The following is a 57,671-nucleotide window of genomic DNA, read 5'->3' as shown; positions in this document are numbered from 1 at the left end:
GCACCTACCTGGTGGCGCGCCGGATCCGGATGCACATCGAGATCTGGGACCGGACCTCGCTCGACGAGCAGGAGAAGGTGATCGGCCGGACGAAGGGCGAGGGTGCGCCGCTGGGGGCGAAGGCCGAGTTCGACACCGCCGACTTCTCGGCGCAGGGAAGCGACGGCGAGCCGGTGATCCCGGAGGACTCGCACGTCCGGCTCGCCTCGGCGCAGGCGCTGCGCGGGGTGCAGATCCTGCGCCGCGGCTACAACTTCGTCGACGGCTCCGACGGCGCCGGGCACCTCGACGCCGGGCTGTTCTTCGTCGCGTTCGTGCGGGACCCGGGCAAGCAGTTCGTGCCGATGCAGCGGGCGCTCGCGCGCAAGGACACGCTGACGGAGTACATCGAGCACAACGGCTCCGCCGTGTTCGCCTGCCCGCCCGGACTCTCCGCCCCCGGCAGCTACTGGGGCCAGGGCCTGTTCACCTGACGCGCGGCGTTCCCCGCGGGCGTCCGGCCGATCAGGCCCGGTCGTGGAGGGTGACGTGGTAGCCGTCGGGGTCGGCGAACGTGAACGTCCGGCCGAACGGGCCGTCGATCGGGGCGGAGACGATGGTGTGGCCGTCGGCGTCGAGGGCGTCGTGGATGGCCTGCACGTCGGTGGCGTGGAGCCAGATCGCGGCACCGATGCCGGGTCGGTCGACGGAGTCGAGATCTGTGCCGGGGACGACGTCGCGGAGTGCGAACGCGATCGGCTTCGTCTCGAAGACGACAGCGTGCGGAGGTCCGGCCGGTGAACGGACGAGGCCGAGGTAGCGCTCGTAGAACGCCTGCGAGGCGTCGAGGTCGCGCGCCTGGAGGGAGAGGAAGTCGGGACCGGTGACGGCCATGGAGTGCCCCTTGTCGTTGTGTCAGTTTTCTTACACGACGCAATCTATGTCAGAATAATGACATGAGTCAAGACGGGGTCGACCTGGAGACGTCGCTGGGATACCTGCTGAAGGAGGCGTCGAGTGTTCTCCGGGCAGCGATGGAGGAGGTGCTGCGACCGCTCGGGATGAGCGTGACGCACTACTCCTGCCTCGAGCTGCTGGCCCAGCGACCGGGTCTGTCGAACTCCCAGCTCGCGCGGGGCGCGTTCGTGACACGGCAGTCGATGAACGTGCTGCTGCAGACCCTGGAACGAGAGGGCCATGTGACCAGGCCCGCCGAGGCACCCGTCGGAAAGGCGCTTCCGACGCGACTCACACCTCGCGGCCGGCGGAGCCTGGAGAAGGCGAGCACGGCGGTCCGGTCCGTCGAGGCCAGGATGCTGGCCGGCATGACCGAGACCGAGCGGGCAGGCGCGTTCCGGAGCCTGCAGAGCATGGTCCGCTCCCTGCGCGACGGCGCGTAGCCGCACCCGCCGCCACACCCGTGGGGCGTCAGCTCTCGACGGGGCGCCCGCCGGTCGCGTAGCTGTCGGCGGCGGTCCAGACCTCGCGGGCGTAGTCCTCGGAGGCGTTGTAGGCGAGCACGCCGCTCCACCAGCCGGACCCGCTCGTGGTGTCCCGGCCGCCGGAGCAGAGGTACTTCGCGGCGCCGAGGACGGCGTCGTCGATCTGCTGCGGGTCGCGGACGCCGTCGCCGTTGCCGTCGGCGCCGTAGGTCACCCACGTCGAGGGCAGGAACTGCATCGGCCCGACGGCGCGGTCGCCGCCGGAGTCGCCGTCGAGGCGGCCGCCGTCGCTGTCCCCGATCGCGGCGGTGCCCCCGGAGCCGTCCAGGGCGATCCCGATGATCGGCGGGTCGACGCGGCCGGCGTCGTCGAGGTCGGCGCCGCGGTAGGTGGCGTGGTTCGACTCGACGCTGCCGATCCCGGCGAGGGTCACCCAGCTCAGGCCGCAGCCCGGGTTGCTGCGCCGCTGGGCGATCTCGGCGTTCGCGTAGGCCCGCAGCGTGCGCTCGGGGATGTCGGCGCGGCCCGCGTTCGCCCGCGCCCACGCCACGACGTCGGTGCCCGCCGGCAGCGGCGCGGTGCGCGGCAGCGGGGTGTCGCGGCTCGCCTCACCGGAGATGCCCAGGCCGCTGGTCGGCGGCGGTGAGTACCGCCGAGGGGGACCTCCGGTGGCCATCGCCGCGACGATCATCAACAGCACGATCCTGCTGACGCACAACAGGAGTGTCTGGTTCCGCACGCGGAAGATCGTACTGGCGGGTAATCCACCGATCGTGTGAGGGGTGGATCACCGGCCGGTCGGCCAGTACCTCCGCCAGTCGTCCGCGTCGAGGGCGTGCGGATCGCGCCCGTCGGCGGTCGCCGCGCGCTCGGCCGCACGCACGTCGGCGTCGAAACGGCGGGCCACGGTGCGCAGCTCGGCCTCCGGGTCACCGCCGCCGATCTGGGCGTGGGCGGCCAGCCGGAACAGCTCGGTACCGGCGCCGTCGCCGGAGGGCAGCAGCTCGGCGGGCAGACCGGCGCGGGCGGTACGGGACGCGAGCTTGGCGGCCAGTGCGACGGCCGGCTGCCCGGTCGCGACGCCGTCCACACTGGACTCGCGCTTCTTCTCGGCGCGCTTGAGCTCGTCCCAGCGCAGGTCCTGCGCGTCCGCCGTCTCGACACGTTCGGCCGAGTCCGTGAAGACGTGCGGGTGCCGGCCGACGAGCTTGTCCACCAGGCCGGTCGCGACGTCGTCGACGTCGAACGGGCTCTCCGGCGACTCCGCGGCGACCCGGGCGTGGAACAGCACCTGGAGCAGGACGTCGCCGAGCTCCTCGCGCATCTCGGTGCGGTCGCCGTCCTCGATCGCCTGGTAGAGCTCGTAGCACTCCTCGACGAGGTAGCGCAGCAGCGACGTGTGGGTCTGCTCGGCGTCCCACGGGCAGCCGCCGGGCGAGCGCAGCCGGTCCATCACCGCGACCGCGTCCAGCAGGGCCGTCCCGGCCGGGGCCGGGATCGCGCCGTCCCCCGCCGCGGGCGCCGTGGTCAGCAGGACGTCGGTGTCGGACAGGGTGGCGGGGTCGGTGCCGTCCCACGGCTCCGCGCCGGCCGCGCGGGCGAGCTCGGCCGGGACGTCCGGCCCGGCCAGGACCCGTTGCGCGCCGAGCAGTGCGGGCAGCGCCGCGGCCGGCAGCACCGCGGCGTGCCGCGGGCACCCCACGACGGTGGCGGGCACGCTCAGCGCGCCGACGCGGCCGGGTAGACCTCGCCGACCTGCGCGGCGTCCGGTGCGACCGTGAGCATCACCGGGTCCCAGACGCCGTAGCGCGGGTTCACGGTGACCCCGGCGCTCTCGGCCGTCGGCGCGAGCAGCCGGATACCGGCCTCGGCCAGGGTCTGCTGGTCGATCCGGCCGGCGGCGGCCGGGCCGGCGGGCGCGGCGTCGGTGTTCCGCTGGGTCACCCGGACCACGACCCAGCCCTGCTCCGGGGAGAGCTGGAACATCGCCGTGTCCCCGGCCGGGATCCCGATCAGCGGGGTCGCCGCGGCCTGCGGGGTGGTCGAGGGCCGGATCTGCAGGCCGCGCTGGGCGGTGCTCGCCCCGGCGAGGGCCTGCTCGGCCGTGGCACCTCCGGCGGCCAGGGCCCGCGCGATCCGCTGGGCCTCCTCGCGCGTCTGCGCGATCGCGACGTCGGCGGTGACGGCGAGCCGGTCCACCTGACGCTCGGCGAGGCGGGTGGCGATGATCTGGTCGCGGACGTACTCGCGGGCGCCGCCGGGCTCGATCGCCGACTGGGCGACGACCTCCTCGCCGCCGGCGGCGGCCACGGCCCGGTCCACCTCGTCGTCGCGCACGACGATCTTCTTCTCGGCGGCGGCCCGGTCCAGCAGGTCGTGCAGGACCATCTGGCTGACCACGGCGCGGCCGACGTCGGCCTCGCTGAAGCCGCGGGTCTTGAGGCTGTCGATCAGCTCCGGCCGGCCCAGCGCCGCGGTGATCCGGGGCTGGACCTCGGCCAGGGTGATGGTGTCGTCGCCGACGACCGCTGCGGCGTCCACCCGGCTCGGGCCACTGCCACATCCGGCGACCAGCGCTCCGACGATCGCCGTGGCCGCGATGAACTTCCCCGTCCGTGTGCGCACGACCGTCACCTTCTCACGCGGGGTGTGGCAGCGATCTCCCGGTCACCGCGTCACGCCCGCCCCGACACGGCCGGGTCAGAGCTCGCCGAGCCCGACCAGCCCGTCCTGCAGCGCGCGGGCCACCAGCGCGGCCTTCGACGAGGCCGGGCGTCCGGCGTCGGCGTACTTCGCCCGGACCCGGGTGATGTAGGTGTCGACGGTCTTCACCGACAGGTGCAGGCGGTGGGCGACGAGGTTCTTGGACTCCGACTCGAACCAGGCCAGCAGCACCTCGCGCTCGCGGGCGCTGAGCGCGGGACGGTCCGGCCTGCGGTCCCCGGCCAGCACCCCGCCGAGCATCGGTCCGGTGTAGCGCTCGCCGCGGACGGCCGCGTGCACGGCGGCGACGAGGTGCTCGGCCCCCTCGGACTTGGCCAGGTAGGTCAGCACGCCCATCTCGACGCAGCGCACTACCGACTCCGGCGTCTCGTCCTGGGAGTAGACGACGACGCGCCTGCCCCGCTCGAGCAGCGCGCGCAGCGCCGCGAGCTCCGGCGTGGGCCCGAGGAACAGGTCGAACACGACGACGTCGGCGTCCGCCCCGGCACCGGTCAGCGCCACCGACGGGCTGTCCCCGGCGTCGACGACGTGGATCGGCGGGTCGGCGGCGGCGCACCAGCCGCGCACGCCCTCCACGATCGCCGGGTGATCGTCGACGATCACCGCGGTGGGAGTGGGTCCGGGGACCACCGGGCCTCCATCCAGGTCCTGCCCTCGGCCACGACGACCGTCGTGGCGACGCCCTCGCACGGCTCGGCCGCGTCGTCGTGGATCCCGTCGACGACGACGCCGAGGACCACCGACCCCTCGGAGGGCTGGAGCGTGACGCGAGCACGTCCGGTTGCGGCGAGAAGTATCCCACCGGCACGGACCAGCATCGCCCGCCGGACCGGCGCGGGCGGGTCGACCGGCAGCGCACCGGCGGCGAACCGCACCGTGAGGCCACGGCGTTCGGCCATCTCGACCAGTGCCTCCAGCTCTCCCGCCAGCTCCCCGGCCCCGTCGTCGTGCACCGCGAACATCCGGCGCAGCCGCGCCGCCTCCAGCGCCGCGCGCCGCCGCACCTGCGGGTCCGCCGGCGACAGCGAGCCGTCGCCCATCCCCCGCAGCAGCGGGAGCACCCCGGCGCGCAGCACCGCGTAGCGCTGCTCGCGGTCGGTGTGTACCCGGTCGGCGACCACCTCCCGGGTCCGCGCCTCGGCGCGGTCGTTCGCCGCGGCCGTGGCGGAACCGGCGACCGCCCGCAACGCCGACCCGGCCATCGCCACGGCCAGGTGCAGCCCCTCGGTGGAGACGACGACGATGCCGAACCCCACCAGCGTCTCCCGGTCGGTCCGCCCGTCGGCCACGAGCGCCGCGAGCATCGTCGCGACGTGCACACCGAGGAAGGCGAGCAGCCGCGAGAGCCGGTCGTCGAAGAACAGCAGGACCCCGAGGAAGCCGGTGGCACCGAGTGCCCAGTGGGCCGGGCGGACCAGCTCGCCCGCCGGCAGCAGCAGGGTCGAGGTCACCGACACGGCCAGCACCGCGGCGGCGGCCGGCCAGCGGGCGCGCCCCCAGAAGCGGTTCGCGCGGACCAGGGCGGCGTCGACGACGGTGACCGCCACCATCGCGCCGAACAACGCCGCCTGCACCCCCGGCACCGGGAGTCCGCCCACCGAACCCAGCAGGTTGACGCCGAAGAACACCAGCAGCACCGTGATCACGATCGACGACTGCGCGACCCGCAGGCCGCGCAGGAGCTGCACCCGCAGCGGTGAGCCGGTCCCGCCGGCCGCGGTCACCGGCTCAGTCATCCGCTGTCCCCTCCGGCGAGGGGGGCCACTCCAGGACGACCTCGGTGCCCTGCCCCGGGGCCGACCGCACCCGGGCCGACCCGCCCACCTCCGTCATCCGCCAGCGGATCGACAGCGCCAGCCCGGTACGGCCCGGCGGGACCGCGTCCGGGTCGAACCCGGGGCCGTCGTCGGCGACCTCGACCCGCAGGCCCTCATCGCTCTGCCGCGCGCGCAGCCGGGCCGTTCCCGTCCCGGCGTGGCGGCGGACGTTCTCCAGCGCCTCGCCGACCGCCCCGTCGACGGCCCGGACCACGACGTCGGGCAGCGGGACGGGCGTCGGCGGGCCGTCGATCCGCACCCGGACCTGCAACGGCGACCGCGCGAGCGTGCGCGCCAGCGCCTCGCCGAGGCCACCGGCGGGCTCGCGCTCGCGGTCCAGCGCGGCGACGTCGCGGGCCAACTGGGTGGGGAACCACGGTTCGCGACCCGACACCTCGCCGAAGCCGACCATCAGCAGCGTGCTGGCCGCGGTGTCGTGCACGGTCGCCCAGTGCCGGCGTTGCTCGGCGCGGCGGGCGGCCTCGGTCGCGGCGGCCTGCTCCTGGACGAACCCCTCGGCCATCACGGCGTCGGCGAGCCGGCCACCGCGCCGGACCAGCTCCCAGAGCAGCCGCGACAGCGCCGCCTCGACGAGCATGAACGCACCACCGGCCGCGCCGAACACGGCCAGGGGCGTCGCCGACGCCGTGGCCGCGGCCCCGGCGACGTAGCAGGCGGTCAGGCCGAGGGTCGCGAGCACGGCCGGGACCGGCCGCAGGTGCCACTGCACCACCGCCACGGTCAGCGACGCGATCGGGGAGACCCAGCTCAGCTGCACCAGGACCAGATCGGGGTCGACCAGCAGCGGCTGGGCCAGGCAGAGCGCCCCGACCACGACGAGGTCGGGCAGCCAGACCGGCGACGGCGCGTCGGCCCGCATCCGCCGGACGTAGTACACGCTCCACGCCGCGAACAGCACGGCGACCGCCGCGCACACCGCCACGCCCACCGGTGGCCCGGCGAGCGGGGCGAGCGCCGCGGTCCCGATGCCGACGACGCCGCGCGCCGTCCCCGCGTAGCGGTGCCCGAGCCGTCCGAGCTGATGCTCGGTGAGGCCGTCCCCGGTACCCGCCCCGGGGGCCCGTCCACGCCGCTGCACGTGCGCGATGTCGTCGGTGACCACCCGTGGCGTTACCGCCGCGGGCTCAGCCGGTGGGCGGGCTGCCGAGGTGGGCGTACTCGTCGCGCAGGCTGCGCTTGAGGATCTTGCCGCTGGCGTTGCGCGGGAGCTCGTCGACGAACACGACGTAGCGGGGCCGCTTGTAGCCGGCGATCCGCTCGCGGCAGTAGGCGATCACGTCGTCCTCGGTCAGGGAGGCGCCGGGGCTGAGGACGACGGCCGCGCACGGCGTCTCGTCCCACTTCGGGTCCGGGACGCCGATCACCGCCGACTCCTGGATGTCCGGGTGGTCGGCCAGCACGTTCTCGATCTCGGCCGGGTAGATGTTCTCCCCGCCGGAGAGGATCATGTCCTTGGTCCGGCCGATGATGTAGATGAACCCGTCGGCGGTGATCCGTGCCAGGTCACCGGTGCGGCACCAGCCGTCGACGAACGTCTCCGCGGTCGCCTCGGGCTTCTCCCAGTACACCCCGCACACCGACGGGCTGCGGGTCCACAGCTCGCCGTCGGACTCCGGGGGCAGCGCCTCCAGCGTCGCCGGGTCGACGATCTTGATCTCGGTCAGCGGGAGCGGTCGCCCGACGCTGGTGCGGTGCTCGTCGAGGCGCTCCGGGTCCATCGCGGTGCTCATCGCCCCGCCCTCGGTGAGCCCGTAGACCTGCTCCATCCGCACCTGCGGGAAGCGCCCGCGGATCCGGTCGACGGCCCAGCCCAGGATCGGCGACCCGCCGGTGACGACGCGGCGCAGGTCCGGCACGTCGATCCGGTCGAGTTCGGACCAGGACATCCACTGGTAGATCGTCGCCGGCAGCAGGAACACGTCGGTGCAGCGGTGGTGGCGCAGCACCTCGACGATCCGGTCCACGGTCAGCCCGGTCGAGCGCATGTGCACCACGTGCCCGCCGGAGAGCAGCACCGGCAGTACGCAGTCCTCGAACCCGGAGACGTGGAACATCGGCGTCGTGCCCAGGTGCGTCGAGCGCTCGTCGTAGCGCCAGTAGAGGGCCTGGATCGCGCCGAACCACACGGTCTGTCCGTGCGTCCACAGTGCACCCTTGGGGTATCCGGTGGTGCCCGAGGTGTACATGATCATGCAGGGGTCGGTCTCGACCGGGTCGGCGACCGGCGGCTCGCCCGGGTCGCCGCCGGAGAGGATCTCCTGCGGGTGCGCGCCGTCGAGCGTCCCGGCGTCGGTCTCCGGGTCCAGCACGAACAGCACCGACTCGCGCACCGGCGTCTGCGCCAGCACCGGGGCGATCGTCTCGGCGAACCGGCCGTGCAGGCACAGCAGCGAGGTGCCGGAGTCGGTGAGGGCGTAGCGCAGCTCGTCGGCGGTCAGGCGCCAGTTCAGACGGACCGCGATCGCGCCGATCCGGGTGATCGCGAGGTAGACCGCCCAGTACTCCAGGCTGTTGGTCAGCAACATCCCGACCCGGTCGCCGGGCGCGACGCCGCGGGCCAGCAGGCCGTTGGCGTAGCGGTTCGTCTGCTCGGCGAGCTCGGCGTAGGTCCAGGTGCGGTCGGTCTCCAGGGAGATCGCCGGGGCCTGCGCGGCGTCGCCGCGGGCCTGCTGGAACACGTTGCGGGTGATGATTCCGGTGAACACGGACCGGCCCTTCGTCGACGTCGACAGCGGCCTGACGACCGTACGGTGGGTGGGCCTCGAGGCACCAGATCCACAGGGCCGGTCAGAGCACGCGGACGCGCGTGTCCCCGTCGGTCAGGACGATGTCGGAGAACACGGCCCGCCCCGTCCCGCGTCCGAAGTGGCTGACCGCGATCAGCCAGACGCGCACGATCCGCTCCGGCGCGGGCCCCATGAACCGCTCGTGGTCGGCGTGCACGTGACGGCGTTCGCGGTGCACGACGCCGAGACCGTCGGTGCCGCTGCGCAACGGCATGTGCGTCTCGCGGTCCCGCCACCCGCGGATCGGGCAGGCGAACGTGCCGGTCACCGGCTCGCACCCGGCGCTCCAGAACCACGTGAGGTCGCGCCCGGAGTCGAACTCCACCGCGATCGAGAGGTAGTCGTGGGTGAACGTCGTGTCCTCGGCGACGGCCGACGGCAGCGCGTCCACCCGCCAGGTCCACTCGAGGACCGTGTCCGGGCCGAGCGCGACGTCGACCGGGGTGCGCAGGATGCCGGCGTCGTCGTCGCAGACGACCTCGATCGCCGGAGCACCGTCCAGCTCGGTCGCGCGGTAGATGTCGCCGGGGCCGAAGTCGAGCAGGTACTCCCACCCCTCCGGCCTCCGGATCGGATGCGCGAGCCGCTCCCGTTCGGCGGCGACCAGCGCGGGGGCGGCGTCGTCCGGACCGAGCCCCGCCAGCCCGTCGGCCGGGTCGACGCCGTCGGGCCAGCGCAGGACCGTGACCTCGAGCCCGCCGGACACCCGGGCGTACGGCGCGTCCCCGGTCGCGAGCGTCCCCGACCGGTCCGCCCACGCACCGAGGTAGACGCACAGTTCCAGCTCACCGTCGGTGTCGACGACCGCCGTGGTCGTGTCCGCGGTGCACCCGAAGATCTCGCCGCCGGGAACCCGCCCCCAGAGGTGGTACTTCGTCCCCGCGCCGACGTCGTGGCGCGGTGACCAGCGCACGAACCCGGACCCGAGCAGCGTCACCCGGTCCCCCGCGCGCACCCGCAACCCGGTCGGCGTCCACGGCGGACGGTCCCCCGGCAACGACACGTGCACCGACTCCGGACCCGCACCGTGCGTCATCCCGCCACCCTGACACCCCGGCCCCTCCCCCAGCGACACCGAACGACGCACCACGGCTGTAGATCAGCAGACCGCCGACCATCATGCGTCACTCGACGCCGTCGGCCCGACGCCCGGGGAACTCGTGAACCACGACGAGCGCAGCACGCTCGTCATGGCGCACGAGTGCCGCGCCGGACGGGTCGGGCCGGACGGGTCAGGCCGGGCGGGGCGGAAGGTCGGGGCGGCGGCGGGACGGGCGGGTGGAGACGTCCGGCGGGCGGGCCGGAGGGTTCTGCTCCAGACGTTGCAGGGCGACCTCGACGGCGCGGTCGAGCTGGGGGTCACGGCCGGCGACCCAGTCCTGTGGGGTGATCACGACCTCCTCGTCGGGGTCGACGCCGTGGTTCTCCATGCCCCAGCCGGAGTCGTCGAACCAGGTGGCGTAGCGGGGCTGGGTGACGCGCGTGCCGTCGACGAGCCCGTACCGGCCGTCGATGCCGATCACCCCGCCCCAGGTGCGGACGCCGATCACCGGACCGATCCCGAGACGCTTGATCGCGGCGGTGACGATGTCGCCGTCGGAGCCGGACAGCTCGTCGGCCAGCGCGACGACCGGGCCCCGCGGTGCGTCCTCCGGGTAGGTGCTCGGGGTGCGGTGGCGCGGCAGGTCCCAGCCGATCACGGTGCGGGCGAGCTTCTCCACGACCAGCTGCGAGGTGTGCCCGCCGCGGTTGCCGCGGACGTCGAGGATCAGCCCGTCGCGGGCGGTCTCGCGGGCCAGGTCGCGGTGCAGCTGAGCCCAGCCGGGCGCCATCATGTCCGGCACGTGCAGGTAGCCCAGCCGGCCGCCGGACCGCTCCAGCACCTCGGCGCGGCGGCCGGCGACCAGGTCCTGGTAGCGCAGCTCCTCCTCCGAGCGCAGCGGGCGGACGACGACGCGGCGCACCTCGCCCGCGTCCTCACGGCCGGGCCCGGACCGCACGGTCAGCTCGACCAGCCGCTCGGCGCGGGAGAGCAGCAGCGGCGCGGGGCCCCACGCCGGGTCGACCGGCTCGCCACCGACCTCGAGGATCACGTCCCCGGCCCGGACGTCGACGCCGGGACCGGACAGCGGGCTGCGGGCAGCCGGGGCCGACGACTCGGGCGGCAGGACACGGCGCACCCGCCAGCCACCGGACTCGGAGCCGGACCCGGGGTCGGGTTCGAGGTCGGCGCCGAGCAGGCCCGGACGGCCGGTCGCGTCACCGGTGAACCGGGTCGGCATCACGTAGGCGTGCGAGGTGCCGAGCTCGCCGTGCAGCTCCCAGAGCAGGTCCACCAGGTCGTCGTGGCTGCCCAGCTCGTCGACGAGCGGGCGGTAGCGGGCCGCCTCGGCCTCCCAGTCGACACCGGCCATGTCCTCGGTCCAGAAGTGGTCGCGCATCAGGCGCACGACCTCGTCGAACATCTGCCGCCACTCGGCGGTCGGGTCGACGGTGACGACGAGCCGCGCGGTGTCGATGTCGAACTCGTCGGAGCCGCCGTTGTCGTCCTCCGACGGCGCCGAGGGGCCCGACCGGTCGGTGCGCAGCACGCGCAGCTTGGCCCGGTCCCGGAGCACGACGCGGGTGCCGTCGCCGCTGACCGCGAACGGGCCACCGGGGTCGGCGATCGTGGTGAGCGTGCGCTTGGCCAGGTCGTAACGCTCCAGCCAGGGACGTTCGTGCTCGGCGTCGTCGTCGGCGCGGCTGTCGCCGAGCACGCCGGATGCGGGGTGGTGCAGCCAGAGCAGGCAGCCCTTTCCCGCCGTCATGCCGTGGTAGCGGCCGGCCTCCACCGGGATGCCGACGACGCGGTCGGGCAGGCCCTCGGCGTCGACGACCACCTCCGGCGGCGCCTTCTTGTCCTTCTTCCTGGGCTTCTCCTCGGCGTCGACCTCATCCGCCGCCTCCGCGTCGGCCCGCTCGGCGTCGGTCAAGGACTCCTCGCTGCGGGCCCCGTTGCGCCGCGACGGGGCGGGCGGGTCGTCCGGGCCCTCCTCCCCCGGCGTCACCGGGCGCCCGTCCGGGCTGGCCCCGAACGGCGACGGCGTGCGCGCGGCCAGCGGGACCAGGAACGGCTTCCACCCGGTCTGGAACGCCAGGTCGAACGCGTGGTGGTCGTAGCTGGGGTCGAACACCCGCCGGGACAGGAACGCCAGGTACTTGCCGTCGGAGGTGAACACCGGGTCGCTGTCGTGGAAGCGGGCCGGGGTGACCTCGACCAGCTCTCCGTCGGACACCTTGGCCAGCACGATCCGGGACAGGCCCGGCTCGGGCGGGTCGCAGAACGCGAGCCACGTGCTGTCCGGCGACCAGCTCAGGTCGGCCACCTCACCGGCCCCGCCACGTGCCAGCTCGCGCAGAGTCCCCGGCACGCGATCCCCGGGGGCCGGGGCAGCGTCGGACTCGTCGGAGGGGGCAGAAGGGCCGAGGTCGAGCAGCAGCAGCCGCCCGTCGTGCGTCGCCAGGGCGACGGCCGACCCGTCCGGTGCCGCGGTCAGCTCCAGCACCCGCCCGATCTCGCCGGCCCCGTAGCGGCGCAGCGGAGCGGCCCCCTCGGCGCGGACGTCGAGCGGGGCGACGCACACCGCGTCGGCGCCCTCGGCGTCGTCGACCCAGACGGCGCGGTCCTCGCCCAGCGGGTGCGCCATCCGGGCCCGGACGCCCGGTTCGGCGAGCAGCGTCCGCGCCGGGCCGTCGCGGTGGGTGAGCCGGTGCACGGTGCCACGGACGGTCGCGATGCTCGTGCGGCCCGCCTTGTCCGGGTACACCCCGCCCAGGTCGCGGGCGATCGTCGCCCGGAACGGCTCACGTGCCGAGCGCGGCCCGCCGAGCGTGACGTCGAGCCGTCGTGGGGACGCACCGGCGGCGAGCGAGTCGACGATCCAGAGCTGCCCGGCGGACTCGTAGACCACCCGCCGCCCGTCGGTCGAGGCGTGCCGGGCGTAGAAGGCGGGGGCCCCGTCGGAGCCGTGGTCCCCGGAACCGTGGTCACTGTGGCGGCGCAGTCCGGTGCCGTCCAGGGCCAGGGAGTAGAGGTTGCCCCAGCCCTCGTGGTCGGACAGGAACGCCAGCCGCGTCTCCCCCTCCGACGTGACGAACATCGGCCATTCGAGCTGCCCGTCGAGATCCGCGCCGATCCGCGCGAACTCGCCGGACCCGTCCGCGTCGAGCCAGATCTTCCCGGCGGTGCCTCCGCGGTAGCGCTTCCACCAGGCCGCCTCGCGCGCGCCGTGCGTCAGGATCGCGACGGCCCCGCTGCCGGCGTCGAGCGCGAGCGCGGCCAGCGGCCCGTACGGCAGCCGGCGCGGGGCGCCACCGGTGGCCGGGACCGCGTAGGCCCAGCGCCGCGTGGTCGCGTCCTCGTTGCTGGTCAGCGCCACGACCTCGCCGCCGGGGGTCCACCCGGCGCAGGCGCCCGCCGGGTCGCCCCAGTAGGTCAGCCGCCGGAGCCCGCCCCCGTCGACGTCGGCGACGTAGGTCTCGCGGGCCCCGTCCCGCCGCGACGCCCAGGCCACCCGGGTGCCGTCCGGGGAGATCCGCGGCGTGGACACGGGCACCGCGTCCGCGGTGAGCCGGTACGCCCGGCCGCCGCTCAGCGGCGCCGTCCACACGTCGTCCTCGGCCGTGAAGACCAGGGTGTCGCCGTGCAGGTGCGGGAAGCGCAGGTGGGCCATGGACCGAATTTACTTCCCGGCACCGACATTTCGTGCCGGGCGACCGGCCCGCCCCGCCGGGTGGTCAGGCCGGGGCGGCGGCAGGAGCCGGGACCAGCTGGCCGAGCAGCTCGGCACACCAGTCCAGCAGCGCCGTGTCACGGATCGCGGCACCGCCGATCCGCCCGCCCTCGACCGGCTTGGCCACCGTGACCAGGCCCGACGCCGGCTTGTAGGCCGACTTCGGGTGCAGGCGCTTGAGCCGCATCTGCGCCGAGTCCGGCAGCGTCACCGGGCCGATCCGGATCTGCGTCCCGGCCGCGGCCACCTCGGCGACCCCGAGACGACGGCACAGCTGCCGGAACCGGGCCACCGCCAGCAGGTTCAGCACCGGGGTCGGCGGCTCGCCGTAGCGGTCGGTGAGCTCCTCGACGATCGCGGTGAGCGCCTCCTCGTCGGAGGACTCGGCGATCTTGCGGTAGACCTCGAGACGCAGCCGCTCACCGTCGACGTAGTCGTGCGGCACGTGCGCGTCGACCGGCAGGTCCACCCGCACCTCGGCCAGCGGCTCCGGCTCCTCCGCGCCGTCGCCGCCGGACTGCTTGCGGAACGCGGCCACGGCCTCGCCGACGAGGCGGATGTAGAGGTCGAACCCGACGCCGGCGATGTGCCCGCTCTGCTCCGCGCCCAGGATGTTGCCCGCGCCGCGGATCTCCAGGTCCTTCATCGCCACCGCGGCACCGGAGCCGAGCTCGGAGTGCTGGGCGATCGTGGCCAGACGGTCGTGCGCGGTCTCGGTGAGCGGGTGCTCGGGCGGGAACAGGAAGTAGGCGTAGCCGCGCTCGCGGCCACGCCCGACCCGGCCCCGGAGCTGGTGGAGCTGGGACAGGCCCAGAGTGTCGCTGCGCTCGACGATCAGCGTGTTGGCGTTGGAGATGTCCAGGCCGTTCTCGACGATCGTCGTGCAGACCAGGACGTCGTACTCGTTGTGCCAGAAGCCGTTCACGGTGCGCTCGAGGACGTCCTCGTTCATCTGGCCGTGGGCGACCGCGATCCGGGCCTCGGGCACCAGCTCCTGCAGCGTCTTCGCCGCCTTGTCGATCGAGGAGACCCGGTTGTGCACGTAGAACACCTGGCCGTCGCGCAGCAGCTCGCGCCGGATCGCGGCGCCGACCTGCTTGGTGTCGTAGGCGCCGACGTAGGTCAGGGTCGGGTGCCGGTCCTCGGGCGGGGTGGTGATCGTCGACATCTCCCGGATGCCGGCCAGGCTCATCTCCAGGGTCCGCGGGATCGGCGTCGCGGACAGCGTCAGCACGTCGACGTGCGCGCGCAGCGCCGTGATGTGCTCCTTGTGCTCGACGCCGAAGCGCTGCTCCTCGTCGACGATGACCAGGCCGAGGTCCTTCCAGCGGATCCCGGTCTGCAGCAGCCGGTGCGTCCCGACGACGACGTCGACGGTCCCCTCGGTCAGCCCCTCGATCGTCTGCTTCGCCTCGCCGGGATCGGTGAACCGGCTCAACCCGCGAACCGTCACCGGGAAGGCGCGCATCCGGTCGGAGAACGTGGACAGGTGCTGGGTGGCCAGCAGCGTCGTCGGCACCAGCACGGCGACCTGCTTGCCGTCCTGCACCGCCTTGAACGCCGCCCGCACCGCGATCTCGGTCTTGCCGAACCCGACGTCGCCGGAGATCACCCGGTCCATCGGGACCGCGCGCTCCATGTCCTGCTTGACCTCGTCGATCGCCGAGATCTGGTCCGGGGTCTCGGTGAACGGGAACGCGTCCTCGAGCTCGCGCTGCCACGGGGTGTCCGCACCGAACGCGTGCCCCGGCGAGGCCTGGCGCGCGGCGTAGAGCTGCACCAGTCCGGCCGCGATGTCACGGACGGCCTTGCGCGCGCGGCCCTTGGTCTTCGACCAGTCCGCGCCGCCGAGCTTGTTCACCGTGGGCTGCTCGCCGCCGACGTAGCGGCTGATCTCGTCGAGGGCGTCGGTCGGGACGAACAACCGGTCCGCGGGCTGCCCGCGCTTGGACGAGGCGTACTCGAGCACCAGGTACTCGCGGGTGGCGCCCTGCACGGTGCGCTCGCGCATCTCGACGAACTTGCCGATGCCGTGCTGGTTGTGGACGACGAAGTCGCCGGTCTGCAGCGCGGCCAGGTCGACGGCGTTGCGACGGCGGGCGGGCATCTTCTTCGGCGCGGCGTCGAGCCCGGCGCGGCTGCCGGTCAGGTCGGCCTCGGAGAGCAGCACCAGCCCGATCTCGGTGGCGGTGAACCCGTTCAGGATCCGCCCGCACGTCACCGTCACCATGCCCTTGTCCGGCACGTCGGTCAGGTTCTCGACCAGCGTCGCCGGGACCTCGGCCTCGCGCAGCTGCTCCAGCGAGCGCGACGCGGTGCCCTGCCCGGCCAGCACCAGGACCGCCGCCCCGCCGGACGCGGTGTGCGCCCGCAGGTCGACCAGCGCGCGCTCGATGTCGCCGCGATAGGGCTCGATCTCGTGCATGCCGGGCACCAGTGCGTCGTCGGCGCCCGACAGCAGCGGGGACAGGCCGATCACCGGACGCCCGGACGCCGTGGCGTGCTCGAGCACCTCGGCCAGGCCGCGGTAGGCCGAGCCGCCGACGTCGATCGGGGCGGCGCCACCGGAGCCGGTGGCCAGCCAGGACGCCTCCAGGAACTCCTGCCCGGTGCGCACCAGGTCCGCGCAGCGGGTGCGGATCCGCTCCGGGTCGGCGAGCAGCACGCGGGTCCCGGCCGGCAGCAGGTCGGGCAGCAGGTCCATCTCCTGGCCGACCAGGACCGGGATCAACGACTCCATGCCCTCGCTGGGGATGCCCTGCGAGAGGTGGTCGAGCAGCTCCCAGAGCGGGTTGCGGTTCAGGCCGGCCTGCTCGGGCTGCGCCGCGGCCAGCGTCGCGGCGCGCTCGCGCACCGGCGCGGTGAGCAGCAGCTCCCGGCAGGCGGTGGCGACGACCTCGTCGACCGGCTCGACGGAGCGCTGGTCGGCGACGGCGAACGTGCGCAGCTCGGAGACCTCGTCGCCCCAGAACTCGACGCGCACCGGGCTCTCGGCCGTCGGCGGGAAGACGTCGAGGATGCCGCCGCGGACGGCGAACTCGCCGCGCGCGGTGACCATCTCGACCCGGGTGTAGGCGAGCTCGACGAGCCGCTCCAGCAGGGCCTCGAAGTCGTACTCGTCCCCGGCCCGCAGGCTGATCGGGGCCAGCCCGCCCAGCCCGGGTGCGATCGGCTGGATCAGGCTGCGCGCGGACGAGACGACCACCCGCGGCGCGGTCTCCGGCGTCGCGAGCCTGCGGAAGATCGTCAGACGGCGGGCGACGGTGTCCGCGCGGGGCGAGAGCCGCTCGTGCGGCAGCGTCTCCCACGACGGCAGCACCACGACCGCGTCGGTGGCCAGGCCCGAGAGCACCGGGTCGTCCTCGGTCCGGGTGACCGCGAGCAGGTCGGCGACGGCGGCCGCGAGGTCCTCGGCCTCCCGGTCGGTGGCCGTCACGGCCAGCACCGTCGAGCCGCCGTCGCCGGCCAGACCGGCGGTCAGCAGGGGGCGCAGCGCGGTCGGTCCCTCGACGCGGACCGCGGGGGTCTGCGCGGTGCGGGGGTCGGCGGCGCGGGCGGCGTCCACCGCGGCGCGGAGGCCGGAGTCGGACAGGGCGGAGGCGAGCAGGCCGGACAGGATGGCCACGACGGCGCAGACTCCTCGAGGTGGGGACGCACAGGACAGACCCCTGCCCGGGTCAGGGATCTCCGGGTGGGATGTCGGTCCTGACGATACGCCGGGCGCCGGGTGGCGCGCCCGCCGCGGCGGGTCAGATCAGACCGGCCTGCGACAGCGTCGACTCGTAGAGATCCAGTACGCGTTCCTCGTCGCCGCCACCGGCTGCCTCGGCCTCGGCCCAGGCGTGGGCGAACCGGTCGGGGGCGGCCGCGTAGCGCTCGCGGAAGCGCTCCGCGTCGCGACGCCAGTAGCCCAGCACCCCGTAGTCGACGGACCGGAGCCCGCGCTCGTGACGCAGCACCTTGCGTGCCGCGCGGGTGGCCGCGGCCTCGCCGCAGACGTAGACGTAACCCGGCCCGTCGGGGAGCTCGAGACCGCGCACGATCTCGTCGAGCGCGCTGGTGCCCGGGGCCGCGAGCACCCGGCGCACGCGGGCGCCGGGCGGCAGGGCCGGGATCTCGGCGGCCTGCGCCTGCGCCGACCCCTCGGTCAGCTCGGCGACCACCTCGGTGGCCAGGCCGTCCGGGGTCTCCTCCACGATCCGCGCGATCGCCGGGAGCACCGCGGCGTCGCCGACGAGGATCTGCCACCGGGCGTCGGCGGGACGGCGGAACCAGCTGTTGGCCCGGGAGACACCCAGCTCGTCGCCGACGGCGGCGCGGCGCGCCCAGCCGGCACCGACCCCGCCCTCGTGGCAGAGCACGTCGATCGTGGCGCGACGGGCGTCGGGCGCGACCCGGCGCAGCGTGTACCACCGGCCGTGGTCGTCGACGCCACCGCCGGGCAGCGGGAAGTGGAACACACAGGCCTCGTCGGGGACGCCCGGCAGGCCCAGCCCGGCCAGCGCGGCCCCCTCCAGCTCGGCGCGCACGAACGCGTCCGAGAGGCGGTGCACCTCGACCACCCGCACCGTCGAGCGGTCCGCCACCGTCGTCATCGCCATCCCCCGCCGCCGTCTACTGAGCCAAGCCTCAGCTAATCACGAGGCGTCGCCACCGGTCCAGGTCGGCCGATCTCCCGGCGGGGCCGGAGCGCTCGTCACGACTCGATCTTGAGTACGGTCCGGATTCGATCGGACACTCTCCGAAGTCGATCTCCGCCGATCACTACGCCGGACAGTAGTGCGCATCTACTATCGCCGTTAGTACGTCATCGCCCAAACAGCCAGGTAACGTCCCGTTCGTCGGAGGACGGTCCCGGAAAGCGCATGACGAGGGAGAATCGCGTTGATCACGGTCTATCTGAATCGGCGGGTCGGCGACGACGAGCGCCGTGAATCGCTGTTCGAGGGCAATTTCTACCTCTACACCGACGTCAACGGTGCGGACGCGCTCGCGGACCACGCGAAGGACCTGATCGGGCAGGCGTTCGAGGGTCTCGATCCCGAACGCGCGCAGTACGAGATGGACGTCGACGAGTTCATCAAGCGGGTCGAGCCGCTCAAGCGCGAGTTCACCAACGGTCAGCGCACCAAGGAGCTCTGCCAGCAGTTCGCCACCGATCTCGGGGTGGACCCGGAGCGCACCTATTTCGACATCCCGCGTCTGCGCGTCATTCCCGCCGATCAGTTCCTGACGGCCGGCGTGAGCTACAACTACAAGGCCCACCGCGATATGTGGTACGGCCACCCGCAGCAGCTCGTGAACTACTGGACCCCCGTTTTCCCGGTGGTCGGCGACAACGTCATGAGCATGTTCACCGACTACTTCGACAAGCCGGTGAAGAACGCGTCGAACCAGTACGACTACGACGAGTGGGTCTCCAAGCACCGCTCGGCCGCCGCCGCGAACACCACCTCGGACACCCGGCCGCACCCGGTGCCGCTGGAGGAGTTCGAGTCCCGCGGGGAGATCCGCATCGCCGGCGACTCGGGTGACATCTTCATGTTCTCGTCGAACCACCTGCACGCCTCGGCCCCGAACACCTCGGGCGTGACGCGGTTCTCCTACGACCTGCGCACGATCAACCTCGACGACGTCCGGGCCGACAAGGGCCCGCGCAACGTCGACAGCGGCGCCACCGGGACGACGCTGGGCGACTTCCTGCGCGTCTCCGACCTGGCCCCGCTGCAGCCGGAGGAGTTCCGCGCCGAGGTCGCCGCCACGGTCTGACCCCGACCCCGCGCACACGGGCCGTCACCCCACGGGTGGCGGCCCGTTCGGCGTCTCCGGGGTCGACGAGCGGCACTCTCGTGGCAAAGGTTGCGACGAGAGTGCCGGTCGCTCGACGGCTCGCCGGGGAGACGGGTCAGCGGGCGTAGCGCTCGGCGGAGCGGGCGCGGGCCTTGGCGGCCTCGATCTCGCGGTCCTTGGGCGGGGCGGTGGTCACCAGCTCGCCCAGCAGCTCCCGGGTGGCCTCGGTGACGGCCGCGACGGCCCGGTCGAACGCCTCGGTGTTGGCCTGCGACGGCTTCGCCGAGCCACTGATCTTGCGCACGTACTGCAGCGCCGCGGCCTGGACCTCGTCACCGGTGGCCGGCGGCTCGAAGTTGTGCAGCGTGCGGATGTTCCGGCACATCGTGGATCCCCCTTCACGAACGAACGGCACGTCCGGGCAACGCTATTGCCCGGACGTGCCGTTCGTGAAGCACGTGGTGCTCAGATGACGTGCATGGCCTCGTTCAGCTCGCCGGCCTTCTGGCGGGCGTTGAGGACGGCCAGGCGGGTGAAGCGGTTGTCGAACGCGTCGCGGGTCAGGCCGCGCGAGCGGTACTCGGTGGCGAGCTGCGCCGCGCCGTCCGGGATCGTCCACTGCGCCTCGAAGCCGATCTCCTTGCGGGCGCGGGCGAAGTCGACCCGGTAGGAGCGCGGGTCGTTGCCGGCCTCGCCGGTGATGTTGAGCTCCGAGCCCGGGACGGCCTCGACGACGGCCGCGGCGATCTCGGCCACGGTCCGGTTGTTGCGCTCGGTGCCCACGTTGTAGGCCCGCGCGCTGACCACGTCGGCCGGAGCCTTCAGCGCGGCGACGACGGCGCCGGCGATGTCCTCGGCGTGCGCCAGCGGACGCCACGGCGTGCCGTCGGAGAGCACCTTGACCTCGTTCGACAGGACCGCGTGCCCGACCAGGTTGTTCAGCACGATGTCCGCGCGCAGCCGCGGCGAGAAGCCGAACGCGGTCGCGTTGCGCATCGAGACCGGGGTGAACCCGGAGTCGGCCAGCTCGGCCAGGTCGTCCTCGACGCGGACCTTCGAGATCGCGTAGGGGGTGACCGGCTTGAGCGGGGCGTCCTCGTCGACGAGGTCGTCGCCGGACTGCGCACCGTAGACCGAGCACGTGGAGGCGTAGACGAACCGGGAGACGCCGGCGTCCTTGGCCAGGCGGGCCAGGCGCGTCGACGCGTGGTGGTTGATGTCGTAGGTGATCTCCGGCGCCAGCGAGCCCAGCGGGTCGTTGGACAGCGCGGCCATGTGCACGACGGCGTCGTACCCGGCCAGCTGCTCGACGGTCACGTCACGAAGGTCCACGCCCCGGCCGTCGACCTCGACACCGGGAACGTCCGGGTGGTCCAGCGAGCCGAGCACGCAGGAGGCGAACAGCCCGCTGTCCAGCCCGGTCACGTCGTGGCCGGCGGTGGCGAGGATCGGCGCCATCACCGTGCCCAGGTAGCCCTGATGTCCGGTGAGCAGTACTCGCATCGTGGAGGTCCTTCCGTGAGTGGAGGTCTTACAGGACGGGTTCGGTACCCAGGCCGCCGGGATCGCCGCCGGTCAGGGGCGCCACCCCGAGGGTCATCTTGGCGATGTGGAAGGCCTCGGCGTAGCGCGCGTGGCACTGCACGCCGCGTACCCGGGCCAGGCCGCGGAACGTCTCGTCGTCGAACCAGGTGCGGTCGCGCTGCGAGCCGTAGTGCTCGTTCAGCTTCGCGATCTTCTCCCGCAGCACCGGCTCGGCCAGCGGCATGTAGGCCGACGGCTGGGCGAGGTCGCCCTCCCACTTGAGGATCTCGTAGCCGAGCGTCAGGTGGTCCCGGTAGGCCGTCGGGATCATCTGGGCGAGCGTGCGGTGGTCCTGGTGCGCGTCGTGCGGCGACGGGCCGATCACCAGGTCCGGCTCACCGCGCTGGCGCAGGTCCTCCAGGGCGTGCTTGGCCCGCTCCCAGTGCAGCGGCACCCGCCCGTCGGGCAGGTCCATCACGATCACGTCGAGCTTCGCCCCGGGGCAGAACGCGGCCAGTGCGGCACGCTCCTCCTCCTCGCGCAGCGACCCGGCACCGGTCAGCACCAGCGCCGTCACCGACACCCCGGGGTGCGAGCGGCACAGCTCCAGGAGCGTGCCGCCGGCCCCGATCGGGATGTCGTCGCAGTGCGCGCCGAACAGCAGCATCCGGTCCAGCCGCTCGGGCAGCAGGCTCAGCATGGTTCTCGTGTTCCCCCCACGTAGGCGTGCACTCCCCCGGCCGCCCGCGACGTCGCGGTCAGCGCGACGGCTGGTCGCGCTGCATCTCCGCGATCGCGGCCTGCAGCGGGTCCCGGTCGGGCTCCTCCCACAGCATCCACGGACGGGTGCCGCCCTGGTAGGCCGCCTCCAGCGCGTTGCGCTCCTTGATCGTGTCGGCCGGCTGCCAGAATCCGCGGTGCTGGTAGGCCGACATCCGGCCCTTGCGGGCCAGCGGGGCGCACGCGTCGCCGATCAGGTCGCAGTTCGGCTCGAGGTGGTCGAAGATCTCCGGCCGGAACATCAGGTATCCGCCGTTCTCCAGCAGCGGCATCTCCTGCAGCGTGGTGATCGACTCCAGACGGCCGTCGGAGCTCACATCGACGCAGTGGAACGCCGACTGCGGCGGCACCGCCATCAGCTGGCCGACCGCGTCGGTGCCCGCGAACTGGGCGACCATCTTGTCCAGCGGGGCGTCGGTCAGGACGTCGGCGTAGTTCGCGTGGAACATCTCGTCGTCCTTGACCAGTGCCTTCACCCGGCGCAGGCGCTCACCGATCGGCGACTCGAGGCCGGTGTGGACGAACGTGATGTTCCAGTCCTGGATGTCGCCGCCGAGCAGCGTAACCTCGCCCTGGTTGAGGGTGAAGTCGTTGGACTCGGTCTCGTCGTAGTTCAGGAAGTAGTTCTTGATGTGGTGGGCGCCGTAGCCCAGGCACAGCACGAAGTCGCGGTGGCCGAAGTGCGCGTAGTAGCGCATCACGTGCCAGATCAGCGGGCGCGGGCCCACCGGGTGCATCGGCTTCGGCAGGTCGGACGTGCCGTCGCGCATCCGCATGCCGTAGCCGCCGCAGAACAGGACGACCTTCACGTCAGACCACCTCGAGTGACGGGATCGGGAACACCAGCTTGCCGCCCCAGTCGCGCACGTAGGAGAGCTGCTCGGTGAGCTCGGTGCGCAGGTTCCAGGGCAGGATCAGCACGTAGTCCGGCTTGTCCGCGGCGATCCGATCGGGCTCGTGGATCGGGATCCGCGTGCCCGGGGTCAGCCGGCCGTGCTTGTACGGGTTGCGGTCCACCGTGTACTCGAGCAGGTCCGGGCGGATGCCGCAGTAGTTCAGGAGCGTGTTGCCCTTGCCGGGGGCGCCGTAGCCGACGACCCGCTTGCCCTGCCGGCGCGCCTCGATCAGGAACGACATCAGGTCGTCGCGGATCGTGGAGACGGCCTCGGCGAAGCCGTCGTGGCCCTCGGGGGTGTCCAGCCCGGCCGCGGACTCGGCCGCGAGCACCTCGGCGACCTTCGCGGACGGCTCGCCCGCGATCTCGCTCGGGCGCGCCCACATCCGGATCGAGCCGCCGTGGGTGTCGAGCAGCTCCACGTCGACGAGGGTCAGCCCGCCCGAGGCGAGCGCCCGCTGGCCGGTCAGCAGTGTGTAGTACTGGAAGTGCTCGTGGTAGATCGTGTCGAACTGGCTGCGCTCGACGAGCGTGAGCAGGTGCTGGATCTCGATCGAGACCCAGCCGTCGTCGGCGACCATCGCCCGCAGGCCCTGGGTGAACCCCACGACGTCCGGGATGTGGGCGTAGACGTTGTTCAGGCAGACCAGGTTCGCCGGCCCGTGCTCGGCGCGGACCTTCTCGCCGGTCTCCGGGGACAGGAACGCGGTGAGCGTCGGGACGCCCTTCTCCCGCGCGGCCTCACCGACGTTGACGCTCGGCTCCACACCCAGGCAGCGGATGTCGCGCTCCACGACGTGCTGGAGCAGGTAGCCGTCGTTGCTCGCGACCTCGACGACGAACGAGTCCGGCCCGAGGCCCGCCCGCTCGACGGCGCCGTCGACGAAGCGCTTCGCGTGCTCGACCCACGACGTGGAGAACGACGAGAAGTAGGCGTACTCCTCGAACGTGTCCTCCGGCGTGATCAGGGCCGGGAGCTGCGCGAGCAGACACGCGTTGCAGACGCGCACGTGCAGCGGGAACGTGTCCTCGCGCTGCTCGGCGGTCTCGGCCGTGAGGAACAGCTCGCACGGAGGCGTCGCGCCCAGGTCGAGGAAGCTGCGCAGATCCGTCGACCCGCAGAGCCTGCAGGTCAGCGTTTGCGAGCCGGCCTCGGTGGAGGGCGTCCCGGCGGGGTCGGTGGTCGTCGAGCTCCCGGCCGCGGTCATGACGACCTCACGTTCCCGACGGCGCACGAGGGTTCCGAGATGAACACGGCACGCAGTCTGTCAAGACGACACACCCGGCCGGCCGCCGGGGGTCGGGGTCGCCCGTTCGAGCTACGGACGGTGCGTTGACCGGCACTTACCGTCCTCCGCGACGCGCGGCGTCCCGGTCGACCCGCCGTTCGCGAGCGTGCCAGGATGAAGGCCTGTCCGCCGTGGTGTAAGGGCAGCACCTCTGATTTTGGTTCAGATGGTCCAGGTTCGAATCCTGGCGGCGGAGCACGGGCCTGCCGTCGCCCGGCACCGCCTCTCCGCCTCCGCACACGACGCCGCACACGACGACGCCGCACCGACAGGGTCGGCGCGGCGTCGTGTCGATCGGAGGACCGATCAGTCGAGTGCGGCGTCCAGCGTGATCTCGACGCCGGTAAGGGCCTTGCTGACCGGGCAGCCGGCCTTGGCGGCCTGCGCGGCCTTCTCGAAGCCGGCGGCGTCGAGGCCGGACACCTCGCCGCGGACCTTCAGCGCGATGCCGGTGAGCTTGAAGCCACCGTTCTGGTCCGGCCCGAGCGAGACGTCGGCGGAGACCTCGAGGGACTCCGGGGTGCCGCCGGCCTCGGCGATGTCGGCCGAGAGCTGCATCGCGAAGCAGGCCGAGTGGGCCGCGGCGATGAGCTCCTCCGGGCTGGTGCTGCCACCGGCCTCATCGGCGGCACGCTTGGGGAAGCTGACCTCGTAGGTGCCGGCCTTGCTGCTGCTCAGCTCGACCTGGCCGGAGCCGTCCTGGAGCGTTCCGTTCCAGGCGGTGCGAGCGGTGCGGGTGGGCATGGGTCCTCCTGTGTTCTCGGAGTCCGGCGCCGGCGACGCCGGGTACGTCCACCCGTGGTCAACCCGTTCGGCCCCGCCGGTAGTCGACCCGGCAACGGTCGTGCGACGAGCGGGTCGGGCGACGCGACGAGCGGGCCCGACCCCGTGACCCGGTACGAGGGCTCAGCCTCGGATCTCTACGCGGCTGCCCACCTGCAGTGTCTCGTAGAACGTCTTCGCCGGCCCGGCCTCCAGGCGCACGCACCCGGCCGACGGGGTGTGCACGTTGCCCTCGTGGAACGCGATCCCGCCCTGGGCGAAGAACACCGCCCACGGCATCGGGGCGTTGTTGAACTCGGCGCTGCGGTGGTCCTGGTGCTTCCATTCGACGGTGAAGTCACCGGGCGGGGTCTCGTGCCCGGGACCGCCGGTCGAGGCGGGCAGCGGACCCAGCGAGACCTTGCCGTCGGTGATCAGCCAGGCCTTCTTCGCAGCCCGGTCCACACAGGCCCGCGCCTCCGCGGTGCACGGCGTGCCCGCGACCCCCGGGGCCGACGACGCCGGGGCCGGCTTCGCCGACGCCACCCCCGTCACGACCAGACCCGACACCGCGACCAGCGCACCGACCACGATCGCCCGGGACCAGCGCCCCGTGAGATTCCCGAACATCCGACTCCTTCGTGCCCCGACCGCCGGCTCGCCGACCGATCCGGCGACCGAACAGTGAAACGAGCCGGTGACGTCGGCGGTTACTACCCGAATGCCCGACCCCGATGATCACTCGTACGGCCGAACGGACGATCACGGTCCGTCCGCACGGCCGTCCCGTCCGGCGCGCCCGGGGACCCGTCGCGGGCCCCCCGTAGGATTCGGCGCGGCCCGGCAGACGAGAACCGAGGACACGACGTCGCAGTGACACGAGCGGGACAGGCAGGAGTCGACATGCCCGACGGCCACGAGCGCACGGGGGCGACCGCGGGGAACGACCCCGCACACGACGACCCCGCGCGGAACGACGCAGCCTCCTCCCCACCGGCCGGGCACGCACCCGCGGCCGCGATCGTGCTGGCCGCCGGTGCCGGGTCCCGGATGCGGTCGGCCGTGCCGAAGGTCCTGCACACGATGGGCGGCCGGAGCCTGCTCGGCCACGCCGTGCACGCGGTGGCCGGGCTCGACGCGCAGCACCTGGTCGTCGTCGTCGGTCACGAGCGCGAGCAGGTCCGTGCCGCGCTGGCCGTGACCGCCGACGAGCTCGGCCACGAGGTGCTCACCGCCGTGCAGGAGCAGCGCCTCGGCACCGGTGATGCGGTGCGGTGCGGGACGACCTCGCTACCCGCGGACCTGCGGGGCACCGTGCTGGTCACCTACGGCGACGTGCCGCTGCTCGACACCTCCACCCTGGCCGCGCTGGTCGAGGTGCACGAGTCGTCGTCGGCCGCGGTCACCCTCGTCACCACCGACCTCGCCGACCCGAACGGCTACGGCCGCATCCTGCGCGACGCCGACAGCGGCGTGCGCGGCATCGTCGAGCACCGCGACGCCACCCCCGATCAGCGCGCCATCACCGAGATCAACTCCGGTGTGTACGCCTTCGACGCCGAGTTCCTCACCGCCGGGCTGGCCGGCCTGAGCGCGCACAACGAGCAGCAGGAGCTCTACCTCACCGACCTGGTGGCCGCCGCCGTCGACGCCGGACGGGTGGTGCGCACCGTGCGCTGCACCGACGAGTGGCTGCTGCGCGGCGTCAACGACCGCGTCCAGCTCGCCGAGGTGCGCGCGGAGCTGAACCGCCGCGTCCTCGAGCGCGCGATGCTGGCCGGCGCGACCGTCGTCGACCCCGGGACGACCTGGGTGGACGTCCAGGTCTCCCTCGGCGTCGACGTCGTCCTGCACCCGGGCACGCAGCTGCACGGCGCCACGACCGTCGGCGACGGCGCGGAGATCGGCCCGGACACCACGCTGACCGACTGCGAGATCGGCGCCGGAGCGGTCGTCGTCCGCACGCACGGCTCCCGCTCGGTGATCGGCGCGGGCGCGTCCGTCGGCCCGTTCGCCTACCTGCGCCCGGACGCCCGCCTCGGCGACAAGGGCAAGATCGGCACGTTCGTCGAGGTCAAGAACTCCGACATCGGCGCCGGCACGAAGGTGCCGCACCTGACCTACGTCGGCGACGCGACGATCGGCGAGATGAGCAACATCGGTGCCGCGTCGGTGTTCGTCAACTACGACGGCGTGCGCAAGCAGCGCACGGTCGTCGGATCGCACGTGCGGACCGGCTCGGACACGATGTTCATCGCCCCGGTCCGGGTCGGCGACGGCGCCTACACCGGCGCCGGGACCGTGCTGCGCGACGACGTCCCGCCCGGTGCCCTCGCCGTCTCCGGCGGCCCGCAGCGCACGATCGAGGACTGGGTCGTCCGCAAGCGACCCGGGACGGCCGCGGCCGACGCCGCAGCGCGGGCGTCCACCGAGGACCCCGCCCAGTTCACACCCGCGCAGAACGGCGCGGGTGCAGTTCCGACCACCGGCAACGGGGCCGAGCCGCACGGACATCCCGTGCACGGCGCGGAGACCGCCGGCGACACCCGCCGAGGAGGCACGACACGGTGAGCGCGATCTCAGCCACGCCGACGAAGAACATGATGCTGTTCTCCGGCCGAGCCCATCTGGAGCTGGCCGAGCACGTGGCCAAGGAGCTCGACGTCACCGTCACGCCGCAGTCGGCGTACTCCTTCGCCAACGGCGAGATCTTCGTCCGCTTCGAGGAGTCCGTGCGCGGCAGCGACGCGTTCGTCCTGCAGTCGCACTCGGCGCCGATCAACGACGCGCTGATGGAGCACCTGATCATGGTCGACGCGCTCAAGCGCGGCTCGGCCAAGCGGATCACCGTCGTCATGCCGTTCTGGGGCTACGCCCGCCAGGACAAGAAGCACCGCGGCCGCGAGCCCATCTCCGCGCGCCTGATCGCGGACATGTTCAAGGTCGCCGGCGCGGACCGGATCCTCACCGTGGACCTGCACACCGCGCAGATCCAGGGCTTCTTCGACGGCCCGGTGGACCACCTGTTCGCGCTGCCGGTGCTCGCCGACTACATCAAGTCGACCCGGCCGGACACGAACTTCGCGGTCGTCTCCCCCGACTCCGGGCGCGTGCGCCTGGCCGAGCGCTGGTCGGAGACCCTCGGCGGGACCCCGCTGGCGTTCATCCACAAGACGCGTGACCCGCGCAAGCCGAACGAGGCCGTGGCGAACCGGGTCGTCGGCGACATCGAGGGCCGCACCTGTGTCGTGATCGACGACATGATCGACACCGGTGGCACGGTGGCGAAGGCCGTCGAGGTGCTGCAGAAGGAGGGCGCGGCCAGCGTGATCATCGCGGCCACGCACGGCGTGCTCTCCGGCCCGGCGCCGGAGCGGCTGGCCAACTGCGGCGCCGACGAGGTGATCTTCACCGACACGCTCCCGATCCCGCACGAGAAGCGCTTCGCGAACATGACGGTGCTGCCGATCGCGCCGCTGCTCGCCGAGGCCATCCACCAGGTGTTCGAGGACGGATCGGTCACCAGCCTGTTCGACGGCAACGCGTAACCGGGGCGGACACCACCCGCGACCGGCCGTCCGGGTGGTGCCGCGTACTCTGGTCGTCACTTCCGCGGCGAGGGCGGGTGCAACGCGGACCCGCCGTGATCGACGTGGGCCGACCCCGGTCGGCTCCTCGTCTCGCTGCGCGTTCGTCGCAGACTTCCAAGAACGACTGAGGAGCAGTTCCCGTGGCCCAGACCCGTATCGCAGCCGAGACCCGGACCGAGTTCGGCAAGGGCGCCGCACGTCGCACCCGCCGCGCGGGCAAGATCCCCGCCGTCCTCTACGGGCACGGCACCGACCCGCAGCACCTCTCGCTGCCGTCGCTGGAGTTCGCCGCCGTCGTCCGCGACCAGGGCCGTAACGCCGTGCTCGAGCTCGACGTACCGGGCGTGTCCGGCCCGGCCCAGCTGGCGCTGACCAAGACCGTGGTCGTGCACCCGCTGCGCCCCTACATCGAGCACGTCGACCTGCTGGTCATCAAGCGGGGCGAGAAGGTCGAGGTCGAGCTCGACGTCGTCGTCACCGGTGACGCCGAGCCGGGCTCGCTGATCAGCCAGGACCTCAACACCGTCCTGGTCGAGGCCGACGTCCTCAACATCCCGGAGAACATCGAGGTCTCCGTGGAGGGCGCCGAGATCGGCACCCAGTACCTGGCCGGCGAGCTGCGCCTGCCCAACGGCGTCGAGCTGCGCACCGACGCCGAGTACCTGGTCCTGCAGGTCATCCCGGCGCCGACCGAGGAAGAGCTCGAGGCCGAGATCGACACCGAGGGTGCCGGCGTCGTCGAGGACCCGTCCGACGAGGAGGAGGCCGCCGAGGCGGCCGAGGCCGCGGAGGGCGAGTCCTCCGACGCGTCGTCCGACGCCTCCGACTCGGACGGCGAGTCCGGCTCCGACGACAAGTGAGTCCGGTGCCGGGCCCCGCTCTGGTGGTCGGGCTCGGCAACCCGGGCCCCGAGTACGCCGAGACCCGGCACAACGTCGGCTTCCTCGTCGCCGAACTCCTGGCGACGAGGGCCGGCGCCCGGTTCACCTCGCACAAGCGCTCGAACTCCGACGTCGCACAGGGACGCCTGGTCGGCCGCCCGGTGACACTGGCCAAGCCGCGGACGTACATGAACGTCTCCGGCGGGCCGGTGGCCGGGCTGGTCAACTACTTCTCGGTGCCCGCGGAGGAGGTCGTCGTCGTGCACGACGACCTCGACCTCGGGTTCGGCGTGATCCGGCTCAAGCGCGGTGGCGGTGAGGGCGGGCACAACGGCCTGCGCTCGATCAGCCGCTCGCTCGGGACGAAGGACTACCTGCGGGTCCGGTTCGGCATCGGCCGTCCGCCGGGCCGGCAGGACCCCGCCGACTTCGTGCTCAAGCGCTTCGCCGGGGCCGAGCGCAAGGAGCTGGAGTTCGCGGTCGACCTGGCCGCGGACGCCGCCGAGGCTCTGCTGTCCGACGGCCTCGAACCGGCCCAGAACCGGTTCCACGCCCTCTCGGACTGACGCCCCCGTGCGCGGATATCGCTGCTCCGGCAGCGATATCCGCGCACGACCTCGTTCAGGGGGTGGCGAGCAGGTCGCCGGTGGCGGCGCGGCGGAGCTTGCCCGACGGCGTCTTCGGCAGGCTCCCCGGCGCGAGGACCGCGACTTCGGCGGGGCGCACCCCCACCGCGGACACCACCCGGCGCACGACGTCGGCGCGGATCGTGATGACGGCGTCGGCGTCGTCGGCCGCCTTGGCCTCGACGGCGACGGCGAACGACTCGCGGTGCCGGTCCGGGCCCGCGGCCAGACGCACGGCGACGACGTTGCCGGCCCGCACCCCGTCGGCCTCGCCTGCGGCGCGCTCGATGTCGGTCGGGTAGATGTTGCGCCCGCCCATGATGATCACGTCCTTGCGACGGCCGCAGACGACGACCGCGCCGGCCTCGGTCAGGTAGCCCTCGTCGCCGGTGTCGAACCAGCCGTCGGCGTCGCGGGTGGCGACCGGCCCCTCGACGGTCAGGTAGCCGGGCGTCACCGACTCTCCGCGCAGCTGCAGCACCCCGACCTCGCGGGTCCCGCGCACCGCACCCTCGCCGTCGACGACCCGGACCTCGATCCCGGGCAGCGGCGGCCCGAGCTCGGGGAACGCCCGCGACGGGCCGTCGGTCGCGGGGGCGGCGCTGCGGTGCAGCTCCAGGGCCTCGGCGTCGACGACGTCGGTGCTCAGCCCCGTCTCCACCGGCGCGAACGACACACCGAGCGCGGTCTCGGCCATCCCGTAGGCGCACAGCACCGACTCCGGGCGCAGCCCGAACCGGGCACCGGCGTCGGTGAAGGTGGCGACGGCGAGCGGGTCGATCGGCTCGGCGCCGTTGAGCGCGATCCGCAGCGACGACAGGTCCAGCGCACCGTCGTCGACGCGGGCGAGCTGGCGGGCCAGCACGGCGTAGGCGAAGTTCGGGGCGGCGGTGACGGTCGCGGCGTACTTCGAGATCAGCTCGGCCCACAGCCGCGGGCGGCCGAGGAACTCGGTCGGGGTCACCGAGACCAGGTCCAGGCCGACCGTCATCGGGATGGTCAAGAAGCCGACCATCCCCATGTCGTGGAAGAGCGGCAGCCAGGACACCATCCGGTCGCGCTCGATGTCGAGGCGGGCGGCGGTGACCATCCCGGAGATGTTGGCGTGCAGGTTGCCGTGCGTGATCCGGACGGCCTTGGGCGTCGCGGTGGACCCGCTGGTCAGCTGCAGCAGCGCGGTGTCGTCCTCGCCGGCGACATCCGCGTCGGGGGTGAACGCGTCCGGGTCGCCGTCGAGGGAGTCGATCGTGCGGAACGCGATGCCCTGCTCGGTCAGGACCGGCGCGAGCGCGTCGAACGGCGGTCCGAGCAGCACCATCCGCGCGCCGATCATGCGCAGGACCTCGATCGTGTCCGCCGCCCAGACGGCCAGGTCGGTGCGCGGGGTCGGCTGGTGCAGCATCGTGACGCTGCCGCCGCAGAGCCAGACGGCCTGGGCGACCGGCGCGATCGCGGCCGGCTCCCCCGCCAGCACGCCGACCGCGCCACCGGGCTCCAGGCCCTCGACGCCGTCGCCGCCCCGGCGCAGCGCGTCCGCTCGTCCGCGGGCGACGCGGTGGATCTCCGGCCAGGAACGGTGCACCGGGTCGTGCGGCTCCCCGGTGGTCATGCCCCGCAGGTCCTCCCCCGGACCGTCGCCGTGGGCGGGGGCAGGGCCGGACCCGGCCGCGGACTCCAGCATCATCGCCAGGAAGCGGGACATACCCGGCAGCCTAGCGACGCGAACCCTCCTCCCGCCGTGAAGCGGGCGCGACGTCGCCGCGATCGCCCGCCACGCCCGCCTCGCAGCCGTTCCGGTGTCCTCGCACGCGGAACATCGCGTGCGAGGACACGGGTCCGCGTGCGAGCCGCAGGTCACGCGGAACCGGCCGGAGCCGGACAGGCGGCGGGGCGCGCGGCGTCACCGCGCGGTCGTCGCGGCGCCGCGGTGCCGTCACCTCACGGGCGTAGCATCCGGCGACGTGTCGCAGCCACAGACGCCGCCCGCCCCGCCCGCCGCCCTCGCCGACGCCGTCACGCGCGTCCTGCCCGGGGCACGCACCGATCTCGAGTCCCTGGTGCGGATCCCCAGCATCTGGGCCGACCCGGCGCACGCCGAGGACACCCGGCGCAGCGCCGACGCCGTCGCCGAGCTGGCCCGGGCCGCCGGAGCGGAGTCGGTGCAGGTGCTCAGCGCGGCCGACGGCGCACCGGCCGTCGTCGCGCACTGGCCCGCCCCGCCCGGGACGCCGACGGTGATGCTCTACGCCCACCACGACGTGCAGCCCACCGGCGGCGACGAGAACTGGACGTCCGCGCCGTTCGAGCCGACCGAGCGCGACGGGCGCCTCTACGGCCGCGGCGCCGCCGACGACAAGGCCGGGGTGATGACCCACCTGGCCGCGATCCGCGCCTACGACGGGAAGCCCCCGGTCGGGGTCACGCTGTTCATCGAGGGCGAGGAGGAGTCCGGCTCGCCGACCCTGACCGCCCTGCTCGCCGAGCACCACGAGCTGCTCGCCGCGGACGTCATCGTGATCGCCGACGCCGGGAACCCGTCGGTCGACGTCCCGGCGCTGACCACGACGCTGCGCGGTCTGGTCGACGTCGTGGTCGAGGTGTCGATGCTGAAGAGCCCGGTGCACTCCGGGGTCTACGGCGGCCCGGTGGGCGACGCGCTCACCGCCCTGTGCCGCACCCTGGCCTCGCTGCACGACGACAAGGGCGAGGTCGCCGTACCCGGCCTGACCACCGCCGTCTCCGACGCACCGGACTTCGAGGAGTCGACGTTCCGCTCCGACGTCGGGTTGCTCGACGGCGTCGAGCTGATCGGCACCGGGACGATCCCGGAGCGGATCACGCACAAGCCGGCGATCGCCGTGCTGGGCATCGACGCGCCGCGGGTCGAGGAGTCCTCGAACGTCCTGCTGCCGCGCGCCCGCGCGATGGTCAGCATGCGGCTCGCCCCCGGCGAGGACGCGAAGACCGCCCAGCGGGCGCTCTGCGAGCACCTCGAGGCCCACGTGCCGTGGGGCGCGCACGTCACGACGTCCTCCGGTGCCGGAATCGCCGAGCCGTTCAGCCTGGAGGCGACCGGTCCGGTCTACGACGCCGCCCGCCAGGCGTTCTCCTCGGCCTACGGCTCGTCGGCGGTCGAGATGGGCATCGGCGGCTCGATCCCGTTCATCGCCGAGTTCGCGCGCACGTTCCCGGGTGCGGCGGTGCTGGTCACCGGCGTCGGCGACCCGGCCAGCCGCTGGCACGGGATCGACGAGAGCCTGCACCTGGGCATGTTCGGCAAGGGCGTGCTCGGCGAGGCACTGCTGCTGCAGCGCCTGGCCGAGTAGGCCCCGGTGCCCGGCCGGGCGGTCGCCGGCCGGGCGGGCGGGTTCAGCTCACGACCTGGACGGAGTCGCCCGGGCCGAGCTCGGAGAAGAAGCGCTGCGCCGAGGCGCGGGACAGGTGCAGGCAGCCGGCCGATCGGGTGGACAGGCTGCCCTGGTGGAACGCGATGCCGGGCATGAAGAACACCGAGTACGGCATGGGCGCGTCGAACTGGCGCGAGTGGTAGTCGCGGACCTTGTTCGACACCGAGAACGTGCCGACCGGGGTCGGCTCGCCGCGCCGGCCGCCGAGCACGGACACCGGGCCGTAGACGATCCGTCCGGCGCCGTTCGTCAGCCACGCCTTCTTCGCCGAGAGGTCCACGCAGGCCCGTGCCGTCACCCGGCACGGCGGCCGGACCTTGGCCAGCGCCGCGGACGCGCCCTGCGTCGCCGCCGTGGCCGGGGTGGCGGCACTGCGGGCCACCAGCGAGGGCACCGCGGCCGCCGGACGGGCGGCCGGAGTGGCCCCGGCGGGCGCGGGGAGCGGCGCCGCGGCGGGCGTCGCGGGAGCGGACGCCGAGGCCGCGGCCGTCGCGCCGGTGAGCACCCCCACCGCGAGCATCACGAGCACGACGGTCAGGACGACCGGACGACGGAGCGACATGGTGGGCCCCCGGGTTTCTGAAGGGGTGATCAGGAGTTCCGGGACTGTATGCCCGCCAGAGGGTTCCATGACCGCTCGTGACCACACTGCAACGGCTTCGCGGCCGTCGTGATCTCGTTCCCGGGTCGTCGCCCGCCGTCGTCGTCGAGGCTCCCACCCGGGCGGGGTATGGCGAGGTCACCGCTTGGGTACCCCGTCGTCGTGAAGTTCGGAGTAGCGACGTTCGTGACCGATGAAGGCATTCGACCGGCCCCCCTGGCCAGGGCTCTGGAGGCGCGCGGGTTCGACTCGGTGTTCCTCGCTGAGCACTCGCACATCCCGGCCAGCCGGGAGTCGCCGTACCCGGGCGGCGGGGACCTGCCCGAGAAGTACTACCGCACGCTGGACCCGTTCCTGACGCTCGCCGAGATGGGCGCGGTCACCGAGAACCTGCTTCTCGGGACCGGCATCGTGCTGCTCCCGCAGCGCGACGTCATCCACACGGCGAAGGAGGTCGCCAGCCTCGACCTCATGTCGAACGGCCGGGTGCAGTTCGGCGTCGGCGCCGGGTGGAACCGCGAGGAGATGCGCGACCACGGCGTGGACCCGAAGAAGCGCGGCGCGCTGATGACCGAGCAGCTCGGGGCGCTCAAGGAGCTGTGGACGAAGGACGAGGCCGAGTTCCACGGCGACCACGTGAACTTCGACGCGACGTTCGCCTGGCCGAAGCCGGTGCAGGACCCGCACCCGCCGATCTACCTCGGCGGGGAGAGCGAGGCCGCGCTGAACCGCCTGGCCACGCACGGCGACGCCTGGCTCCCGCGGGCCCACACCTCGGTCGAGGAGATCAACCGGGTCCGTTCCTGGCTCGCCGACCAGGGCCGCACCGACGTGCCGTTCACCGTCTTCGGGCTGGGCACCGACCTCGACCCGATCAAGGCCTACGCCGACGCCGGCGTCGACCGTGTGACGTTCATGCTGGAGACCCTGCCCGAGGACGACACGCTGACCGCCCTCGACGAGCTGGCCGAGGTCGCCGCGAAGGCGGTCTGATCCGTCAGGCCACCTCCCGCTCCGCGAGCCACCGCAACAACGACGCGGTGAGCGCCTCCGGGGCGTCGAGCTGGATCAGGTGCCCCGCCCCGGGCACCAGGTCCAGCCCGGCCCCGGGGATCGCGGCGGCCAGCCGGTGCGCCCGGTCGGCCGGGATCCACGTGTCGTCCTCACCCCAGATCACCCGCACCGGCACGTCCAGCTCGCCGTAGCGGGGCTCGATCTCGTCGGTGAACCGCTCGTCGGCCTGGGCGATCTGGCGGTAGAACGCCGCCTGCCCGGCGGGTCCGGTCCAGGGCTCCACGAGCATCCGTTCCGCCGCGGCGGGCAGGCCCTGCGCACTCGCGCCGCGGACGTACGCCGCCACCAGCGCCTCGTGCAGCGGCGGCGGCAGCGCCGCGAACACACCGGCGTTCTCCCGCACCAGCCGGAAGAAGTCCGAGCCCCACGGCGCCAGCGCGACGACGTCGACCAGGGCCAGCGAGGCGTAGCGGGCGCCGTGCAGCAGGTGTGCCCGCAGCGCCACCGCCCCGCCGTAGTCGTGTGCGACGACGTGCGGCGACGGGAGTTCCCAGTGCTGCAGCAGCGCGGCCAGCAGCCGGCCCTGGGTGCCGAGCGAGACGTCCGCGCCGTCGTCCATCGAGGACCGCCCGTAGCCGGGCATGTCCCACAGGTACACCTCGTACCCACTGCTCAGCGCCGTCGCGATCGGCGCCCACAGCCGCGACGACCACGGCGTCCCGTGGCAGAACACGACGGGCGGCCCGTGCCCGCCACGCGTCCACCGCACGCGGTGTCCCTCCCACACGAACTCGCGGTCCGGTTCCACAGTGCACACGGTGCCACGGGGCACCGACAGTCCTGCGCGGGCGAATCCGGTCGGTCCGCACCTCGCGACGGTGCAAGACTGGCGCGGTGCAGATCGGGGTCCTCGGTGCGGTGACGGCGCACCGGACCGACGCCGACCCCACCGAGCTGGCCCCGGCCGGGCTGCGGCTGCGCGGCCTGCTCGCCCGGCTCGCCCTCGACGCCGGACACCCCGTCGGCACGTCGGCCCTGGTGGACGCCCTGTGGGGACAGCAGCCGCCGGACACCGCCGGCAACGCCCTGTAGTCGCTCGTGTCGCGTCTGCGCCGGGCGCTGGGCCCGGACCTGGTCACGACCGCACCCGGCGGCTACCGCCTCGACGTCGCCCCGGACCGAGTCGACGCGTTGCGCTTCGCGACCCTGCGCCGCGCCGCGACCGACGAGCCCGACCCGCGACGGGCCTGCGAGCTGCTGCGCGACGCGCTGGCGCTCTGGCGCGGCCCCGCGCTCGCCGACGTGCGGGACCTGCCCTTCGCCGAGCCCGCCGCGGCCCGCCTGGCCGGGATCCGCGCCGACGTCGTCGAGTCGCTGGCCGCGCGGGGGCGCGAGGCCGGCGACCCCACGGCCGGGCTCGACGCGCTGTCCGCCCTGCTCGACGAGCAGCCGTTGCGGGAGAGCACCGCCGTCGCGCTGGCCCGGGGCCTGCTGGCCGGGGGACGCCAGGCCGACGCCCTCGACGTGCTCGACCGCACCCGTGACGCGCTGGCCGAGTCGCTCGGGATGGACCCCGGCCCGGAGCTGGCCCGGACCCGGATGGCCGTCCTGCGCGGGGAGTACGAGGTGGCCCCGCGTCAGCGCGTGACCGCCGGGTCGAACGGCGCCGCCGCCCCTCCCGCCGCAACCCCCTCCCTGCCCGTCGGACCGACCGGGGCCGGGACGAACGGCACCCGCACCCCCGCGGCACCGCCGGCCGGGACCCGGCGCGGCCGGGCCCCCGCCCTGACCACGTTCGTCGGACGCGACGCCGACGTCGCGCGTGTGCGCGCGCTGCTCACCACCTCCCGGCTGGTCACCGTGACCGGCCCGGGCGGGGCCGGGAAGACCCGCCTGAGCGGAGGTCACGGCGACGACGACCGGCACCGTCGCGGTCGTCGAGCTGGCCCCGCTGACCGGTGACGAGCAGCTGCCGTCGGCGGTGCTGCACGCCGTCGGCGGCCCCGAGATGGTGCTGCGGTCGGGCACCGACGCGATCGACCCGGCCGAGCGGCTGCACGCGGCGGTGGCCGGGCGGGACCTGCTGCTGGTCCTGGACAACTGCGAGCATCTCGTCGGCGCGGTCGCGGACCTGGTGGCGACGCTGCTGCAGGCGTCGGCGGGGCTGCGGGTGCTGGCGACGAGCCGGGAGCCGCTGGGGATCACCGGTGAGGTGCTGCACCCGCTGGGGGCGCTACCGGCCGTCGACGCCGCGCGGTTGTTCGTCGACCGGGCCGCCGCGGTCCGTCCCGGGTTCGACGGCACGGGCGACGACGCCGGCGTCGTCGCCGAGATCTGCCGCCGCCTGGACGGGCAGCCGCTGCCGATCGAGCTGGCCGCCGCCCGCGTCCGCACCCTGAGCCCGCGCGAGATCGCGGCGCGGCTCGACGACCGGTTCCGGCTGCTCACCACCGGTTCCCGGACCGCGCTGCCGCGGCACCAGACGCTGCGCGCCGTCGTCGACTGGAGCTGGGACCTGCTGACCGCCCCGGAGCGACGGCTGGTCTCCCGGATGGGTGTGTTCGCCGGCCCGGTCGCGCTCGACGTGCTGGAGACGGTCTGCGGCACCCCCACCGACGACACCGTCGACCTGCTCGCCGTGCTGGTGGACAAGTCGCTCGTGCTCGCCTCCCCGGACCCCGACGGCGGTCCGACCCGCTACCTGATGCTCGAGACGATCCGCGAGTACGCCGCGGCCCGGCTCGGCGAGTCCGGCGAGCGGGAGACGGTCACCGAGGCGCACGCACGGTGGGCGCTGGACCTCGTCGAACGGTCCGAGCCGCTGCTGCGCACCCGCCGCCAGCTCGACGCCCTGGGGGCGGTCCGCCGCGCCGAGGGTGAGATCACCCTGGCCCTGCGCCGCGCCGTCGCCACACGGGACGTGACGCTCGCGCACCGGCTGCTGGCCGGGATGTCGTGGAGCTGGATGATCCGCGGCGCGCTGAGCTCGGCCGAGCGCTGGGCCGGCGAGGTGTGGGCCCTGCCGGACCCGGGACCCGGGCCGTCGTCCGCGGTGAACCGCACGTTCCGGGCCCTGCTGCGCGCCGCGCAGGGCGACACCACCGGCGCGTCGGCCGACCTGGACGAGCTGACGGCGACGCTGGCGGACCTGCCGCGTCCGTGGCACCCGGCGGTCACGCTGGCCGAGCCGCTCCGGCGGGCGTTCACCGGCTCCGACGACACCGGGCTCACCGCGATCGTGGAAGCCCCGCCGAGCGCGAGCGACGAGGACCGCTGGCTGCAGGGCGCCGCCGCGCAGATGGTCGCGACCGCCGCCGAGAACGAGGGCGACCTCGACACCCAGCGTCGGATGCTGCGGGTCGCGCACGCCCGCTTCACCGAGACCGGTGACCGGTTCGGGCTCGGGATGAGCGTGTCCTCCCTCGGCGAGCTGGAGGACCTGGCCGGGGAGTCCGACGCCGCGCGGGCCGCTTTCGCCGAGGCCGTGGACCTGGCCACCGAGCTGGGCAACGTCGACGACGCGCCGCAGTTCCGGATGCGCCTGGCCTCCCTGGCCGCGCGCACCGGGGACATCGCCACCGCGCGCGCCGAGATCGTCCGGGCGCAGGCCGAGGCCGCGGGCCGCGAGGGGAACTGGTTCGCCTATCTCGACGCCGCACGCGCCGACATCGAGCGTCGCGGCGGTGACCTCGCGCTGGCCCGCACTCTGCTCGACGCCGCCGAGGCCGAGGTGCCCTTCGGCCCGGCCCCGGGCGCCCCGCAGCGGGAGGCGAGCATGCTCGCGATCCGGGCCTCGATCGAGCTGGACGGGGGACGTCTCGACGCCGCACGCGACCTGCTCGACCGGGCCGCGGTACCGGCCGTGGCCAGCGGGGACGGCCCGGTCGTCGGCCGGGTCGCGGAGATCTCGGCCCGCTGGGCGCTCGCGGCCGGGGACCCGGAACGGGCCGGTGAGCTGCTCGGGGTGGCCATCGTCCGCCGCGGCACCCTCGACCACGGCGACCCCGAGACCGTCGCCGTCCTGGACGGGGTGCGTGCCGCGTTGGGCGAGGACGGTGCGGACGCGGCGACGGCCCGGGGGCGGTCGCTCCCCCGCGACCGTCCCCCTGGCCCCTCCCCGACCGGCACCTGACCGGCCTCAGGTCCGGCGCCGGTACAGGACCACCGCGAGCGGGGCGAAGACCGCCACGATCACACCCGCCACGAGCAGCGACGCCGTCGCCGGGCCGGCCACGGGTCCACCGTTGAGCAGGCCACGCACGGCGTCCGCGGTCAGCGACACCGGGTTGACCGAGGCGAAGCCCCGCAGCCACCCGGGCATCGTCTCCGTCGAGACGAACACCGAGCTGGCGAACGTGATCGGCAGCATGATCAGAGCGCTGAGGCCCTGCACCGACCGCGGCTCGCGCACCACCATCGCCAGCGCCGTGAAGATCCAGCACAGGGCGAACGCGAACGCGATGACCAGGCCGAACACCGCCAGGATGGCCAGCGGTGACGCGTCGGTGCGGAACCCGAGCAGGACGCCGAACGCCAGCATGATCACGCCGGAGGTCAGGTAGCGGACCAGGTCGGCACCGATCGCGCCGAGCAGCGGGGCTCCGCGCGAGATCGGCAGGCTACGGAACCGGTCGAAGATCCCGGTCTTGAGGTCCTCGGCCAGACCGACACCGGTACCGGCGGAGGCGAACACGACGGTCTGCAGCAGCACCCCGGGCAGGGCGAACTGCAGGTAGGAGGCACTGTCCCCGGCGATCGCGCCGCCGAAGACGTACACGAACAGCAACAGGAAGATGATCGGCTGCAGCGTGACGTCGATCAGTGCCTCGGGCGAGTGCACGGTCTTGACGATGCCGCGCCGGGCCAGGGTGGCCCCGTGGCGAAGGATCGACGGGACGCGGGGCGTGGACGGTCCCGCGTCGAGGGTGGGCGGTCCGGGCGGCGTGGCCGGCCGGGTCTCGAGGGTGGTGCTCATGCTGCGGACTCCTCGTGGGTGTCGCCGGCGGACTCGGCCGCGCGGCCGGTGAGGGTGAGGAAGACGTCGTCGAGGCTCGGCAGGCGCACCCCGATCTCGGCGACGGTGATGCCGGCCCGGTCGAGCCGGTCGCCGGCCCGGTACAGCAGGGCCTGTTCGGCGGCCGGGGCGGTGATCTCGCCGGACGGGTCCACCGACGGCGCGGTGCCGGTCAGCTCGGCGACGATGGCGGTGGCCGCGGTGATGTCTCCCGTCTCGGACGGGCGCACGTGCAGACGGCTGCCGCCGACACGGGCCTTGAGCGTCGACGCCGTCCCGGAGGCGATCACCTTGCCGGAGTCGAGCACGACCAGGTCGTTGGCGAGCTGGTCGGCCTCCTCCAGGTACTGCGTGGTGAGCAGCACGGTGACGCCGTCCTCGGCCAGCTCCCGGACCGACTCCCACACCTCGTTGCGGTGCCGCGGGTCCAGGCCGGTCGTCGGCTCGTCGAGGAACAGCACGTCGGGGCGCCCGATCAGGCTGGCGGCCAGGTCGAGGCGACGGCGCATGCCGCCGGAGTAGGTGCGGACCCGGCGCTTCGCCGCGTCGCGCAGCCCGAACCGGTCGATCAGCTCGTCGGCGCGGGCGCGGGCGGTGCGCCGCGGCAGGTCGAGCAGCCGGGCGATCAGCACCAGGTTGTCGACGCCGGTCAGCGCCTCGTCGACGGCGGCGTACTGGCCGGTGAGGCCGATCCGCCTGCGGACCGCGCCCGGGTCGGTGGCGACGTCATGACCGAGCACGGTGGCCAGGCCGGAGTCGGCGCGCAGCAGGGTGGACAGCACCCGGACGGTCGTCGTCTTGCCGGAGCCGTTCGGGCCGAGCAGCCCGAGCACGGACCCGCGGCGGGCGGTGAACGAGACGCCGTCCAGGGCGCGGACGTCGCCGTAGATCTTGGTCAGGCCGTCGACCTCGATGATCGTGTCGTCACGGCCCACGGTGAAGGAGTTCATGACGGGAACTCTTGTCCCGGGCGCTGTCACGGCCCTGACCGCGCGCTGACACGGCCCGCACCGGACGCGGAAACGGGTGACCGGGTTCGCCGCCACCCCCCGTCACCGGCGGCGAACCCGTCACCCCCGTGCGACGACGCTCCCCAGCCCGTCGCACTTCCACGACGGTAGACCGCGCCGGCCCCGCACCGGATCGGTCGAATTACTGATGTTCCCTACGACTTCCGTCTTAGGCCCCGCCGCCTGACGACCAGAACTCAGCTCTCCGCGCGCTCGGCGGCGTCGAGCCACTCCAGCTCGATGGTCTCGCGCTCGGCGACGAGGTCCTTGAGCTCACGGCCGAGCTCCTGCAGCCGGGTCGGGTCGGTGGCCGCCTCGGCGAGCTGCGCGTGCAGCTTCTCCTCCTTGGCCGTGAGCGTCGTCATCCGCCGTTCCAGCCGGGAGGCCTCCTTGCGGGCCGCGCGCTGCTCGGCCGCGCTCGACGCCGAGCCCCGGCCGGCCGCCGTGGCCGTCGCGGCCGTGGAGCCCGCGTTCGCCGTCGGGTCCGAGGCCATCGACAGGCTGCCGCCGGTGACCCCGGCCGCGGCCCGCCGCGACATGTACTCCTCGATCCCGCCGGGCAGGTGCGTGATCCGCCCGTCGCCGAACAGGGCGACGACCGTGTCGCAGACCCGCTCGGTGAGGTACCGGTCGTGGCTGACCACGATCAGCGTGCCGGGCCAGCCGTCGAGCAGGTCCTCGAGGTTGGCCAGGGTGTCGACGTCCAGGTCGTTCGTCGGCTCGTCGAGGAGCAGGACGTTGGGCTCGTCCATCAGCAGCCGCGTCAGCTGCAGCCGGCGGCGCTCGCCACCGGAGAGCTGCCCGACCGGCGTCCACTGCCGTGCGGCCGGGAACCCGAGCCGCTCCAGCACCGACGACGCCGTCATCTCCTGCTTGCCGAACCGCACGTACTTGGCGACGGCCTCGGTCGCCTCCAGCACACGCATGTTCTTGGGCAGGTCGACGAGCTCCTGGGTGAGCTGCGCGAGCTTGACCGTGCTGCCCTGGACCCGGCGCCCGGAGTCGAGCTCCCGCTCCCCGGTCAGGGACCGCAGCAGGGTCGTCTTGCCGGAGCCGTTGACCCCGACGATGCCGACCCGGTCGCCCGGCCCGAGACGCCACGTGACGTCGTCGAGCAGGGTGCGGCCGCCGACCCGCACGGTCGCGTCCTCCAGCTCGAGCACGGTGCGCCCGAGCCGGTTCGTCGCGAAGCCCAGCAGCTCGACGGTGTTGCGCGGCGGCGGGACGTCGGCGATCAGCGCCTCGGCCGCCTCGATCCGGTACCGCGGCTTGGACGTGCGCGCGGGCGGGCCGCGGCGCAGCCAGGCCAGCTCCTTGCGCGCCATGTTCTGCCGGCGTGCCTCGGCGGCGTCGGCCTGACGGCTGCGCTCGGCACGGGCGTAGACCCAGTCCGCGTAGCCGCCCAGGTAGCTCTCCACCGCTCCGCCCGCGACCTCCCAGGTCCGCGTGCAGACGGTGTCGAGAAACCAGCGGTCGTGCGTGACGACGACGGTCGCACAGCGCCGCTCGGTGAGGTGCCGGGCCAGCCAGCTGATGCCCTCGACGTCGAGGTGGTTCGTCGGCTCGTCGAGGATCACCAGATCCAGCTCGCCGACCAAGGCACTGGCCAGGGCGATCCGGCGCTTCTCGCCGCCGGAGAGGCCCTCGGTGGGGCGCTCCAGGTCGGCGATGCCGAGGCCGTCGAGCACGTCGCGCACGCGGGCGTCGGCGGCCCACTCGTGGTCGGCGTCGTAGCCGGCGAGCACGACGTCGCGGATCCGGGACCCGGCCGGGAACGTGTCGCGCTGGGCCAGGTGCGCCATCCGCAGGCCGTTGACGCGGCTGACCCGGCCCGCCTCCGGTGCGCGCTCCCCGGTCAGGACGTCGAGCAGGGTCGACTTGCCGCCGCCGTTGAGGCCGACGACGCCGATCCGCTCGCCGCGGTCCACCCCGAGGGAGACGGCGTCGAGCAGCACCCGCGAGGCGTCACCGGGCACGTGCGCGGTGACCGACTCGAGGTTGAGCAGGTTCGTCCGGGCGGCCATCAGGCACGCACCGGGGGCCAGGCGCCGGAACCGTCGGCGCCACCGCGCCCGGACGGCGGTGAGCCGGGTGGGGGCGAGCCGGGCGGCGGTTCGGAGTCGTCGACGACGCGGGCGCCGCCGACCGGGCCCTGCGCGACGCGCACGGTCCGGCACACGCCGGCGCCGGCCAGCTCGGCGGCCACCTCGACGGTGGCGTCGGCGTCGGCGCAGAGGAACGCGCACGTCGGGCCGGAGCCGGACACCAGCCCGGCGAGTGCGCCCGCGTTCACCCCGGCGCGCAGCGTGCGGCGCAGGTCCGGGGCCATCGACACGGCGGCGGCCTGCAGGTCGTTGCCCAGGTTCAGCGCGAGCTGGCGCGGGTCTCCCCCGGCCAGCGCCTCGAGCACCGGCTCGACCGGACGCTCGACGGGCTCGGTGTCGCCGCGCAGCCGGTCCAGCTCGCCGAACACGGCCGGGGTGGACAGCCCGCCGCGGGCCAGCGCGATCACCCAGTGCAGGCGGTGCCGGGCCAGGACGGGGATGACCTGCTCGCCGCGCCCGGTGCCCAGCGCGGTGCCGCCGTGCAGGGCGAACGTGACATCGGAGCCGAGCTCGGCGGCCATCACGGACAGCTCCTCCCTGGACAGCTCCATGCGCCACAGGTTCGACAGCGCGACGAGTGCTCCGGCGGCGTCGGCGGACCCGCCGGCCATGCCGCCGGCGACCGGGATCCCCTTGCGCAGCACGACCCGGACGTCCGGTTCGCGGCCGGCCCGGGCGGCGAGCATCTCGACCGCGCGCCAGGCCAGGTTCGTGGCGTCGATCGGGACCTCGGCCACGCTGTCGCCGTGCACCTCGAGGGTGGGCGCCTCCGCGTGCTCGACCGAGACCTCGTCGAACAGGCTCACCGCGTGGAACACGGTGACCAGATCGTGGTAGCCGTCCTCACGGACCCCGCCGACGGCGAGATGGAGGTTGATCTTCGCGGGGACCCGGACGGTCACCGGACGTGGAACGGCGGACAGCACCGCTCAACCCTACGGGCAGCCCCGCCACCGACGCCGAGCACGGCCCGTCAACGGTGGGGCGGGTCACCGCGAGGGGTCATTCCGCGACGGCGGCGGTCTCCCGCCGGTCGGGCTCGCGGCGTGCGAGGAGGTGGCGTGGGGTGGCGAAGAAGACCACGGCCGCGAACCCGATCACCAGCACCGCGGCCGGCAGCAGCAGGGCCTGGGCCATCGCCGCGGCGAACGCGTCCCGGGCGGCGGGAGGCAGGGCGCCCCCCGTGCCCGGCTCCAGCGACCCGCCGGTGGTGCCCGCGGGCATCAGCGCCGCGAGCCGCGACTCCATCGCCACCGCGATCGCGGCGCTGCCGAGCACCGCCCCGATCTGGCGGGTGGTGTTGTAGACCCCGGAGCCGCCACCGGCCTGGTCCATCGGCAGGTTGCGGGTGGCACTGGTGCTGATCGGCGCCCACACGCAGGAGTTGGACACGCCGATCAGCGCGATCGGCAGCAGCAGGTGCCAGACCGGCGCGTCGGCCGTCATCGCCCAGGAGAGCCAGAACAGTCCGATCACGAACGTGCTCATCCCGAACCCGGCGATCCAGCGCGGGTGCACCCGGTCGGTGAGCCGCCCGGTGAACGGGGCCAGCGCGCCGGAGAGGATCGCCAGCGGCGCCAGCAGCAGCGCGGACTGGGTCGGGGTCATGCCGCGGACGGTCTGCGCGTAGAGGATCAGCGGGAAGCCCTGCGAGGTCACGGCGAACCCGACGGTGGTGATCGCGACGTTGGCCAGGCTGAAGTTGCGGTCCCGGAAGAGCGTCAGCGAGATCAGCGGCTCGCCGGGGTTGCGGGCCTGCCAGTAGACGAACCCGGCGAGCACGAGGAGCCCGGCGACGATCAGCGACCAGACCGAGATCGGTCCGGTGATCGTCCCCCAGTCGTAGCGCTGCCCCTCCTGGATGCCGAAGACCAGCAGGAACAGGCCCACCGCGGACAGCGCGACCCCGAGCAGGTCGAAGCTGCGGATCTTCGTCTCGAGAGCGGGCACCAGGCGCCAGGCCGCGACGAAGGCGACTACACCGACCGGGACGTTGACGATGAAGATCCATTCCCAGCCGAGCGAGTCGACCAGGACGCCGCCCAGGATCGGCCCGACCAGCGTCGCGACGCCGGCCACGGCACCCCAGAGGCTCATCGCGCGTCCGCGCTGGGCGGCCGGGAACGTCCGGGTGATCACGGCCATCGTCTGCGGCGTCATCATCGACGCGCCGAGGCCCTGCACGACCCGGGCCACGATCAGCATGCCGACGGTGTCGGTCAGCCCGCACCACAGCGACGCGAGCGTGAACACGGCCAGGCCCACGAGGTAGACCTGCTTGGGCCCGTACCGGTCGCCGAGCCGGCCGGTGATCAGCAGCGGGACGGCGAACGCGAGCAGGTAGGCGCTCGTCACCCAGATCACCGAGTTGACGTCGGCCTGCAGCGAGGACAGCAGCGCCGGCGTCGCGACGGTGACGATGGTGGCGTCGACCAGGATCATGAAGAACCCGATGACCAGCGCCCACAGCGCCGGCCAGGGGCTCGTCCCGTCCGCGCTGACCACCCGGGACCTCTCGGCCATCTCTCGTCCTCCTCGTCGGACCACCGGCGGTGCCGGTGCGGCGGATCCATCGTGCGCGCTGCGCGCGCGTCCCGCGCCCCGCCCTGCACCTCGGTGTCGATCGAGGCGTCGTGACGGCCGGTCGCGGGCTCAGGCCGGGCGGGCGGCGGCGATCGCCGCGAACCCGGCGATGTCGACGCGCTCGGCGCGGGTCATCGGGTCGATCCCCGCACTGCGCAGGGCGGTCTCGGCGGCCGCGGCGGACCCGGCCCAGCCGGCCAGCCCGGACCGCAGCGCCTTGCGGCGCTGCGCGAACGCGGCCTCGACGACGGCGAACACCTCCGCCTTCGGCACGTCCGACGGCGCCTCGCGGCGGGTGAACGCCAGCAGCCCGGAGTCGACGCCGGGGACCGGCCAGAACACCGCGCGCGGCACCGGTCCGGCCCGGCGGGCCGAGGCGTACCAGGCGAGCTTCGCGCTCGGCGCCCCGTACTCGCGCGACCCGGGCGGCGCGGCCATCCGGTCGGCCACCTCGGCCTGCACCATGACCAGCCCGGTGCGCAGGCCCGGCAGCTCGGCGAGCAGGTGCAGCAGCACCGGGACGGCGACGTTGTAGGGCAGGTTCGCGACGATCGCGGTGGGTCCGGCCGCCGGATCGTCGGCGGTGACGCCGAGCTGTTCGGCGGTGACCCGCAGCGCGTCCGCGGTGGTGATCCGCAGACGGTCGACCAGGGCCGGGGCGCGGTCGGCGACGGTGCCGGCGAGCGCACCGGAGAGCACCGGGTCGATCTCGACGGCGTGCACCCGCGCGGCGACGGGCAGCAGCGCCAGCGTCAGCGACCCGAGCCCGGGGCCGACCTCGAGCACCTCGTCGGTGTCGTCGACGCCGGCGGTGCGCACGATGCGGCGCACCGTGTTCGGATCGTGCACGAAGTTCTGGCCGAGCTTCTTGGTCGGCCGCAGGCCGAGCCGTTCGGCGAGCGCGCGGACCTCGACCGGGCCGAGCAACCGGGACTCCGGGTCGCCGGGTCCCGACGGGTGAGGTGCTGCGTTCACCCGTCCATCCTGGTCCGTCGTCCCGCCGCGGCCGCGAGCGGCCCCGGGCCGGCGGTCAGCTCAGGCCGAGCTTGGACGAGCAGGCCGGCCAGGCGCTGTAGCCGCCGCGGTCGTCCTTGACCTTGTTGGCGACCGCGATCTGCTCCTCGCGGCTGGCCTGGTCGGGCCGCGGCGCGAACTCGTCGCCGCCGTAGGCGTTCCAGGTCTGCGTGTCGAACTGCAGGCCGCCGTAGTAGCCGTTGCCCGAGTTGGTGGACCAGTCGCCGCCGGCCTCGCACTTGGACAGCTTGTCCCACACGGCACCGCCGGAGACGGCCGGAGCCGCCTTCTTGCCGGCGTCGTCGCCCGCCTCGGACGCCGGGGCGTCCTTCTTCTTCGTGCCGACCTTGACGACCTTCGGCTTGGCCGGGGTCGTCGCGCCGGCGCCGATGCGCTCGCGCGAGACCTCCTTGCCGCCGGCGTAGTTGACACGCCAGATCGTGCTGCGGGCACCCTCGGCACCCGGGTCGACGACGGTCTTCGTGCCCTCGGGCAGCGAGTCGTCCTCGACGACCTTCTCCGGGGCGGGCATCTTCTGCAGCTCGACGATCTGCTGGCCGTTCATCGGCGAGGCCGCCGCGGACTGCAGCGTGCCGGTGGCCGACGACGACACCGGGACGATGCTCATCGCGGCCTGGGGGGCGGCTGCGGCGAGCGGGGTCGAGCTGGCGGCCAGGTCGGCCTTCAGCGACGCGGTCTGCTCGGCGCCGGGGAGCTCCGGGGAGAGCACCGCGGCGGCGAGACCGCCGGTGGGCAGGGAGAACAGGGCGGCGGCCACGGCGGTCTTCCGCCCGGTGCGCGGGCGCTCCAGGCTGCGGTGCCGGCCGGTGTTCTCGAGTCCCGCCGGAGCGCCGCCCTGGGGGAAGGGGGTGGCGCCACCGTGCTGCCCGAAGGCATCGCGGGACGTACGACCAGTGCGCACGACGTGCTCGACCATGACATCCCGACGACTCGTCTGTCCGGGCAGGGGAGGAATATCGCAGCGACGACGACCGGTGCCTTGTGCTGGGGAGCGGACCGGTACGTCGTCGCCGCGAGAGCTGGGGAGCGTTCCCCACCCCGGCGGGTTCGAGGGCGAACGTTAGCCCACCGTGACCCGCGGGTTTGAGCCGCGACACGTTTCGCTCGGCGAGCGGACGATCTCCGACGACGAGCGTGAACTACCCACCGATCGGCGCAGTCCGGGTCGTCGAGCGGCTCAGGACAGGCCGAAAACCCGTTCGGCGTTGCGCTCGGTCACCTCGGCGACCCGTTCGGCCGAGTCGCCACGAACGGCCGCGATGCCCCGGACGGTCCACGGCAGGCAGTACGGCTCGTTCGCCCGTCCGCGGTGCGGGTGCGGCGTCAGGAACGGCGCGTCGGTCTCGACGAGGTACTGCGCGTCCGGGACGAGCCCGGCCGCCTCGCGCAGATCGGCCGCGTTCTTGAACGTGACCGGTCCGGCGAACGAGAGCACGTAGCCGGCGTCGGCGCACTCGCGCGCCATCGCGGCGTCGCCGGAGAAGCAGTGGAACACCACCGTCTCCGGCGGGCCCTCCTCGCGCAGGATGCGCAGCACGTCGGCGTGCGCCTCCCGGTCGTGGATCATCAGCGGCTTGCCGGTGCGCTTGGCCAGATCGATGTGCCAGCGGAAGCTCTCCTGCTGCTTCTCCGGCGGGCTGTGGTCCCAGTGGTAGTCGAGCCCGGTCTCCCCGACCGCCACCACCCGCGGGTCGCCCGCGAGCGCCTCGATCTCGGCGAACTCCTCCGCCGTGACGGCGGCGGTGCGCGTCGGGTGCAGCGCGACGGCGGCGAACACCCGGTCGTCCCAGTGCGCGGCCTGCACCGCCCACCGGGCCGACGCCAGGTCGTCGGCGATCGTGACCGCACGCGTCACACCCACCGCCTGCGCCCGGTCCATCGCCGCCGTGACGTCGTCCGCGGACTCGCACCCGCACGCGTCGAGGTGCGTGTGCGCGTCCACGGTCGTGGCGCCCAGCGGCTCCGGCGGCTCCGGACGTTCCCGGCGCCCGTGTGCGCTCACGAGGAGATCGGGGCCCACTCGGGACCGGTCTCGCCGAGCTTCGGGTCGAGCTTGCCGAAGATCGGGCTCGGCTTGGCCAGCGGGCGTCCGACCTCGATCGGCGTGGACTCCCAGCGGGCGGCCTCGCCGGCGTAGTCGCCGGTGAGCACCGGGTAGGACGGCCCGTCGCCGAGGTCGTCGACCTCCTGCAGCTGCGGCTGCGCGGCCCACACCCCGGTGTTGCCGAGTGCCTCGTGCACCTTCTGCGCGGCGTGCGGCAGGAACGGGGTGAGCAGCGTGTTCGCGTCCTGCACGACCTGCAGCGCGGTGTGCAGGATCGTGTCCCGGCGCTCCGGGTCGTCCTTGCGCTTCCACGGCTCCTGGTCGGAGAGGTACTTGTTCGCCGAGCCGATCACCCGCATCGCCTCGCCCAGCGCCTGCTTGAACCGGTTGCGTCCGAGCAGCTCGCCGACGGTGTCGAATCCGGCTCTCGACGTCGCCAGCATCGCCGCGTCGTCGTCGGTCGGGGCGGTCGGCGTCGGGATCGCACCGACGTTCTTGTGCGCCAGCGAGATCGACCGGTTGACGAGGTTGCCCCACTCGTTGGCCAGCTCGAAGTTCGTGCGGCGGACGAACTCGTCCCAGGTGAAGTCGGTGTCCTGGTTCTCCGGGCCGGCCGCCGAGATGAAGTAGCGCAGCGCGTCCGGGCCGAACTCGCGCAGGAAGTCTCCGACGTAGATCACGGTGCCGCGGGAGGTGGAGAACTTCGACCCGCTCATCGTCAGGTACTCCGAGGAGACGACCTCGCTGGGCAGGTTCAGCGTGCCGAACGGGCCGGGCTCCCCCCCGCGGTCGCCCGCGCCGTTCTGGCCGAGCAGGATCGACGGCCACATCACCGAGTGGAACGTGATGTTGTCCTTGCCCATGAAGTAGTAGGCCTGCGCGGCCGGGTCGGTCCACCAGGCCTTCCAGGCGTCCGGGTCCGGCGTGCGCCGCGCCCACTCGACCGACGCCGAGAGGTAGCCGATCACTGCATCGAACCAGACGTAGATCTTCTTCATCGACTGTTCGTTCCAGCCGTCCAGCGGCACCGGAACGCCCCAGTCGAGGTCACGCGTGATCGCCCGCGGCTTGAGGTTCTCGGCCAGGTTCGCGGAGAACCGCAGCACGTTCGGACGCCAGTCGGTGCGGGTGGACAGCCAGCTGCCCAGTGACTCGGAGAAGGCCGGCAGATCCAGGAAGAAGTGCTCGGTCTCGACGAACTTCGGCACCTCGCCGTTGATCTTCGAGCGGGGGTTCTTCAGGTCCGCCGGGTCCAGCTGGTTGCCGCAGTTGTCGCACTGGTCGCCGCGCGCGCCGTCGTAGCCGCAGATCGGGCAGGTGCCCTCGACGTAGCGGTCGGGCAGCGTGCGCCCGGTCGACGGGCTGATCGCGCCCATCTGCGTCTTCGGGACGACGTACCCGTTCTTGTACAGCGCCAGGAACATCTGCTGCACGACCTCGTAGTGGTTCGAGGTCGTGGTGCGGGTGAACAGGTCGTAGGACAGCCCGAGACCCTGCAGGTCCTGGGTGATCACGCCGTTGTACTTGTCCGCGAGCTGGCGCGGGGTGAGCCCCTCGGCGTCGGCCTGCACCTGGATCGGCGTGCCGTGCTCGTCGGTCCCGGAGACCATCAGCACCCGGTCCCCCGACATCCGCCGGTAGCGGGAGAAGACGTCGGAGGGCACACCGAAGCCGGATACGTGGCCGATGTGCCGTGGGCCGTTGGCGTAGGGCCACGCCACGGCGGTCAACACGGCAGAACTCATAGTCACCAGCGTATTGGCCGGGGGGAAGGCGATTGCGGGCGGTGCTGGGCGCCCGCCGTCACACCCACCCGGCACCGGGTCCACAGGACCCTCACAGCGACGACTGCCATCATCGAGGTGTGGACACACAGACCCGGGAGCGGGCTCGCACGGCGTTGCTCGACGCCGGCCTGCAGCTCTGGGCCGACGGTGGCTGGCCGGCCGTCACGCTCGCCCGGGCGGGCGCCGCGTCCGGGGTCCCCGTCGACGAGTTCGACGACGAGTTCCCCACCGACATCGACCTGACCTGCGGGATCTTCGACGAGATCATCGACGAGCGGAGCTCCGCGATGATCACCGCGATCGGTGACGCCGCACCCTCGATGGCTCAACGGCTGCGTGCCTGCCTGACGGCGATGGTCGACGACGTCGGCGCCGACCATCGCCGGGCCGTCGTGCTCTCCGAGCCGGTCGGCTGCCCGGAGCTGATCGCCCGCCGGCGCAGCGCGAACCGCGGGTTCGCCGGGATGGTCGCCAGCCACAACGTCGAGACCCGCGCCGAGCCCGAGGACCTGGTCGCGGCCGGGCACTTCTGCCTGGGCGGTCTCGGTGAGCTGGTCTTCGCGTGGCTGGACCCGGCGAGCCCCGTCGACCGGGACCTGGTGATCGACCACGGCGTCCGCCTGTTCGAGGCCTGCGTCCGGATCAAGTAGGCCTGCATCCGGGCCACATGGGGCCTTTCTCCGGACCACGTGGGGCAGAATGCGAGAACGGCCCGGCCGCGAGGCGACCGAGCCGTTCTCCACCCGAACTGACGCGCCGCTCCCACCACGAAGCGACGTGCTTAGGTTAGCCTGGCCTTCATCGCGAGCGCAAGGCCCGACGTCGGCCGGATCTCACGGGGGTCATCCGAGGGCGCGGTCGAGGTTGATCGCGGAGCTGATCAGGGACAGGTGCGTGAACGCCTGCGGGAAGTTGCCGAGCTGGTCGCCGGTCAGGCCGATCTCCTCGGCGTAGAGGCCCAGGTGGTTGCCGTAGGAGAACATCTTCTCCAGGGCGATCCGTGCGTGCTCCAGGCGTCCGGCGCGGGTCATCGCCTCCACGTTCCAGAACGAGCACATGGAGAACGTGCCCTCGCCGCCGTCGAGGCCGTCCGGGGAGTCCTCCACGTCGTAGCGGAACACCAGCGTGTCCACGACGAGGTCGGCGTTGATCGCGTCCAGGGTGGCCAGGAACCGCGGCTCGGTCGGCGAGCAGAACTTGACCATGGGCATGAGCAGCACCGACGCGTCGAGCGTGGTCGCGCCGTAGCGCTGCACGAACGACCCGACCTCGGGGTCCCAACCCCGTTCCATGATCTGGTCGTAGATCTCGTCGCGGCTCGTCGTCCAGGCCGCGACGTCGCCGGGCAGGCCGCGCTGGCGCGCCATCCGGATCATGCGTTCGATCGCGACCCAGCACATCAGCCGGGAGAACACGTGGTCCTGACGGCCGGCGCGCGTCTCCCAGATGCCCTCGTCGGGCTGGTCCCAGTTCTCGCGGACCCAGTCGACGATCACGGTCAGGTTCTGCCAGTCGTCGTGTGAGATCCCCGAGCCGTACTTGTTGTAGAGGTAGACCGAGTCGACGATCTCGCCGTAGATGTCGAGCTGCAGCTGGTCCGACGCGCCGTTGCCGCACAGCACCGGCCGCGACCCGCGATAGCCGTCGAGGTGGTCGAGCTCGACCTCGGCGGGGGTCTCGTCGCCGTCGATCGTGTACATGACGCGGAGCGGGCCCTGCTTGCCGTCGCCGGGACTCTCGAAGCGCTTCGTCATCCACGCGATGAACGCCCCGGCCTCCTCGGTGAACCCGAGCCGCAGCAGCGCGTACAACGTGAACGCCGCGTCGCGCATCCAGACGTAGCGGTAGTCCCAGTTCCGCTCGCCGCCGAGCTGCTCGGGCAGCGCCATCGTCGGTGACGCGATGACGGCCCCGGTCGGCTCGTGCGTGAGCATCTTCAGGGTCAGCGCGGAGCGGTGCACGCGTTCGCGCCAGCGCCCCTCGTACGTGGACCGCGACAGCCACCGCTGCCAGAACGCCACGGTTCCCTCGAACAGCTCCTCGGCCGCGGGCAGGTCGATCGTGTCCGCGTGCCCGGACCGGTCCCCCACCTCGAGCACGAACACCTCGGAGTCACCCTCGGCGAGGGTGAACTCGGCACCCGCCTGCGCGTCACCGGCCTCCAGCGTGACGGTGGAGACCAGGTCCAGGGCGACCGAGCCGCCGGTGAACCGCACCCCGCCGTCGGTGACCTCGACGTCCGGGCGCTCGCGGGCGTAGTCGGTGCGCGGGGCGATCTCGACGGCCATCCCGACCTCGCCGCGCACGCTCGTCACACGGCGGACCAGGCGCTGGCGGTGCCCCTCGTCGTGCGGGCGCAGGATCACCATGAAGTCCTGCACCTCGACGATGCCGTGGTCGGTGAGGAAACGCGTGATCAGGATGTTGGAGTCGGGGTAGTAGAACTGGTGCCGGGTCGCGACGTCGGACGTCGGCGCCAGTGACCAGTGACCGCCCTTCTCGGCGTCGAGCAGCGAGGCGAACACGCTGGGCGAGTCGAAGCGCGGGGCGCAGAACCAGTCGACGGTGCCGTTCGTGCCGACCAGGGCCGCCGAGCGCAGGTCGCCGATGATCCCGTGCTCGGCGATCGGGAGGTAACCGCCGGTGCCGGTCACTGGTCCTCCGGCACGCGCCAGCCGCGCTCACCGGGCAGGTCGAGTGCGGCCTGCGGACCCCACGAACCCTTCTCGTAGGTCTGCACCGGCGGCGGGTCGGCCAGCACCGGGTCGCACAGCTCCCAGAGCCGCTCCACCTCCTTCGTCGAGGTGAACAGCGTCGGGTCGCCCTTCATCACGTCGAGCAGCAGCCGCTCGTAGGCCTCCAGCGGCTCGGCGTCGGGGAACGAGTCGTGCAGGTCCAGGCACATCCGCCCGCGCCCGATCTTCATGTCCGGGCCGGGGACCTTCGCGCGGACGTCGAGCTCGGCGGTGGGGTCGTCGGAGAGCTCCAGCACCAGCTCCGACGGCGGGCCGGTGAGGCCACCGCCGTCGGGGAACATCTCCATCGCGGGCTCGGCGAACCCGATCGTCACGGTGCGCCGGGTGGCGCCCATCGACTTGCCGGTGCGCAGGTAGAACGGCACGCCGAACCAGCGCCAGTTGTCGACGTAGGTCTCGATCGCGACGAACGTCTCGACGTCGGAGTCGTCGGCGACGCCGTCCTCGTCGCGGTAGCCGTCGTACTGCCCGAACACCACCCGCGACGGGTCCAGCGCGCGGACCGAGCGGAACACCTTCTCCTTCTCCTCGTGCAGCTGCGCCGGGGTGATCTGCACCGGCGGCTCCAGGGCGACGAAGCCGAGGATCTGGAACAGGTGGGTGGAGATCATGTCCCGGAACGTGCCGGTGGACTCCATGAACGACGCCCGGCCCTCGATGCCGATCGACTCGGGCACGTCGATCTGCACGTAGCGGATGTTCTGCCGGTTCCAGATCGGCTCCAGCAGCCCGTTCGCGAACCGCAGGGCCAGGATGTTCTGCACCGACTCCTTGCCCAGGAAGTGGTCGATCCGGAAGATGTCCTGCTCCCGGTAGACCTCCTTGAGCCCGGCGTTGAGCTCCTTCGCCGACTCCAGGTCGGTGCCGAACGGCTTCTCCATCACCAGCCGCGACCGCTCGGCGATCCCGGTCTCGCCGAGCATGGTGACCATGCCGAGCATCGCGGTGGGCGGCACCGAGAGGTAGACGAGCCGGCGGGCGCCCTCGCCCAGCTCCTCCTCCGCGGCGCCGACGGCCTCGGCGAGGTCCTTGCCGTCCTCGGCGGAGGAGACGGTGAAGCTCAGCCGCGGGGCGAAATCGTCCCAGCCGCTGATGTCCTCGTCGTCCTGGAGAGCGTCGTGGATCTGCCGGCGGAACTCGTCGTCGGTACCCGGCGAGTGCCGCCCGGACCCGATCACCCGGAACTCCTCCGGCAGCAGGCCCGCGTTCTGCAGGTGCAGCAGGCCGGGGAACAGCTTGCGGCGGGCGAGGTCGCCGGTCGCGCCGAACAGGACGATGACGTGCGGGGGCAGCTGAGACTCCGGCTCCATATCGCGCGGCTTACCCGTTCCCGGGATCACGGAACCGCTCTGCCACCCGACGTCACATCGAGGGTTACCGTTGCATGTGTGAACGTCGACGTGACGCCCCTGCCGGGCATCGGAGTCCGCAAGGAGTTCCTGATGCGCAACGGCCGGCGCATCGGTGTCATCTCCCACCGCGACGGGCAGATCGAGCTGATCCTGTCCAAGGCCGACGACCCGGACGCGTGCGTCGCCGAGCTGCCGCTGACCACCGAGGAGGCGGCCGCGCTGGCCAACCTCCTGGGCGCGCCGCAGCTGGTCGCGCAGCTCAACGACGAGCACAAGGACCTGCCCGGCATCCACACCAAGCAGCTGCCGGTGAAGCACAACAGCCCGTTCGACGGGCGCACGCTGGGCGACACCGCCCTGCGCACCCGGACACAGGTGTCCGTGGTGGCTGTGATGCGGGCCGGACAGGCGCATCCCTCCCCCACCCCGGACTTCACGCTGACGGCAGGGGATCTGCTGGTCACGGTGGGGACCGCGGAGGGGCTGGAGAACGCCGCCAAGATCCTCGTCCACGGCTGACGCGTGGACCACACCGCACTCGAACTGATCGAGCTCGGCGCCGTCTTCTTCGGCCTGGGTCTGCTCGGACGCCTCGCCGGGAAGATCGGGCTCTCGCCGATCCCGCTCTACCTGATCGGCGGTCTCGCCTTCGGCTCCGGCGGGATCCTGCCGCTCGGGGACATCGGCGAGTTCACGTCGCTGGCCGGCGAGGTCGGCGTCGTTCTCCTGTTGTTGCTGCTCGGGCTGGAGTACTCGGCCGCCGAGCTGATCACCGGGCTGAAACGGTCGTGGACGTCCGGGATCCTGGACGCGGTGCTCAACGCCGCGCCGGGCGTCGCGGTCGCGCTGATCCTGGGCTGGGGCCCGGTCGGGGCGATGGTGCTCGGCGGCGTCACCTACATCTCCTCGTCCGGCATCGTCGCGAAGGTCCTCTCCGACCTGGGCCGCCTCGGTAACCGGGAGACGCCGGTGGTGCTGTCGATCCTGGTCTTCGAGGACCTGGTGATGGCGCTCTACCTGCCGATCCTCACCGCGCTGCTGGTCGGGGTGACGTTCTTCGGCGGGCTGGCGGCGGTCGGCATCTCGGTCGCGGTGATCTCGGTGGTGCTGCTGGTCGCGCTGCGCTACGGCCGCTTCGTCTCGGCGATCGTCGACTCCGAGGACCGCGAGGTGTTCCTGCTCAAGGTGCTCGGCGCGGCGTTGCTGGTCGCCGGGTTCGCCTCGGCGCTGCAGGTCTCGGCCGCGGTCGGGGCGTTCCTGCTCGGCATCGCGATCTCCGGGTCCACCGCGGAGAACGCGACGAAGCTGCTCGAGCCGCTGCGCGACCTGTTCGCCGCCGTGTTCTTCGTGGTGTTCGGGCTCAACACCGACCCGCGGGCGATCCCGCCGGTGATCGGCTGGGCGGTCGTGCTCGTCGTGTCGACGACGCTGACCAAGCTCGCGACGGGCTGGTGGGCCGCGCGTCAGGCCGGTATCGGGAACCTGGGCCGGGCCCGGGCCGGGGCGGCGCTCGTCGCCCGCGGGGAGTTCTCGATCGTCATCGCGGGGCTGGCCGTCAGCTACGCCGCGGTGCCCGACGAGCTCTCCGCCCTGGCCACGGCCTACGTCCTGCTGATGGCCGTCGTCGGCCCGATCGCCGCCCGCGTCGTGGAACCGGTGACCCGGGCCGTCCTCCGCCGCCCGGCCACCACCCCCGCCACGACCTGACGCCCGGCCCGCCGCACCCCGGCCGCTCACGGAGCTTTCGTTCGGTGCGGCCGCACGAAAGGACCACGAGTGCGCGGCGACGTGGGGCGGCGCCGGGCGGGTCGGCGCGGATCGGATCAGCCGGCCGCGAGGGTGGCGTTGTAGAGGTCGCGCTTCGGGACTCCGGCGCCGGTGGCGACCGCGGCGACGGCGTCCTTGAGGCGCTCGCCGTCGGAGACCCGTTCCTGGACGGCGGGGATCAGGGAGTCGATCGACGGGGCCTCGGCGACGTCGGCGCCGGCCAGCACGACCGTCACCTCGCCGCGCACCTCCTCCGCACCCGCCCACTCCGCGAGCTCGGCCAGCGTCCCGCGCCTGACCTGCTCGTAGCGCTTGGTCAGCTCCCGGCAGACCGCGGCGCGACGGTCGTCGCCCAGCACCTCGGCGGCCAGCGCCAGCAGGTCCGCGACCCGGCGCGGCGACTCGAAGAACACCACCGCGCGGGGCTCGCGGCGCAGGTCGTCGAGCCAGCGGCGTCGCTCGCCGGGCTTGCGCGGGGCGAAGCCCTCGAAGCAGAACCGCTCGCACGGCAGGCCGGAGAGCACCAGCGCCGTCGTCACCGCGGACGGTCCGGGCAGGCACGTCACCGGCAGGTCCTCGGCGGCGGCCGCGGCGACGAGCCGGTAGCCGGGGTCGGAGATGGCCGGCATCCCGGCGTCGGAGACGAGCAGCACCGTCGACCCGTTCCGTACGGCCTCGAGCAGCCCGGGCATCCGCTCGCCCTCGACGGCGTCGTAGTGGCTGACGACCTTGCCGGTGATCTCGACGTCCAGGGCGGAGGCGAGGTGGCGGAACCGGCGGGTGTCCTCGGCCGCGACCAGGTCGGCGGTCGCGATCAGCTCACGCAGGCGCGGTGAGGCGTCGCGCGCGTCACCCAGCGGTGTGGCCGCCAGGACCAGGGCACCGGGACGGGCGAGCGCGTCGGTCATCGGATCAGCCTACGATCGACCCTCGTGGCTGTTGGCACCCCGACCGGAGTCTCCGGCAGCAGGGTCGCCGGGCCCGCTGAGGAACCGGGCCTGACGCCGGTCGGCTCGCCGCCGCCGATGCGCCGCGCCGACCCGGGGCCGATGTCCCGGCTGGGCCGCCCACCGGCCGCCGACACGCTGCGCGGATGGCTCGTCACCGCCGGGGTCACGCTGCTCGCGGCCGTGCTGCGGCTGACGAACCTGGGCGAGCCGACCGACCGCGGCACCCCGATCTTCGACGAGAAGCACTACGTGCCGCAGGCCTGGCAGATGGTGCGCAACGGCGGGATCGAGGACAACCCGGCCTACGAGAAGATCGTGCACCCGCCGCTGGGCAAGCAGCTGATCGCGCTCGGCGAGGCGACGTTCGGCTACGACGGCGTCGGCTGGCGGATCGCGGCCGCGCTGGCCGGGGTGCTGTGCGTGCTCCTGGTCGTCCGCGCCGCCCGCCGGCTCACCCGGTCCACCGCACTCGGTGGCCTGGCCGGGCTGCTGCTGATCTGCGACGGCCTGTCCCACGTGCAGTCGCGGATGGGCATGCTCGACGTGTTCGCGGCGCTGTTCGTCG

General features: G+C 73.3%; 50 protein-coding genes and 1 tRNA gene (2 of these 51 cut by a window edge). 17 read left to right on the top strand and 34 right to left on the bottom strand.

What is annotated here, in order from left to right; all coding sequences use genetic code 11:
- Nucleotides 1-473: the 3' end of an iron uptake transporter deferrochelatase/peroxidase subunit gene (gene efeB, locus EV383_RS03780; protein ID WP_130288625.1), read on the top strand. It extends 841 nt beyond the left edge of the window; 473 of the gene's 1,314 nt are visible here — the last part of the coding sequence; the start codon falls outside the window, past its left edge; its stop codon occupies nt 471-473.
- A 31-nt stretch (nt 474-504) separates the two neighbouring features.
- Here efeB and EV383_RS03775 read toward each other — a convergent pair whose 3' ends face one another.
- The gene (locus EV383_RS03775) at nt 505-873 is read right to left on the bottom strand and encodes a VOC family protein (RefSeq protein WP_130288624.1); all 369 of its coding nucleotides are present in this window, start codon (nt 871-873) and stop codon (nt 505-507) included.
- Between the two features lie 62 nt (nt 874-935).
- Between EV383_RS03775 and EV383_RS03770 the strand changes: the two genes are divergently transcribed.
- A complete protein-coding gene (locus EV383_RS03770) occupies nt 936-1,379 on the top strand; it encodes a MarR family winged helix-turn-helix transcriptional regulator (RefSeq protein WP_130288623.1) in 444 nt (147 codons plus the stop codon).
- 28 nt (nt 1,380-1,407) lie between these two features.
- Here the strand turns inward: EV383_RS03770 and EV383_RS03765 are convergent, their stop codons facing one another.
- The 11 genes from EV383_RS03765 to EV383_RS03715 form a co-directional block, all read right to left on the bottom strand.
- The gene (locus EV383_RS03765) at nt 1,408-2,160 is read right to left on the bottom strand and encodes a lytic transglycosylase domain-containing protein (RefSeq protein WP_242622875.1); all 753 of its coding nucleotides are present in this window, start codon (nt 2,158-2,160) and stop codon (nt 1,408-1,410) included.
- 48 nt (nt 2,161-2,208) lie between these two features.
- Nucleotides 2,209-3,138 carry a nucleoside triphosphate pyrophosphohydrolase gene (locus EV383_RS03760; RefSeq protein ID WP_242622874.1) on the bottom strand — a complete coding sequence of 310 codons (930 nt, stop codon included), beginning with the start codon at nt 3,136-3,138 and terminating at the stop codon, nt 2,209-2,211.
- A 2-nt stretch (nt 3,139-3,140) separates the two neighbouring features.
- Nucleotides 3,141-4,046 (bottom strand): SurA N-terminal domain-containing protein, encoded by a 906-nt coding sequence (locus EV383_RS03755; RefSeq protein ID WP_165438227.1) that lies wholly within the window; start codon nt 4,044-4,046, stop codon nt 3,141-3,143.
- A 75-nt stretch (nt 4,047-4,121) separates the two neighbouring features.
- Nucleotides 4,122-4,775 (bottom strand): response regulator, encoded by a 654-nt coding sequence (locus EV383_RS03750; RefSeq protein ID WP_130288621.1) that lies wholly within the window; start codon nt 4,773-4,775, stop codon nt 4,122-4,124.
- Complete coding sequence (locus EV383_RS03745; protein WP_130288620.1) at nt 4,745-5,881, bottom strand: hypothetical protein; 1,137 nt, start codon at nt 5,879-5,881, stop codon at nt 4,745-4,747. Before EV383_RS03745 ends, EV383_RS03750 begins: the two co-directional genes overlap by 31 nt.
- Entirely contained in the window at nt 5,874-7,085 is a 1,212-nt protein-coding gene (locus EV383_RS03740) for a sensor histidine kinase (protein ID WP_130288619.1), read from the bottom strand. Before EV383_RS03740 ends, EV383_RS03745 begins: the two co-directional genes overlap by 8 nt.
- Before the next feature lie 22 nt (nt 7,086-7,107).
- Nucleotides 7,108-8,688, bottom strand: a complete 1,581-nt coding sequence (locus tag EV383_RS03735) for a class I adenylate-forming enzyme family protein (RefSeq protein ID WP_130288618.1) — start codon at nt 8,686-8,688, stop codon at nt 7,108-7,110.
- A gap of 82 nt (nt 8,689-8,770) precedes the next feature.
- Entirely contained in the window at nt 8,771-9,805 is a 1,035-nt protein-coding gene (locus EV383_RS03730) for a DUF3047 domain-containing protein (protein ID WP_130288617.1), read from the bottom strand.
- Nucleotides 9,806-10,001: 196 nt separating this feature from the next.
- The gene (locus EV383_RS03725; protein ID WP_130288616.1) at nt 10,002-13,484 is read right to left on the bottom strand and encodes a S41 family peptidase; all 3,483 of its coding nucleotides are present in this window, start codon (nt 13,482-13,484) and stop codon (nt 10,002-10,004) included.
- A 64-nt stretch (nt 13,485-13,548) separates the two neighbouring features.
- The gene (gene mfd / locus EV383_RS03720) at nt 13,549-17,160 is read right to left on the bottom strand and encodes a transcription-repair coupling factor (RefSeq protein WP_130293809.1); all 3,612 of its coding nucleotides are present in this window, start codon (nt 17,158-17,160) and stop codon (nt 13,549-13,551) included.
- Nucleotides 17,161-17,293: 133 nt separating this feature from the next.
- A complete protein-coding gene (locus EV383_RS03715) occupies nt 17,294-18,139 on the bottom strand; it encodes a siderophore-interacting protein (RefSeq protein WP_165438226.1) in 846 nt (281 codons plus the stop codon).
- A gap of 289 nt (nt 18,140-18,428) precedes the next feature.
- On the opposite strand from EV383_RS03715, the gene EV383_RS03710 reads away from it, so the two are divergent.
- Nucleotides 18,429-19,313 (top strand): hypothetical protein, encoded by an 885-nt coding sequence (locus EV383_RS03710; RefSeq protein ID WP_130288614.1) that lies wholly within the window; start codon nt 18,429-18,431, stop codon nt 19,311-19,313.
- 136 nt (nt 19,314-19,449) lie between these two features.
- Here EV383_RS03710 and EV383_RS03705 read toward each other — a convergent pair whose 3' ends face one another.
- The 5 genes from EV383_RS03705 to EV383_RS03685 all read right to left on the bottom strand — a co-directional run bounded on the left by EV383_RS03705 (nt 19,450) and on the right by EV383_RS03685 (nt 23,741).
- Complete coding sequence (locus tag EV383_RS03705; protein WP_130288613.1) at nt 19,450-19,719, bottom strand: DUF2277 domain-containing protein; 270 nt, start codon at nt 19,717-19,719, stop codon at nt 19,450-19,452.
- Between the two features lie 80 nt (nt 19,720-19,799).
- Nucleotides 19,800-20,837, bottom strand: a complete 1,038-nt coding sequence (locus tag EV383_RS03700) for an NAD-dependent epimerase/dehydratase family protein (protein ID WP_130288612.1) — start codon at nt 20,835-20,837, stop codon at nt 19,800-19,802.
- Nucleotides 20,838-20,865: 28 nt separating this feature from the next.
- Nucleotides 20,866-21,558, bottom strand: coding sequence for a PIG-L deacetylase family protein (locus EV383_RS03695; RefSeq protein WP_130288611.1), 693 nt, complete (start codon nt 21,556-21,558; stop codon nt 20,866-20,868).
- A 58-nt stretch (nt 21,559-21,616) separates the two neighbouring features.
- Nucleotides 21,617-22,447 carry a sugar phosphate nucleotidyltransferase gene (locus EV383_RS03690; protein WP_130288610.1) on the bottom strand — a complete coding sequence of 277 codons (831 nt, stop codon included), beginning with the start codon at nt 22,445-22,447 and terminating at the stop codon, nt 21,617-21,619.
- A 1-nt stretch (nt 22,448) separates the two neighbouring features.
- Entirely contained in the window at nt 22,449-23,741 is a 1,293-nt protein-coding gene (locus EV383_RS03685) for a class I SAM-dependent methyltransferase (RefSeq protein WP_130288609.1), read from the bottom strand.
- A 206-nt stretch (nt 23,742-23,947) separates the two neighbouring features.
- On the opposite strand from EV383_RS03685, the gene EV383_RS03680 reads away from it, so the two are divergent.
- A tRNA-Gln gene (locus EV383_RS03680) sits at nt 23,948-24,018 on the top strand.
- Between the two features lie 110 nt (nt 24,019-24,128).
- Here the strand turns inward: EV383_RS03680 and EV383_RS03675 are convergent.
- Together EV383_RS03675 and EV383_RS03670 are read right to left on the bottom strand one after the other, a co-directional pair.
- On the bottom strand, nt 24,129-24,566 hold the full coding sequence (locus EV383_RS03675; protein WP_130288608.1) for an OsmC family protein: 438 nt from the start codon (nt 24,564-24,566) through the stop codon (nt 24,129-24,131).
- 162 nt (nt 24,567-24,728) lie between these two features.
- On the bottom strand, nt 24,729-25,214 hold the full coding sequence (locus EV383_RS03670; RefSeq protein WP_130288607.1) for a L,D-transpeptidase: 486 nt from the start codon (nt 25,212-25,214) through the stop codon (nt 24,729-24,731).
- Nucleotides 25,215-25,487: 273 nt separating this feature from the next.
- Here EV383_RS03670 and glmU point away from each other — a divergent pair, with 273 nt between their 5' ends.
- The 4 genes from glmU to pth all read left to right on the top strand — a co-directional run bounded on the left by glmU (nt 25,488) and on the right by pth (nt 29,621).
- On the top strand, nt 25,488-27,155 hold the full coding sequence (gene glmU / locus EV383_RS03665; RefSeq protein ID WP_130288606.1) for a bifunctional UDP-N-acetylglucosamine diphosphorylase/glucosamine-1-phosphate N-acetyltransferase GlmU: 1,668 nt from the start codon (nt 25,488-25,490) through the stop codon (nt 27,153-27,155).
- The gene (locus EV383_RS03660) at nt 27,152-28,132 is read left to right on the top strand and encodes a ribose-phosphate diphosphokinase (protein ID WP_130288605.1); all 981 of its coding nucleotides are present in this window, start codon (nt 27,152-27,154) and stop codon (nt 28,130-28,132) included. Before glmU ends, EV383_RS03660 begins: the two co-directional genes overlap by 4 nt.
- A 182-nt stretch (nt 28,133-28,314) precedes the next feature.
- On the top strand, nt 28,315-29,034 hold the full coding sequence (locus EV383_RS03655; RefSeq protein WP_130288604.1) for a 50S ribosomal protein L25/general stress protein Ctc: 720 nt from the start codon (nt 28,315-28,317) through the stop codon (nt 29,032-29,034).
- Nucleotides 29,031-29,621 carry an aminoacyl-tRNA hydrolase gene (gene pth / locus EV383_RS03650; protein ID WP_130288603.1) on the top strand — a complete coding sequence of 197 codons (591 nt, stop codon included), beginning with the start codon at nt 29,031-29,033 and terminating at the stop codon, nt 29,619-29,621. Before EV383_RS03655 ends, pth begins: the two co-directional genes overlap by 4 nt.
- A 55-nt stretch (nt 29,622-29,676) precedes the next feature.
- Here the strand turns inward: pth and EV383_RS03645 are convergent, their stop codons facing one another.
- Complete coding sequence (locus tag EV383_RS03645; protein ID WP_130288602.1) at nt 29,677-31,383, bottom strand: fatty acyl-AMP ligase; 1,707 nt, start codon at nt 31,381-31,383, stop codon at nt 29,677-29,679.
- Between the two features lie 259 nt (nt 31,384-31,642).
- On the opposite strand from EV383_RS03645, the gene EV383_RS03640 reads away from it, so the two are divergent.
- A complete protein-coding gene (locus tag EV383_RS03640) occupies nt 31,643-33,007 on the top strand; it encodes a dipeptidase (protein WP_130288601.1) in 1,365 nt (454 codons plus the stop codon).
- Nucleotides 33,008-33,050: 43 nt separating this feature from the next.
- On the opposite strand, the gene EV383_RS03635 is transcribed toward EV383_RS03640, so the two are convergent.
- Nucleotides 33,051-33,650: a L,D-transpeptidase gene (locus tag EV383_RS03635; protein WP_242622873.1), complete on the bottom strand. Its 600-nt coding sequence runs from the start codon at nt 33,648-33,650 to the stop codon at nt 33,051-33,053.
- Between the two features lie 201 nt (nt 33,651-33,851).
- Between EV383_RS03635 and EV383_RS03630 the strand changes: the two genes are divergently transcribed.
- Nucleotides 33,852-34,682: an LLM class F420-dependent oxidoreductase gene (locus tag EV383_RS03630; protein ID WP_130288600.1), complete on the top strand. Its 831-nt coding sequence runs from the start codon at nt 33,852-33,854 to the stop codon at nt 34,680-34,682.
- A 4-nt stretch (nt 34,683-34,686) separates the two neighbouring features.
- On the opposite strand, the gene EV383_RS03625 is transcribed toward EV383_RS03630, so the two are convergent.
- Entirely contained in the window at nt 34,687-35,511 is an 825-nt protein-coding gene (locus EV383_RS03625) for an alpha/beta fold hydrolase (protein ID WP_130288599.1), read from the bottom strand.
- A gap of 86 nt (nt 35,512-35,597) precedes the next feature.
- Here EV383_RS03625 and EV383_RS03620 point away from each other — a divergent pair, with 86 nt between their 5' ends.
- The 3 genes from EV383_RS03620 to EV383_RS03610 are packed head-to-tail and all read left to right on the top strand — an operon-like array spanning nt 35,598 to nt 38,835.
- On the top strand, nt 35,598-35,795 hold the full coding sequence (locus EV383_RS03620; RefSeq protein WP_130288598.1) for a hypothetical protein: 198 nt from the start codon (nt 35,598-35,600) through the stop codon (nt 35,793-35,795).
- A 6-nt stretch (nt 35,796-35,801) separates the two neighbouring features.
- Nucleotides 35,802-36,665 (top strand): AfsR/SARP family transcriptional regulator, encoded by an 864-nt coding sequence (locus EV383_RS03615; protein ID WP_130288597.1) that lies wholly within the window; start codon nt 35,802-35,804, stop codon nt 36,663-36,665.
- 19 nt (nt 36,666-36,684) lie between these two features.
- Nucleotides 36,685-38,835, top strand: a complete 2,151-nt coding sequence (locus EV383_RS03610; protein WP_130288596.1) for an ATP-binding protein — start codon at nt 36,685-36,687, stop codon at nt 38,833-38,835.
- A gap of 6 nt (nt 38,836-38,841) precedes the next feature.
- Here the strand turns inward: EV383_RS03610 and EV383_RS03605 are convergent, their stop codons facing one another.
- From EV383_RS03605 to metG, 9 genes are all read right to left on the bottom strand, one after another.
- Nucleotides 38,842-39,678: an ABC transporter permease gene (locus tag EV383_RS03605; protein WP_130288595.1), complete on the bottom strand. Its 837-nt coding sequence runs from the start codon at nt 39,676-39,678 to the stop codon at nt 38,842-38,844.
- Entirely contained in the window at nt 39,675-40,667 is a 993-nt protein-coding gene (locus EV383_RS03600) for an ATP-binding cassette domain-containing protein (RefSeq protein WP_130288594.1), read from the bottom strand. The genes EV383_RS03605 and EV383_RS03600 overlap by 4 nt, the downstream gene beginning before the upstream one ends.
- A 257-nt stretch (nt 40,668-40,924) precedes the next feature.
- Nucleotides 40,925-42,751 (bottom strand): ABC-F family ATP-binding cassette domain-containing protein, encoded by a 1,827-nt coding sequence (locus tag EV383_RS03595; RefSeq protein ID WP_130288593.1) that lies wholly within the window; start codon nt 42,749-42,751, stop codon nt 40,925-40,927.
- A complete protein-coding gene (locus tag EV383_RS03590) occupies nt 42,751-43,758 on the bottom strand; it encodes a 4-(cytidine 5'-diphospho)-2-C-methyl-D-erythritol kinase (RefSeq protein ID WP_130288592.1) in 1,008 nt (335 codons plus the stop codon). The genes EV383_RS03595 and EV383_RS03590 overlap by 1 nt, the downstream gene beginning before the upstream one ends.
- Before the next feature lie 76 nt (nt 43,759-43,834).
- Nucleotides 43,835-45,355 (bottom strand): DHA2 family efflux MFS transporter permease subunit, encoded by a 1,521-nt coding sequence (locus EV383_RS03585; RefSeq protein ID WP_130288591.1) that lies wholly within the window; start codon nt 45,353-45,355, stop codon nt 43,835-43,837.
- Between the two features lie 129 nt (nt 45,356-45,484).
- Nucleotides 45,485-46,390, bottom strand: a complete 906-nt coding sequence (rsmA, locus tag EV383_RS03580; RefSeq protein WP_242622872.1) for a 16S rRNA (adenine(1518)-N(6)/adenine(1519)-N(6))-dimethyltransferase RsmA — start codon at nt 46,388-46,390, stop codon at nt 45,485-45,487.
- Nucleotides 46,391-46,445: 55 nt separating this feature from the next.
- Nucleotides 46,446-47,366, bottom strand: coding sequence for a resuscitation-promoting factor (locus tag EV383_RS32570; protein ID WP_130288590.1), 921 nt, complete (start codon nt 47,364-47,366; stop codon nt 46,446-46,448).
- A gap of 261 nt (nt 47,367-47,627) precedes the next feature.
- Nucleotides 47,628-48,452, bottom strand: a complete 825-nt coding sequence (locus EV383_RS03570) for a TatD family hydrolase (RefSeq protein ID WP_130288589.1) — start codon at nt 48,450-48,452, stop codon at nt 47,628-47,630.
- The gene (metG, locus tag EV383_RS03565; RefSeq protein WP_130288588.1) at nt 48,449-50,239 is read right to left on the bottom strand and encodes a methionine--tRNA ligase; all 1,791 of its coding nucleotides are present in this window, start codon (nt 50,237-50,239) and stop codon (nt 48,449-48,451) included. Before metG ends, EV383_RS03570 begins: the two co-directional genes overlap by 4 nt.
- Before the next feature lie 119 nt (nt 50,240-50,358).
- On the opposite strand from metG, the gene EV383_RS03560 reads away from it, so the two are divergent.
- Nucleotides 50,359-50,931, top strand: coding sequence for a TetR/AcrR family transcriptional regulator (locus tag EV383_RS03560; protein ID WP_130288587.1), 573 nt, complete (start codon nt 50,359-50,361; stop codon nt 50,929-50,931).
- A 192-nt stretch (nt 50,932-51,123) separates the two neighbouring features.
- Here the strand turns inward: EV383_RS03560 and EV383_RS03555 are convergent, their stop codons facing one another.
- Nucleotides 51,124-52,935 (bottom strand): glycoside hydrolase family 15 protein, encoded by a 1,812-nt coding sequence (locus tag EV383_RS03555; RefSeq protein WP_130288586.1) that lies wholly within the window; start codon nt 52,933-52,935, stop codon nt 51,124-51,126.
- A complete protein-coding gene (zwf, locus tag EV383_RS03550; RefSeq protein WP_130288585.1) occupies nt 52,932-54,347 on the bottom strand; it encodes a glucose-6-phosphate dehydrogenase in 1,416 nt (471 codons plus the stop codon). Before zwf ends, EV383_RS03555 begins: the two co-directional genes overlap by 4 nt.
- A 78-nt stretch (nt 54,348-54,425) precedes the next feature.
- On the opposite strand from zwf, the gene EV383_RS03545 reads away from it, so the two are divergent.
- Together EV383_RS03545 and EV383_RS03540 are read left to right on the top strand one after the other, a co-directional pair.
- Nucleotides 54,426-54,908: a cation:proton antiporter regulatory subunit gene (locus tag EV383_RS03545; protein WP_165438225.1), complete on the top strand. Its 483-nt coding sequence runs from the start codon at nt 54,426-54,428 to the stop codon at nt 54,906-54,908.
- A gap of 3 nt (nt 54,909-54,911) precedes the next feature.
- Complete coding sequence (locus EV383_RS03540; protein ID WP_130288584.1) at nt 54,912-56,096, top strand: cation:proton antiporter; 1,185 nt, start codon at nt 54,912-54,914, stop codon at nt 56,094-56,096.
- Between the two features lie 116 nt (nt 56,097-56,212).
- Here the strand turns inward: EV383_RS03540 and rsmI are convergent, their stop codons facing one another.
- On the bottom strand, nt 56,213-57,064 hold the full coding sequence (rsmI, locus tag EV383_RS03535; RefSeq protein WP_130288583.1) for a 16S rRNA (cytidine(1402)-2'-O)-methyltransferase: 852 nt from the start codon (nt 57,062-57,064) through the stop codon (nt 56,213-56,215).
- A 24-nt stretch (nt 57,065-57,088) separates the two neighbouring features.
- On the opposite strand from rsmI, the gene EV383_RS03530 reads away from it, so the two are divergent.
- Nucleotides 57,089-57,671, top strand: partial view of a dolichyl-phosphate-mannose--protein mannosyltransferase gene (locus EV383_RS03530; protein WP_423213626.1) — the beginning only. Its footprint extends 1,022 nt past the window's final position; 583 of the gene's 1,605 nt are visible here — the first part of the coding sequence; its start codon is at nt 57,089-57,091; its stop codon lies beyond the right edge, outside the window.

The sequence above is a fragment of the Pseudonocardia sediminis genome, assembly GCF_004217185.1.
GTDB classification, from domain to species: Bacteria; Actinomycetota; Actinomycetes; order Mycobacteriales; family Pseudonocardiaceae; genus Pseudonocardia; species Pseudonocardia sediminis.
Note: the sequence above shows the minus strand (reverse complement) of the source record. Positions and strands in the feature narration are given on the sequence as shown.

Coding starts and splice junctions, on each gene's coding strand:
- EV383_RS03730 (WP_130288617.1), bottom strand. CDS start 9,805: ATGACGCACGGTGCGGGTCCGGAGTCGGTGCACGTGTCGTTGCCGGGG.
- EV383_RS03605 (WP_130288595.1), bottom strand. CDS start 39,678: ATGAGCACCACCCTCGAGACCCGGCCGGCCACGCCGCCCGGACCGCCC.
- zwf (WP_130288585.1), bottom strand. CDS start 54,347: ATGGAGCCGGAGTCTCAGCTGCCCCCGCACGTCATCGTCCTGTTCGGC.
- EV383_RS03700 (WP_130288612.1), bottom strand. CDS start 20,837: ATGCGAGTACTGCTCACCGGACATCAGGGCTACCTGGGCACGGTGATG.
- glmU (WP_130288606.1), top strand. CDS start 25,488: ATGCCCGACGGCCACGAGCGCACGGGGGCGACCGCGGGGAACGACCCC.
- EV383_RS03600 (WP_130288594.1), bottom strand. CDS start 40,667: ATGAACTCCTTCACCGTGGGCCGTGACGACACGATCATCGAGGTCGAC.
- EV383_RS03715 (WP_165438226.1), bottom strand. CDS start 18,139: ATGACGACGGTGGCGGACCGCTCGACGGTGCGGGTGGTCGAGGTGCAC.
- EV383_RS03775 (WP_130288624.1), bottom strand. CDS start 873: ATGGCCGTCACCGGTCCCGACTTCCTCTCCCTCCAGGCGCGCGACCTC.
- EV383_RS32570 (WP_130288590.1), bottom strand. CDS start 47,366: ATGGTCGAGCACGTCGTGCGCACTGGTCGTACGTCCCGCGATGCCTTC.
- EV383_RS03585 (WP_130288591.1), bottom strand. CDS start 45,355: ATGGCCGAGAGGTCCCGGGTGGTCAGCGCGGACGGGACGAGCCCCTGG.
- EV383_RS03685 (WP_130288609.1), bottom strand. CDS start 23,741: ATGACCGCGGCCGGGAGCTCGACGACCACCGACCCCGCCGGGACGCCC.
- EV383_RS03675 (WP_130288608.1), bottom strand. CDS start 24,566: ATGCCCACCCGCACCGCTCGCACCGCCTGGAACGGAACGCTCCAGGAC.
- EV383_RS03770 (WP_130288623.1), top strand. CDS start 936: ATGAGTCAAGACGGGGTCGACCTGGAGACGTCGCTGGGATACCTGCTG.
- EV383_RS03695 (WP_130288611.1), bottom strand. CDS start 21,558: ATGCTGAGCCTGCTGCCCGAGCGGCTGGACCGGATGCTGCTGTTCGGC.
- EV383_RS03645 (WP_130288602.1), bottom strand. CDS start 31,383: ATGTCCCGCTTCCTGGCGATGATGCTGGAGTCCGCGGCCGGGTCCGGC.
- rsmI (WP_130288583.1), bottom strand. CDS start 57,064: ATGACCGACGCGCTCGCCCGTCCCGGTGCCCTGGTCCTGGCGGCCACA.
- EV383_RS03705 (WP_130288613.1), bottom strand. CDS start 19,719: ATGTGCCGGAACATCCGCACGCTGCACAACTTCGAGCCGCCGGCCACC.
- metG (WP_130288588.1), bottom strand. CDS start 50,239: ATGAGTTCTGCCGTGTTGACCGCCGTGGCGTGGCCCTACGCCAACGGC.
- EV383_RS03595 (WP_130288593.1), bottom strand. CDS start 42,751: ATGGCCGCCCGGACGAACCTGCTCAACCTCGAGTCGGTCACCGCGCAC.
- EV383_RS03725 (WP_130288616.1), bottom strand. CDS start 13,484: ATGGCCCACCTGCGCTTCCCGCACCTGCACGGCGACACCCTGGTCTTC.
- EV383_RS03670 (WP_130288607.1), bottom strand. CDS start 25,214: ATGTTCGGGAATCTCACGGGGCGCTGGTCCCGGGCGATCGTGGTCGGT.
- EV383_RS03745 (WP_130288620.1), bottom strand. CDS start 5,881: ATGACTGAGCCGGTGACCGCGGCCGGCGGGACCGGCTCACCGCTGCGG.
- EV383_RS03635 (WP_242622873.1), bottom strand. CDS start 33,650: ATGTCGCTCCGTCGTCCGGTCGTCCTGACCGTCGTGCTCGTGATGCTC.